This is a genomic window from Sphingomonas aliaeris, assembly GCF_016743815.1.
GTDB classification, from domain to species: domain Bacteria; phylum Pseudomonadota; class Alphaproteobacteria; order Sphingomonadales; family Sphingomonadaceae; genus Sphingomonas; species Sphingomonas aliaeris.
The window spans coordinates 3,628,769-3,685,879 of the sequence record NZ_CP061035.1 but is presented as its reverse complement, the minus strand read 5'-3'; the positions used below and the strand labels follow the sequence as shown (position 1 = coordinate 3,685,879).

Sequence of the window (57,111 nt, the reverse complement as noted above, 5' to 3'; positions counted from 1 at the left end):
GGCACGTTCAGCTCTTCGGCCAGCGGCTTGGCCTCGCCGCAATGATCGAAATGGCCGTGCGTCAGGATGATCTTCTCGATCGTTACCCCGTTCTGCGCCGCCGCTGCCTTCAGTTTCGGCAGGTCGCCGCCCGGATCGACGAACGCGCCGCGCATCGTCGCCGTACACCATAACAAGGTGCAATTCTGTTGCAGGGGGGTGACGGGTACGATTGCGGCGCGCAGCGGGGGAAGACTGGTCATGCCCGCAGCAGATAAGCGGCGCACGGGGCGGCGGCAACCTTGCCGCTTGCGATGCCACCGGGCGCGCGGCATGCCGGGCGGGGCATGATGGCGATCGACAGGACCCCGTTCGTATTGCTGGACGACGCACGGATCGGCGGCGCGCCCGCACGCCTGTATCGCGCGCCGGTTCGCATCGTCGAGGCGCGGGATGTGGCGGACGTCATGCCCGCACTGGCCGATGTCCGGGCGGCAAGCGCGGCCGGGCTGCATGCGGCGGGATTCGTCAGTTACGAAGCGGGTGCCGCGTTCGAACCCATTCTGGGCAGCCCTGCGATATCCCGCACGCCTTTGGTCTGGTTCGGCCTGTTCGACGGGTTCGAGGAAATTGCGCCCGACGCTGTTCCGACGCTGCTGCCGGACCCCGCTGGCGGCTGGATGGGTGCGCCCCGGCCCGAAATGCACGTCGACACGTACCGTAGCCACTTCGCGCGCGTGCAGGAGCTGATCGCCGCCGGGGACCTGTATCAAGCCAACCTCACCTACCGCGCGACGTGCCGCGTCGCGGGCGATCCTCTTGCATTGTATGCAGGGCTGCGGTCGCGGTCGCGGGCCGGGTACGGCGCAGTGGTATCGACGGGCACGGACGTGATGCTGTCGCTGTCGCCCGAATTATTCGTCGCGATCGACGGTACGAGCCTGACCTGTCGCCCGATGAAGGGCACGATGCGGCGTGGGGAGACTCCGGCCGACGATGCGCGACGTGCCGAGCGTCTGCGCCGCGACGAAAAACAACGCGCCGAAAACCTGATGATCGTCGATCTGATGCGCAACGACCTGTCGCGTGTCGCCCGGCCCGGCAGCGTCGCGGTGCCGCATCTCTTCGCGATCGAGAACTATCCGACGGTTCACCAGATGGTGTCGACGATCACCGCGGAGCTTTTGCCGGGCAAGGACGCGATCGACGTGCTCGCCGCGCTCTTCCCGTGCGGATCGATCACCGGCGCACCCAAGATTCGCGCGATGCAGGCGATCGGCGGGATCGAGACGACGCCGCGCGGGCTGTATACGGGGACGATCGGTCGGATCGATGCGGGCATGACCGCCGATGCCGAATGTTCGGGCGCGATGTTCAACGTCGCGATTCGAACGCTGTCGATCCATTCGGGCGCGGATTATGCCATATTCGGAACGGGGGGTGGTATCGTCGCGGATTCGCGCGTTGACGAGGAATGGGACGAGACATTGGCCAAGGGCGACTTTCTGACCGCCGGACAGCGCGGCTTCGACCTGATCGAGACGATGGCGTTCGACCCGCTGGCCGGGTTCGCATTGCTGGAAAGGCATCTCGCGCGAATGAAGGCGAGCGCCGAACTGTTCGGCTTCACGTTCGACCGGCACGCGGCACGCAACGAATTGCAAGCCGCCACCTTTCGCCTGCGCCATGCCAGTCGCGTGCGCCTGTTGCTCGCGCGCAGCGGCGCGATCTCGATCGAGGTATCGCCGCCGCCTGCGCCGTTCGCTCCCGACGTGCGGGTCGCAATCGTGCCGCTGCCGGTCGCATCGGCCGATTTCCGCCTCCGCCACAAGACGAGCGACCGGGCATTCTATGACGATGCGCGGCGATCCGCGGGAACCGACGAAATCGTGTTCGTCGACGACGAAGGGTTCCTAACCGAAGGCAGCTTCACCAGCGTGTTCGTGGAACGCGGCGGCGTGCTGATGACCCCGCCGGCGTCGCGCGGCCTTCTGCCCGGCATATTGCGTGCCGAGCTGATCGAAACCGGCCGTGCGATCGAAGCCGATCTGACGCCCGCCGATCTCCGGAACGGCTTTTTGATCGGAAATGCACTGCGCGGTCTTTCGCACGCGATTGTTGCGGTTGCGAACGGAACCTCCCGAACGCTATAGCGCCCGCGCTTCCCTAACGTCAGGAACCCGCATCATGCAGCCATCCGCCGCGCTGAACCGCATCAAGCCTTCGCCGACACTCGCGATCACCTCGCGCGTGCAGGAATTGAAGGCACAGGGCGTGGACGTGATCGGCCTGGGTGCGGGCGAACCCGATTTCGATACGCCCGACTTCATCAAGGAAGCCGGGATCAAGGCGATTCGCGATGGCCAGACGAAATACACCAATGTCGATGGTACGCCCCAGCTGAAGGACGCGGTCGTCGGCAAGTTCGCGCGCGACAACGGCCTGACGTACCGGCGCGACCAGATCACGATCAATGCGGGCGGCAAGCATACCCTGTTCAATGCGATGGTCGCGACGCTGGATGCCGGTGACGAGGTCGTCATTCCGGCACCCTATTGGGTCAGCTATCCCGACGTCGTGCTGTTCGCCGGTGGCACGCCGGTGTTCGTCGCGGCGGGCGCGGATCAGGGGTACAAGCTGCGCCCCGAACAGCTGGACGCCGCGATCACGCCGCGCACCAAGTGGGTGATCATCAATTCGCCGTCCAATCCGACCGGTGCCGCTTATTCGCGTGCAGAGTTGCAGGCGCTGGGCGAGGTGCTGGAACGGCATCCGCACGTCTGGATCTTCGCCGACGATATGTACGAACATATCGTGTTCGACGATTTCGAATTCACCACGATCGCACAGGTCTGTCCTTCGCTCTACGATCGCACGCTGACGGCGAACGGCTGTTCGAAAGCCTATGCGATGACGGGGTGGCGGATCGGATTTGCGGGCGGTGCGCCGTGGCTGATCAAGGCGATGTCGAAGCTCCAGTCGCAATCGACCAGCAATCCCTGCTCGATCGCGCAGGCCGCTTCGGTCGCGGCGCTGACCGGGGACCAGGGATTCCTGAAGGATTTCGCCGCGTTGTTCCAGTCGCGTCGCGATCTGGTCGTATCGATGCTCAATCAGGCGGACGGGATCGTCTGCCCGCGGCCCGAAGGCGCATTCTACGTCTATCCGGAATTCTCGGCCTTGATCGGCAAGACGACGCCATCGGGCAAGGTCATCGCGACGGACGAGGATTTCGTCGCCTATCTGCTGGACGATGCCAAGGTGGCGGCGGTGCAGGGTGCGGCATTCGGCCTGTCGCCGGCGATGCGCATCTCCTACGCAACGTCGGACGATCTGCTGCGTGAAGCGTGCACGCGCATCCAGACCGCCTGCGCCGACCTCAGGTAAGCGCCGCCCCCGGATCGCCTGGTACAAGCTTGGCGTCACATGAACGACGCTGCCAGCGCGAGTTAACATTGGGTTTCGTAAAACGGCATTGTGGGTGGCGGATCGAAGGACGATCTGCCGCCTGTACGAAGATCGAATTGACGGCCGGCGCGCAATCGCAGCGCGGCCGAAAGAGGTGAATATGCGCAGTGTCCTGAAATCCACGTTCCTGTGGCAGTTTGCCGGCGGTTTCCTGCTCGGCGCGATCGGAATGGTCACGTTGCAGCCGACGGGCGCGGTCGCCGATACGCTCGGCATCAGCGCGCAGGCCGATCGCTGACGCGCGTTTTGACATCGGCGCCCTCTTGCCCGCTCTTGGTATATTGGGCGGCCATAACCATTTGATCTCCTGCCGCTATGCCAGTGCGGCACGCAGGAGCCCGACATGCTGAAGTTCATCCTTCCAATCGCCGCCGCCGCCGGTCTGGGCGCGATCGCTTTGTCGTCGGGGGCTGCGAATGCGGAACGCGCCATTCCGATCCCCGCTGCCGCACAGGATGTCCCCAGGGCGACAGGCTTGCAGACCGCCGTCCTGGCCGGCGGGTGTTTCTGGGGCATGGAGGCGGTGTTCGAGCATGTGAAGGGCGTGAAGTCCGTCACGGCGGGCTATGCCGGCGGAACGCGCGACACGGCGAGCTACGATCAGGTCAGCACGGAACGCACCGGCCATGCCGAGGCGATCCGGATCGTCTTCGATCCGGCGCAGGTCAGCTACGGCACGTTGCTGCGCGTCTATTTCTCGATCGCGCACAACCCGACCGAACTGAACCGGCAAGGCCCGGACACCGGCCCCAGCTATCGCAGCGCGATCTTCCCGCAGACGCCTGCGCAAAAGGCAGTAGCGGCGTCCTATATCGCGCAACTGGGAAAAACCCGTGCGTTCGGTCGGCCGATCGTGACGAAGCTGGAGGCCGGACAATTCTTCCCGGCCGAGGCGTATCACCAGAACTTCTTCGATCGTAACCCGACGCATCCGTATATCGTAATGTGGGACAAGCCGAAGCTTGCGGCGTTCAAGGCAGGCTTTCCCACGCTGGCGAGGTAAAACCCGTATCGCCGGTTCAGGCGGCCAGCGGGAACCTCAGCAACCGATCCTCGACCGCGATCACGGCATGTGCGCTGCCGCCGACCGCTCGGACGATCTCCGGATGCGTGGCGTCCAGGCCACCGGTCAGCGATCCGAAGGCCGGCAGGATGATCTTCGACGGCGTGGTGACGAAGCAGCGCCGCGACACCAGTTTGCCGCGCACGCGCAGGCGCAGTTTCGGATGAAAATGTCCTGATAGTTCCGGCCGCGTCTCGGCCGGATCGGCCTCGTGCCGCAAGACCAGACCATCGACCTCGGCCTCGTCCACCACCTCGCCACCGCAGCGATCGATCCGGGGATCATGGTTGCCGGTGATCCACATCCAGCGATGCGCGCCGGTCAAGGCGCGCAGCAACGCCTGCGCCCGTTCGGGCAGCCGGTCGCATCCGGCGCTGTCGTGGAAGCTGTCGCCCAGGCACCAGATCTCGCGCGCACCCGTCGTGGCGACCAGATCGGTCAATTCGGTCAACGTCTGGATCGAGTCATAGGGCGGCAGCATCTGACCGCTCCGGGCGAACCAGCTCGCCTTTTCGAAGTGCAGGTCGGCGACCAGCAACGCCGCGCGCGCGGGCCAGAACAATGCGCCCTGGCGAAGTGCACGCAGATCGTGCCCGGCGAACGAAAAGGGAACCATGCCCGCGCTATGCCGCGAATGTCATAATGGATCAACGCTTTGAATTATATCGCTTGCGCTGCACTGCAACAGGCGTAGAGCGCGCCGTCCTTCATCAAAGGCCGACATCCAATGTCTTCTGCTTCTGAAACGCCAGGGCAGGCGCACTCCACGAATTCCGCCGCATCGCCGGCCACGCAGAACCATGTCCCCCCGGCACCTCGCCCCGCGCTGATCGCGCTGACGGTGGGCGCGATCGGCGTCGTGTTCGGCGATATCGGTACCAGCCCGCTGTACGCGTTTCGCGAGGCGCTGAAGCTGACAGCGGAGGGGGGGATCGACCCGAGCGAGATATTGGGCGTGCTCAGTCTGGCGTTATGGGCGCTGATCCTCGTGGTCACGGTGAAATACGTGCTGTTCCTGATGCGCGCCGACAATCAGGGTGAAGGCGGCGTGCTCGCGCTGACCGCGCTTGCACGGCGCGCGCTTGGCCGCCGCTCGCTGATCGCGATCGTTCTGGGGGCCAGCGGGGCGGCCCTGTTCTACGGCGACGCGATCATCACGCCCGCTTTGTCGGTGCTGTCGGCGGCCGAGGGTTTGCGCACGATTCCCGGTCTGGAAACCGCAATTACCGATAATACGATCCTCGTCCTGACGATCGGTATTTTGATCGGCCTGTTCATGATTCAGGCGCGCGGGACGGCGCGGGTGTCCGCCTTTTTCGGGCCGGTGTGCATCCTGTGGTTCCTGTCGATCGGTGCGCTGGGGCTGTGGCACATCGCCGACGAGCCTTCGATTCTGCGGGTCTTTTCACCGCTCTACGGGGTGATGTTCCTGGCCGACCACGGCGTCACCGGGCTGTTCGTGCTGGGCGCGGTGTTCCTGACGGTGACGGGCGCGGAGGCGCTCACCGCGGACATGGGGCACTTCGGACGCCTCCCGATCCGCATCGGCTGGTTCACCCTCATCTTCCCAACCTTGTGCATCAACTACCTAGGACAAGGAGCCTTCGCCCTCGCCGCGTTGGAACAGGCGCAGGCGGAAGGGAGGCCGTTCGTCAACCAGGACTGGTTTTTTGTGATGGCGCCGGACGGTTTGCGCCCCTGGCTGGTGGGGCTATCGCTACTCGCCACAATCATCGCCAGCCAAGCGGTGATAACCGGCGCCTATTCGCTGACGCAACAGGCGATCCAGCTCGGCCTGTTGCCAAGGCTGCGGATCCGCCAGACGTCGGCGCGGCATGCGGGACAGATCTATCTGCCGGCGATCAACTGGCTGTTGTTGACCGGGGTGCTGGTGCTGGTGGTGCAGTTCCGAACGTCGTCCGCGATGGCGGCGGCGTACGGGATCGCAGTGACGGGCACGATGGTGGTGACGACCTGTCTTGCCTACATCGTCGTGCGGCACCGCTGGAACTGGGGACGGCCGCTCTCGGCCGCGGTGATCCTGCCGTTTCTGGCGCTGGACTGCGTGTTCTTCGGGGCGAACATTCTTCGCGTGGTGGAAGGTGGATGGGTCCCGTTGGTCATCGCCGCGGCGATCGGATTGCTTGTCTATACGTGGGTGCGCGGTCGCGGGATCGTTCGCGCGTTCGAGGAAGGCCAGAGCATCCCGCTCGCCGATCTTGCCTCAGCACTCGCGCGCCGCCCGCCGGAACGCGTGGAAGGCGTGGCCGTGTTCCTGACCGCCAACCCGAATAACGCCCCGGGTGCGCTGCTGCACAATCTGAAGCACAACAAGGTACTGCACGAACGCAATCTGATCGTCAGCGTCCGCACCACGGACCGGCCGATCGCGGCGGACGAGGATCGCGTGAAGACGGAGAAGGTGGATGAGAACTTCGCCATCATCATCCTGACCTACGGCTTCATGGAAACCCCCTGATGTTCCAGCGGATCTAGGCTTTGGCGGGCCTGTGGTGAAGAACGCGCTCAATCCGGCCAAGACGAGCTACTTTATCGGCCGAAACACGCTGAAACCGGCCGCGAAGGAAGGAATGCCGCTGTGGCAGGACCACATCTTCATGTTCCTGCAACGCAATGCCAGCGACCCGACGGACTTCCTGCGCATCCCGCCGGGCAAGGTGCTGGAACTGGGCGAGCAGGTCGCCGTCTAGCGCCTATCCCGCATAGGCCTTGACGAGATCGAACAGATAGTCGCGGCCTTCGTAAAGCGATTTCACGCGGATGCGTTCATTGAGGCCGTGGATGCCGTTGAAATCGCTGTCGATGAAGATGCCGGGCACGCCGTAGACCGGGATCCCGATCGCCTGGAAGAAGATGCCGTCGGTCGCCCCCGTCGACATGAGCGGCACCAATGGCACGCCCGGAAAATGCTTCGCCGCGATCGCCTTTGCCGGGGCCATGATCTTGGGATCCAGCGGGGTTGGGATGGCGGTCGGGCGGATCGGCTGGTTGATCGTCAGCTTGACCTTGGGCCCGGCCAGCTCCTGCAACTTCGCCGCCGTCGCCTCGACCGTCTCGCCCGGGAAGATGCGGCAGTTGATGTTGGTGGTGGCGCGCTGCGGCAGCGCGTTTTCGGCATGGCCCGCATTCAGCAAGGTCGCGACGCAGGTGGTGCGCAGCGTCGAATGCATCGTCTTGTCGCTGCTGACGATCTTGTCCGCCGCGGCATCGGCCGGATTGGCCAGCAACGCCTTGATCGCCGCACTCATCGGCGCGGGCGTCGTCTGCGCAGTGGCGGTGAAGAACGCGCGCGTCGTATCGCTGAACTTGATCGGGAATTCATAGCCCCGGATCGCCTCGATCGCGTCCGCCAGTTCGTAGATCGCATTGTCCGGCACCGGTTGCGAACTGTGCCCGCCGGGATTGGTCGCGGCGAGCGTATAATTCTGCGCCGCCTTCTCGCCGACCTGCATGGCGAGCGCCTGATGCTTGCCGTCGTCGCTCAAGCGGCCGCCGCCACCTTCGTTCAGGACGAATTCGGCGGCGATCAGGTCTGGCCGCTCCTTCGCCAGATATTGTGCCCCGTTCCACGCGAAGGTGGTTTCCTCGCCACAGGTCAAAGCGAGCTTGATCGTGCGCTTCGGTTTGTAGCCGGATTGCTTGAAGCGGATCATGCTGTCGGCCCAGACCGCGGACATCGCCTTGTCGTCCACGGTGCCGCGCGCGTAATAATAGCCGCCTTCCTCGATCAGCTTGAACGGATCGCGGACCCAATCCTCGCGCTTCGCCTCGACCACGTCGAGATGGCCGAGCAGCAGCATCGGCTTGGCGTTCCGGTCGCTGCCCGCCAGCACGGCGACCAGACCGCCCTCCTTCGGATGATCGGGGACCGAGAATTGCGTGATGTCCTTGTCCGCGAAGCCCGCCGCCTTCAGGCGCGTGGCGATCTGCGCCGCGGCCTGCGTGCAACTGCCCGCCGACAGCGTCGTGTTGGTTTCGACCAGTTCCTTGTACAGGCCGAAAAAGGTCTGCTGATCCGGGGTGAGCGCGGTTTGTGCCGCGGCGGGTTGCAGCGCCACCGACGCCAGCAGCGCGCCCATCGTTGCCCGTGTGAAGTTCCGCATGTCCTGCCCCTTTTCGACCGATTTGGACGCAGCGTAGAGCAGCGCACGGTCAAAGCAACGGGTTAAGAACCGGTTAGAACCGGCGCGGCAGAGCGAGCCGCAATTCGCGGTTGGGGAAATCGATATCGACGCGGCGGAACAGGCGCAGCGCATCCATTCCGAGCAGCAGGGCCGGTTTGTCCGCCAGTCCGAATTGCGCGAACGGGGCGGCATCGGCAAAGGCGACGGGCAGATTGTCGAATCCGATGCTGCCGATCTTCACCGCGCCGATCTGCGTATAGTCGACCTGCATCGTCTCGCCCGTGACGCTCATCACCCCGATCGACTTCATCGCGCCGTGCTGCACGCGGCGTTTCAGCGCCATGTTGCCCATCGTGATCGGGGTGCCGGTATCCAGGATGACGCGCACGCGGATCGACCCGTAAAAGGCGTCGGTCACGACGAGTTGCCCGTACAGGCTCCTGGCGCGCACGACGATTTCGTCCGGGGCCGCGCGGCGCAGCGATTTGCGGCGCGTGGCGGGCGAGACGGTCATGCGTTGCTGGTCGAAATCGATCGATAGCGCGCGATCCTGCAACGTATCGATGCCGAGCAGTCCGGATGCGCCGAGATGCGCCTGTTCCAGCGCCGGCGCCTCGATCCGGCTGCCGCCGAACGCGCCGACCGTGATCACCGGGATGATGACGGTCGCGGTGCTGCCGGTGCCGGTCATCGTCGTCATCCGCACGGTCCGGCCGGGCTGGAGATTCAGCACACCGGCCAGTTCGCGGGAGATGACGGTGCGCTGCGCCCCGGTATCGACGACGAAGCGGTACGGCCCGGCGCCGGAGATGGTCACCGGCAGCGTCATCCGCTCATCGACCTCCGCAAAGGTCAGCACCGGCGGGGGCGGGGATGTCGTCGTGTCAATCGGTTCCTGCGCGACCGGTTCGGTGCCGCGGGCGACGTTCGACACGGTCAGCAGCAGGGCGGCCAGGGCAGGCGCGATCGTCATGACACGAGGGTGCGCCCGATCCGGACCCTTTGCAAGTGGTTGATCGGGGGTGGGATATGGGCGGACGGGGGCGCTGTTACCGGGCTATTGGAGGGTGCGGTTGGTATCATTCGCCGTCGTCATTCCCGCGCGGGCGGGAATGTGGATTCACGTTTGAAGTGCACCGTTTGAGAGAGCGATGAATGCCTCGGCGGGTGTCTGGAAGTCGAGGCATTTTCTGGGGGGTATTGTTGAGGCGTTCGGCATAGGCACAAAGTTGGCGGTGGGTGATCGTATTGAGATCGGTCTTGCGGGGCAGGACGCGGCGCAGCCGTCCGATGGTATTTTCGACCCCGCCTTTTTGCCAGGGGCTGCGGACATCGCAGAAGAAGGTGGCGACGCCGAGACGATCGCGCAGGCGATGATGCTCGGCGAATTCGGTGCCATTATCGAAGCTGATGGTGCGCCGCATGTCGCGGGGGATGGCGCCGAGCCGCGCTGCGATACGGCTGGCGGTCAAGGCGCCTTTGCGGTGCGGTGGCTTGTCGAGGATGGTGAAGCGGGTTGTCGTTCGTGCATGACGAGGATGTTGTGGCCGTATCGGGCGAACAGCATGTAGTCGGCCTCCCAGTGGCCCGGCTGGTCGCGCCGGTCGGCCTCTGCGGGCCGTTCGGACAGGGGTATACGGTGCTGGATGAAGCTGGCCGGACTGCCGCCGCGGCGTGCATATCGCCCGCGCCTGAACTTCGCGCGGGGCAGCAGGCGGTGCCAATGGTCTTTCTGCGCCGAGCGGTGATAGACGTAGCGATAGATTGACTCATGGCTGATCACGGTGCGACCAGCATCACGCGCCAGCCGGCCGGCGATCTGTTCGGGGGAATGTCCCATCGCAAGGCCTTTCCTCACGATCTCTCGCAGGTCCGGCTGGCGTACCAGCTTGAAGCGGCCGTCCCAGCGCCGCCGCCGTGCCGCCAGCGCATGCGCCCGCGCCGGGGCATAGCCCCCATCCCAGACCTTCGTCCGCTGGCTGTTGCGCCGCCGCTCGCGACCGATCGTCGTATGATCCCGGCCGATCGCCGCCGCTATCGCACGATCCGACAGCCCGGCGGCATGCAACCGCGCAATCTCGATCCGCTCGTCTAGGCTGAGCTGCCTGTATCTTCGCCCCATCGCACTACCACCCTAGCAGTGGTGCACTTCTTTCGTGAGTCCAGGGAATCCATAGTGGCTGGCGCTGGTGTGTCGGGTTCGTGTGTCATGATTATGGATTCCCGCCTGCGCGGGAATGACGGGTTTGGAGTTGTCCCGGCTCTCTCCAGCCGTTCGTGCCAAGCCTGTCGAAGCACCTGTCCGTGGCGCACGTCCTTCGAAAGGCTCAGGACGAACGGAGGAGTGTGTGTTTCCGCTCCCATTCATGGACTGGGTTCCTGCAGCCATCTCCGTTCGTTTCGAGCGCAGTCGAAAGACAGGCGACAGGACGAATGCCACGGTTTCTCGACTTCGCTCGAAACGAACGGAGAGTGGGGTATCGGGCGACTCACCCTAATCCAGCCGCATCGCTTCCTCGGCGAGTGCCTCCGCCTCGATCAGCAGGGCGTCGTCGGCGGTGCCGGTGGCGACCTTTTCGCGGCCGATCAGCGTCAGGACGGGAACGGCGAGGGGGGAGACGCGGGGGAGGTCGACGTGCAGCATCGTCTCGGCGGCGCGGTCGAGCAGGCTGGCGAGACGGCCGACATCGGTCATGCGAGCGCGCGCATCCGCCCAGGCGGCTTCCATCAGCAGATGGCCGGGTTCGTATTTGCGCAGCACGTCGTAGATCAGGTCGGTCGAGAAGGTGACCTGCTTGCCCGTCTTGCGCTTGCCCGGATGCTGCCGCTCGACCAGACCGCCGATCACGGCGACCTCGCGGAAGGCGCGTTTGAGCAGGTGGGATTGCTGCACCCAGTCGACGAATTCGTCCTCCAGGATATCGGACGAGAACAGGGCTGCCGGATCGGTGATCGGCGTGAGCCCGTAACAGGCCAGCGCATAGTCGTTCGACACGAAGCCGAGCGGCTTCAGACCCAGCGTCTCCATCCGCCGCGTGACGAGCATGCCGAGCGACTGGTGCGCGTTCCAGCCTTCGAAGCTGTAGGCGATCATGTAATGCCGGTTTTCGTGCGGGAACGTCTCGACCAGCAACTGGCCGGGTTTGGGCAGGGTCGAGCGTTTGGCCTGCACCTCCAGCCATTCGCGCACGTCGTCGGGGAAGCGGTGCCATTCGCCGGGTTCGGCGAGGAAACCGCGCACCCGGTCCGCCAGATTGGTCGATAGCGGCATACGCGCGCCGCCATAGGTCGGGATGCGCGCCGGGCGGGCGGTGGCGCGGACGAGCAGATCCTCCGTGCTGATACCGATCACTTCCAGGCTCATGCCGGCGAAGAAGAAGGTGTCGCCATTGGTCAGCGTCGCGGCGAACCCTTCCTCCACCTTGCCGAGGCTGCGGCCGTTCTTGAACCGCACCGTCAGCATCGTCGCCTCGACGATGATGCCCGCGTTGAGGCGGTGTTGCGCGATGAACTTGGGGTGGCTGACGCGCCATGTGCCGTCCGCATCCTGCGTCAGGCGGCGGAACTTGTCGTACGCCTTCAACGCATAGCCGCCGTCGCGGATGAAGCCGAGCACGCGGCTGAACGTCTCCTCCGTCAGCGCGGAATAGGGAAGCGCCGAGCGGATCTCGTCCAGCATCTCCGCCTCCCGGAACGGCGCGGCGCAGGCACAGGCCATGATATGCTGGGCCAGCACGTCCAGTCCGCCGGGGCGGAAGATGTCGGGATCCAGCTCGCCCGCCTCGACCGCGTCCAAAGCGGCGCGCGCCTCCAGATATTCGAAGCGGTTGCCGGGGACGAGCACCGCCTCGGACGGTTCGTCGAGCCGGTGATTGGACCGGCCGATGCGTTGCAGCAGACGCGACGACCCCTTCGGCGCGCCCATCTGGATGACCAGATCGACATCGCCCCAGTCGACGCCGAGATCGAGGCTGGCGGTGGCGACGAGGCCACGCAGCTTGCCCGCCGCCATCGCGCCCTCCACCTTGCGCCGCGCCTCCAGGCTGAGCGATCCGTGGTGGACGCCGATCGGCAGGCTCATCGCATTGACCTTCCACAGATCCTGAAAGATCAGTTCGGCGAGGCTGCGCGTGTTGCAGAAGACGATCGACGTCTTGTGCGTCTCGATCTCGGCCATGACCTGTTCGGCGGCATAGCGGCCCGAATGGCCGGACCACGGCACGCGGCCCTCGGGCAGCAGGATCGCGATATTGGGATCGGCGCCGTTCTCGCCCTTCACCAACATCACCTGATCGATGTCGCCATCGGGCGCGAGCCAGGCGCGATAGCCGTCCGTATCGTCGACCGTGGCGGACAGAGCGACGCGGCGCAGCGCGGGCGCGATATGCTGCAACCGCGCCATGCACAGGCTGAGCAGGTCGCCGCGCTTGCCGGTGGCGAAGGCGTGCACCTCGTCCACCACGATCGTCCGGAGCCCTTCGAACATCAGCATGCTGTCGGGGTAGCTGAGCAGCAGACTGAGCGATTCGGGGGTGGTCAGCAGGATCTGCGGCGGCTTGATCCGTTGCCGCGCCTTGCGGTCGCTGGGCGTGTCGCCGGTGCGCGTCTCGACCCGGATGTCGAGGCCCATCTCCTCGATCGGCGTGATCAGGTTGCGCTGCACGTCGACCGCCAGTGCTTTCAGGGGCGAGACGTACAATGTGTGCAGGCCGCTGCCGCCCTTCGGCGTCGGGCGTTCGATCAGTTCGGCGAGCGTGGGGAGGAAGCCGGCGAGCGTCTTGCCCGCGCCGGTCGTTGCGACGAGCAGGCCGTGACGCCCCGCGCGCGCGACGTCGAGCATCTCCAGCTGGTGGCGGCGCGGGGACCAGCCCTTGGCGGCGAACCAGTCGGTAATGGGGGCGGGCAGAATCATGTCCGGCCGATATAGGGTGGCCGGGAGCGGTTCGACAGGATGCTGTTCCGGGAGGACGGGGGCGAGAGCGGCCGCGGCGTCAGTTCGCGCCGTCACGCCGCCGGTCGTCGGCCTCCTGTTCGCGGCGGACGCGGGTCGCCGCTTCGTCCGATGCGGCCTTGTCGCGGCGCGACATACGGTTGTTCAGGATCGCCCATAACAGGACGCCACCCAGGATGATCGGTCCGCCGACGACCACCAATGCCCAAGGTATACTGGTATCCACCGCGTTGATTCCCTTGCTGAATTCTCCAGATACCGGGTCAACGCGGCCCTCGCCCGAACGATCCTTCGCAGGGGTTTCGACCGGGTGCGGGTGGAACTTCGCCGCCGGCCGATCATAGTGTCTGGATGGCAAAGCTCGGCGACTGGATCGAACCGCATCCGCACGGCATCTATGTGAAGCCCGCCGATATCTGGGTCGATCCCTCGCGCCCGAGCCCGCGCGCGCTGGTGACGCATGGCCATGCCGATCATGCGCGCGGCGGGAACGATGCGGTGTGGGCGACGCCTGAGACGCTGGCGATCATGCACACGCGCTACGGTCCGCAGGCGGGGCATCCGGTGGCCTATGGCGAGACGCTGTCGCTGCCGGGCGGGGTGGAGGCGACATTCGTGCCGGCCGGGCATGTGCTGGGATCGGCGCAGATCGTGCTGGATCATCGCGGCGAGCGGATCGTCGTGTCGGGCGATTACAAGCGGCGCGCCGACCCGACCTGCGCGCCGTTCGAGCCGGTCAAATGCGACGTGTTCATCACCGAGGCGACCTTTGGACTGCCCGTGTTCCGGCATCCCGAAACGGGCGACGAGATCGACAAGCTCATGGCGGCGCTGCGGGCGAACCCGACGCGCTGCGTGCTGGTCGGCGCCTATGCGCTGGGCAAGGCGCAACGCGTGATCCGCGAATTGCGCGACCGGGGGCATGACGATCCGATCTACCTGCACGGCGCGGTGCAGCGATTGTGCGACCTGTATGTCGAACTGGGCGTCGACCTGGGCGAGCTGCGGCCGGCGACCGATGCGCCCAAGGCGGACCTGATGGGCAAGGTGGTGGTCGCGCCGCCGGGGGCGCTGAACGACCGCTGGTCGCGGCGATTGCCCGATCCGATCACCGCGATGGCGAGCGGGTGGATGCGGGTCCGGCAGCGCGCGGTGCAGCGCAACGTCGAACTGCCGCTGATCCTCAGCGATCATGCCGACTGGGAGGAATTGACCGAGACGCTGATCGAGATCGCACCGAAGGAAGTGTGGGTGACGCACGGGCGGGAAGATGCGCTGGTCCACTGGTGCATGACGCGCCAGATCAAGGCGCGGGCGCTGGCGCTGGTGGGGTATGAGGACGAGGACGACTGAGCGTTCACTCCGGCGCCGGTTCGTCCTTCGTCCTCATCGTGGCAAGCACGGCGGGGGCGGGGCTGCCGGCATCGATCATCGCCACCATCTTCGCGGCCATATTGTCGCGCGGGGCGTGCGGATCGAAGGCGAGCGGGATCAGCATGTAGCGCGCCTCCTTCACATCGCCGCCGGTCAGCGTCTGGCGGATCGCCATCAAGCGCAGGCCGGCATCGTGCGGCGAGAGTTCGAAGGCGCGCATCAGCCCCGCGACCGCGCTGTCGGACGGCTTCTGGTCCGCGACCAGGAAGCTTTCGTAGAACATCATCAACGGCTCGGCGTCGTCCGTATCGATCCGGTTGGCCTTGATCAGCCAGCTTCGCGCTTCCTTCCAGACGGCCGGATCCTTCGACCTGGCATCGACCGCGCGGCGAATGCGGGCGCGGCCCTTGTAGAGCAGGGCCTGGACGTATTTCGGGTCCGCCGCCAGCGCACGATCGGCGGCGGCTTCGCACTCGGGGACGTTGCCCGCGTCATATTCGGCCTCCGCCAGCACGCCCTGCGCGGCGGGATCGTTCGGGAAGTCGCGCGCGCGGCGGCGGGCTTCGGGCAGCAGCGCCAGCGCGGCGGGACGGCTAACGCCGCGTTTCGACCGCATGCGGACCGCCATTGTCTCGGCCTCGCCCGGGGACAGCGTGCGCAGGTCGATGCGGCCGATCTTCAGCCGGTCGGGCGGCACCAGCAGCCCGGAAAGCGTGCGGCTATTGAGGTATTTCTCCATGTCGCGCGCCAGGGTCTTGAGGTCGCCGAACGCGGTCTGCGCCGCCTCCAGGCTGGGTTTCCCCTGGTTGATCAGCTGCAGATAGGTGGACAATTGCCCGCTACGCGCGGCGTCGAACGTCAGCATGTGCGCCAGCAGCCACGCCCGGCCGTAGAACACGTCCTGCTGCGCCGCGGACAGTTTTGCCTTGCTGTCTTCCAGCAATGTCGCGATCGGCAGCGGCTGGGCCAGGACGAGACCGTAAGCACGGTGGTTCGCGGCACCGCCCAGCTGCACTGCGCCGTTCCGCTCGACCTTTGCGGTCGAATTGAATTCGGCGAACCCCTCGACGAACCAGCGCGGATAGGCGGCAGCGAAATTCTCCAGCATGATGTGATGTGCATATTCGTGGAACAGCACGGTGTTTGCGTTCAGGTCGTAGGGATCGGACGGATTGCTGCCCTGTCGCGGCGTGAAGGCGATCGAACCCCCGGCGCGGGGCACATAAAAGCCGGCAACGTTTTTACAGTTTTTCCCGCACATCTGCTGGACGGCAGTGACGTTCGGCAGGACGTAGATCGTCAGCCGGTTCGATCGCCGGCCGGCTACGTTTTCCACCGCTCGCGTCAACCGCATCGCGCCATCGACCCGCTCCAGCCGGTCGGCAAAGTCGCGCAGCCAGCGCTCGTCGCTGTTCGCATAGATCAGGAAATGGTCGCTGCTCGCCTCACGCCAGTCGGCAAGGGCTGGCGCCGCGCAGAACGTCGCGCAGAACAGGGCGATCCCGGCGATAGCCCGATGGAAGACGCGCATCAGCGCGTCGGCTGCGTGACGATACCCGCGGTAACGTTGACCATGACCCAAACCCCCGATCGGTTATCAGCATCCGAATAGAGCCGGATTGCGGGTCAGTGGCAAGCGATCAGCCCGCCCCCTCCAGCGCGCGGGCGCGGCGGCGCTGGACGGACGATCCGATCCCCAGCGCCTCGCGATACTTCGCCACGGTGCGGCGCGCGATATCGAACCCCTTGGAATTCAACTGTTCGACGAGCGTATCGTCGGACAGGATCGTATTGCCTTCGCCCGCGATCAGGGAGCGGATCGCAGCCTTGACGGCCTGCGCCGACACCGCTTCCCCGCCTTCGGACGACTGGATCGCGCTGGTGAAGAAGTATTTCAGCTCGAACAGGCCACGCGCGCAGGACAGATATTTGTTGCTCGTCACACGGCTGACGGTCGATTCGTGCATCTCGATCGCCTCCGCCACCTGTCGCAACGTCAGCGGCTTAAGATGGGCGACGCCGTGCAGGAAGAACGCCTCCTGTTGCTTGACGATTTCGGTGGCGACCTTGACGATCGTCCGCTGGCGCTGGTCCAGCGCCTTGACCAGCCAGTTCGCGCTGGCGAGCATATCGCCCAGCCAGGCCTTGGACGCCTTGTCCTGCTGACCGCCCGACAATTCGACGTAATAGCCGCGATTGACCAGCAAGCGGGGCAGGGTGGCGGCATTGATCTCGATCGCCCAGCCATCCTCGCCCCCGATCTTGCGGCGGGCGATGAACACGTCGGGCGTCACGGCCTGCGCCGGTTCCCCGCCGAACCGGCAGCCAGGCTTGGGATCGAAACTGCGGATTTCGCGGATCATATCCCCCAAATCCTCGTCATCGACTTCGCAGATCCGCTTCAGCCGACCGAGTTCGCCCCGCGCGAGCAGTTCCAGGTGATCGATCAGCCGCGCCATGCACGGATCGTATCGGTTCGCCTCGATCGCCTGCAATTTCAGGCATTCGGAAAGATCGCGCGCGCCGACCCCGGTCGGCTCGAACGTTTGGATGATCGACAGGACATGTTCGACCCGCGCCAGCGGCACGCCGAGCCGGTTGGCGATTTCCAGCAACGGCACGGTCAGATATCCGCACTCGTCGATCTGGTCGATCAGATGCGCGGCGATGAAGGCGTCCGCACCGTCCACCACCGGTCCCGCCTGCGCGAGCAGATGATCGGCCAGGCTGAGATCCCCGGCCGCGAACGAATCGAAATCGGGGCCATCCTCCCCCCATTCCGCCGCCACCGGCGCCGCTCATCCCGAGCGATCCGTCCATTCCGGCGCCGCCCACATCGGCGGGACTGTCGTGATGGAAGCTTTCCGCGGTGAAATCCACGTCGAGCGAAGCCTCGCCGGTCGAATCGCCGCCCATCACCAGTTCGTCGGCAGTGGCGGGTTCGCTGCGCGGTTCGGCGGGCGCCTCGCGTTCCAGCGTCGGGCCGTCATCGTCCGATCCGCTCGCCTCGAGCAGCGGATTGCGCTCGATCTCCTCGGCGATGAAGCCTTCCACTTCGAGATTGCTCAGCGCGAGCAGGCGGATCGCCTGCTGCAACTGCGGCGTCATCACCAGGGATTGCGATTGACGCAGATCCAGGCGCGGCGCGAGACTCATCCGAAAAGGACCGGTCGAGAAAGGCGTGCGCACGCGTTCATAGGCTAGAGCGAGAAGCCCTCGCCCAGATACAGCCGCCGCACGTTGGCATCGGCGACCAGTTCCGCAGGCGAACCGGTGAACAACACGCGGCCATCGTAAATGATATAGGCGCGATCGACAATATCGAGCGTTTCCCGGACGTTATGATCGGTGATCAGCACACCGATGCCGCGATCCTTCAACTGGCAGACCAGGTCGCGAATATCCGAGATCGAGATCGGATCGATGCCGGCAAACGGTTCGTCGAGCAGCATGATCGACGGTTCGGCCGCGAGCGCGCGGGCGATTTCGGCACGGCGGCGTTCGCCACCGGACAGCGCCATTGCCGGCGCGTCGCGCAATCGGGTCAGCCCGAATTCGCCGAGCAGCTTTTCAAGCTTCGCGGCGCGTGCATCCTTGTCCGGTTCGGCCAGTTCCAGCACGGTCAGGATGTTCTTTTCGACCGACAGCCCGCGGAAGATGCTGGTTTCCTGCGGCAGATAGCCGAGCCCCAGGATCGCCCGGCGATACATGGGCAGCCCGGTGATGTCGTCGCCGTCCAGCATGATGCGGCCGGAATCCGGCTTCACCAATCCCATGACGGAATAGAAGCAGGTGGTCTTGCCCGCGCCGTTCGGACCCAGCAGCCCGATCACCTCGCCACGCCCGACGCTGACCGAAACGTCCGTCAGCACGACCCGCTTGTCGTAGGATTTGGCGATCGACACGACCGCCAGCCCCTGGCCGGTGGGCTTTTCGTGGATCGGCGGCATCTGTTCGAGGATCGCTGTGTCGGTCATCTGCTCGACTGCTCGCATCTTGAGGTTAGCATAAGCTTACCAGGATCAATTTGGCAGGCTTCGTGCATGGCTCATGCCGCAGACTGAGGCCGGTTGGAAGGGTGTAGCGGCAAAACGACCTGTTTCCCGCGCCCTCCGGTGGGGTTCGGCGTGGGAGTTGCTACGGCCCGCGCGTACCGCGTAGGGCGGATCGACATTCATCCCCACCCCTCCGGCGAAGGCCGGAGCCCAGTCGCGGGAAGGTCCTTAACGAAACGCAGCCTCCGGTATGGCAGCTTTCCCAACTGGACCCCGGCCTCCGCCGGGGTGGTTTGGGTGCGCACATACCTTCGCGGCTGGACGTCGATCGGGCCTAGTTCGTCGAGGGCTGATCCCGCTTGGGGACGGAGAAGCGCCCGGTGACCCGGCCGCCCGGCGCGGTCGTCGTCGTGCCGTCGCCATTCTTGCGCGTACCCGCAACCGACGACCCGTCGATCACCGCGCGGCCGCTGTCGAGGTTGATCGTCAGCCGCCCGCCATTCACGGTATTGCCGCCCTGCGTCAGCGTGACCGCGCCCAGCATTGTCACAACGCGCCGGTTGAGATCGTAGACCGCGAAATTGCCGCGCGCCGTCTGGTCGGGGCGCGTCACGACGACGCCGCCGGCCGCATCCAGCCGCGAAACCTGCGGGCTGCCGTCGATCACCTGCCCCGTATAGGACACCGTCATGCGCGCGGACCGCAGCGTCATTTCCGCCTGCTTGACCGATACGTTGCCGGACAGGACGGCGCGGTTGGCCTTGTCCTGCAATTCGATATGATCCGCGCCGAAATCGATCGGCGCATTCGAATTGTGCCGCGTCTGCGCCGATACGGCAACGGCGGCACCGATCGTGATGGCCAGTGGTAGCACGCCGTTCAGGGCAAGGCGGAAAAGGTTCGACATGCCGGCTATTTCGTCTTTCCGGGCACGATCCGCAAGCGGGCGTTGCCGTCCAGCGTAACGACATGCGTTTCGAGGTCGGCCTTCATCGCATTCGCGCTAAAATTGCCCTGCGGCACGGTGCCGGTGACCGCGCCGCCGCTGCGCAGCTTGCGCGTCTTCAGGTCGACGATCGAATCGTGTGTGTCGAGCCGGTATCCTCCGGCCGCCTTGAACAGGATCTTGCCGTCCATCATGATCTGTTCGGTGGTCATGTTGTACCGCCCGTTGTTCGCGACGATGCTGGCCGGGCCGTCGGGCAATTGCATCGCGGCGGACAATGTCTTCAGCCGGACGACGGGTTCGGACGAACTCTTCTGCACCGCATTCTCGGCGGTCAGCGCGAACGGGCGACCCTTGCCGTCTTCGCCGCGATAGCGCGCCTGCTGGAGCAGCAGGCGCTCGCGAGCGACCTCGACCTTGTTCTTGTCGAGCAGGAAGGAGACGTCGCCGCGCATCGTCAGCGGCGCCATGACGAGGAATGCGGCGAGGATGCCGATCGCCACGGGCAGGCCGAACCGCGACAGCGCGACGAGCCGGTCGTGCCGACTGCCCGGCGCGGCCCAGATCTGCCGCTCGGACCGGACCTGGGCGGCGGTATCAGACATGTGCGAAGATGTCGGCCTCGGCCCAGCCGGCGATGTCGAGATCGGCGCGGTGCGGCAGGAAGTCGAAACAGGCCTGCGCCAGTTCGGTGCGGCCCTCGCGCGCCAGCCGGCGATCCAGTTCGTCGCGCAACCGGTGGAGGTAGCGCACGTCTGACGCGGCATAATCCCTCTGCGCGTCGGAGAGGACCGGCCCGCCCCAGTCGGACGATTGCTGCGCCTTGGAGATATCGGTCTGCAGCAACTCGCGGACGAGTTCCTTCAGGCCGTGCCGATCAGTGTAGGTGCGCACCAGCCGCGACGCGATCTTGGTGCAATAGACCGGCGTGGCGTCCGTCTTCAGGTAATATTTGATCGCCGCCAGGTCGAAGCGGCCGAAGTGATACAGCTTCACCCGGGTCTTGTCGGCAAGCAGCGCGCGCAGGTTGGGCGCTGCGTAATCGCTGCCGGGCGAGAAGCGGACGAGATGCTCGTCCGGGCCGCCGTCCGACAATTGCACGACGCACAGCCGGTCGCGCGGGGTCAGCAGGCCCATCGTCTCGGTGTCGACGGCGATATCGGCGCCATCGGCGAACAGGCCGGCGGGCAGGTCTTCTTCATGCAGATAAACGGTCATCCGATTCGCCTAGCGGCGAACGGATGAATGCTCAATGGCGAGTCGCCTTCGCCGCGGCCTTTCGCTCGCGGGCGCGGCGCGACCAGATGTTCAATCCCTCGACACCGCCGGAAAAGGCCATCGCGGCATAGATATAGCCCTTGGGCACATGCGCGCCGAACCCCTCGGCGATCAGCACCATGCCGATCATCAGCAGGAACCCCAGCGCGAGCATCACCACCGACGGGTTGCGATTGATGAAATTGCCCAGCGGATCGGCGGCGAGCAGCATGACGAGCACGGCGACGATCACCGCGACGTACATCACCTGCACATGCTCGGTCATGCCGACCGCGGTCAGAATCGAATCGATCGAGAAGACGATGTCGAGCAACAGGATCTGGACGATCGCGGCGGTGAAGCTGAGTTCGACCGTCTTCTTGCCCTTGTCGAGCAGGTCGTCCGAATCGTCCTCGTCCACGCTGTGATGGATTTCCTTCGTCGCCTTCCACATCAGGAACAGCCCGCCGGCGATCAGGATCAGGTCGCGCCAGGAAAACGCCGTTTCGAAGCTCGGCTCGCCGTGGCTGCCGGTCGGGCCGACGATGCCGAGGTCGAACACCGGCGCGGTCAGCGCGACGATCCAGGCGATCGCGGTGAGCAGCGCCAGTCGCATGACGAGCGCGAGCCCGATTCCGACCTTGCGCGCCTTGCCGCGCTGCGCCTCGGGCAGCTTGTTCGACAGGATCGAGATGAAGATGAGGTTGTCGATGCCGAGCACCACCTCCATCACGATCAAAGTGGCCAAGGCCGCCCAGGCGGCCGGATCGGACAGGAGTTCGGCGGTAGACATGCGGCAGGCTGTGCCGATCATGCCACCCTGCTGCAAGCTTTGATGCGAACTGTGCCCCATTTTGGACGAATTCGTTCGCAGCATTGGTGTTTTTAGGGTAGACCGACTCGGTGGCACGATTGGTTTGGTGTCCGGAAACCTGCGCTATTCGCTCGGCGTCCAGGTTTCATAGGCAAGTTGGGCGGACCGGGAAGACGAACAGGGCATGAGTTTCGATAAAGGACGCCGCGGGGATCGCGGTGGGCGTGGCCGCGACAAGCGCGACGGTTTCGGCGGCGATGATTTCGGCGGCGGCAGCAGCTTCGGCGGCGGTGATCGTTTCGGCGGTGGCGGCGAGCGGTTCGGCGGTGGTGGCGATCGCTTCGGCGGTGGTGGCGGCGGCGGCGGTGATCGCTTCGGCGGCGGCGGCGGCGGCGGCGGTGGCTTCCGCAGCAGCGGCGGTGGTGGCGGCGGCGGCTTTGGCGGCCCGGGCGGCGGCGCAGGTCGCGGCATGCCCCCGCAGGTCGTCGGCGAAGGCACTGGCGTGGTCAAGTTTTTCAACGGCCAGAAAGGCTTCGGCTTCGTCGTTCGCGACGATGGCGGCGAGGACGTGTTCGTGCACATCAGCGCAGTCGAGCAGGCTGGCCTGACCGGTCTGGCCGAGGGTCAACCGCTCGGCTTCACCCTGGTCGATCGCGGTGGCCGCATCTCGGCGACGGACCTGAAGATCGAGGGCGAGCCGATGGCCGTCACCGATCGCGGTCCTCCGCGTGAACGCGATGCAGCCCCCGGCGGTGCTCCGCGCGGCGGCGCAGGCGGCGGCTTTGGTGCCGCCCCGCAGCGTCAGCTGACGGGTGAGAAGGCGACCGGCACGGTCAAGTTCTTCAACGCGATGAAGGGGTTCGGCTTCATCCAGCGCGACGACGGGCAGCCCGATGCATTCGTGCACATCTCGGCCGTAGAACGTGGCGGCATGACCAGCCTGAACGAAGGCGACCGGCTCGAATTCGAACTGGAAGTCGATCGTCGCGGCAAGCATGCAGCGGTGAACCTGACCTCGATCGCATAAGCGCTTCGATTTCAGTCGAACGGAATAGACCCGGCGGGCCCAGTGCCCGCCGGGTTTTTCTTTGGGTGGCGGGGCCGGTCTCACGCTGGGTGGTTCGACAGGAGTTTCATCGTGCTGCTGCTTATTCTCCCGCGCGCCTCGATGACATGCCATGCAGATAGCCGGACCCGCCGCCGGGCAGCCCCAGACAGGCCGTTTCCGGAAACCGTAGTCCGCATCGTTACGGGGCGGGGTGTTGGAATGGCTTGGCGATTGATTGCGCTTCAGATCGGCCAGTCGGCTACGGGCGGCGGGACGTTCGATCTGGTGGAGTCCGCCGCGTGAACGGCGACGCGTGTCGCTACCGAACACTTCGGTGCCGGCCTGACGACCGACAGTTTCGACGGGATTCCGGCATGCTGCTGTTTACCTTTTCGCCTGTTCCGATGTCATGCCAGACGGCGGAGCCCTGCAGCCCCAACCAAGCCGTTTCCGGAGAGTCCTGATCCGCATCGTTGACGGGGCGGGATGACCGGAATGGCTCGGCGGTTGATCGCGCTTCAGATCGCCAGGCAGGTTTGGGCGGCGAATCGTTCGGTCGGGCGGAAACCAGCACGGGAGAGCCGACGCGCGTCGTAATTCCACAATTTTGGAGACAGTTTGACGCCGGACGGCTTCTGCAGGGATGTCAGCGTGATACCGCTCACCTTTCCGGCGTTCGTGATTCTGATATCGGGCAGGCACTCGATCGTTACCGCCGACCGGCCCCAGAAATGCCGTTTTCGGGGGCCATAGTCCGCATCGCTAACGGGGCGGGGTGACGGAAATGGCATGGTGGTTGATCGCGTTGCAGACCGCCCAGCCGGCCACGAACCGCGAACCGTTCGATCTGGCGGACACTGCCCGACGACGGACGACACGCATTACGCCTTCCCGCTGCGACGATGCCGCGCCGACGGATGAGATCGTGGTGTGCGGGAAAAGGGCGGACCGGTATCGACTTCCCCTGCTGCTGGAGCGGGCGGCATCGGAACGCGGGAAAGGCGAGGCACGCAGCGGGACCGTCGCAATGACCCCCTATGGCAGGTGCGGTATGTTTGCCGGCGAGCGGCAGTGCGGCAAGCGCGAGGCAGCCGATTATGGCTATGGCAATGGTCGCGATCCCGTGACGATCATCACGCGACTGGCAAAAAAGGCGATCGACCCGGACGCGGACTGAACGCGTCGGCCTACGGCATTTTTCTTTACACCACCCTCCGCAATTCTGCGCGGAGCCCCCGCCGCCAGACTGGTACGCCAGTCGCTCAACCCCGGAGTTTTTCATGCGCTACCATTCCACCCAGATCGCCGCCCCGGCCCTTGGTATCGTCGCCGCGCTCGCTCTGGCCCTGCCGTCGATCGCCGCGACCCCGCCGCGCATGCCGATCGCCAGTTTCGAGCAGCTCGCGAAGCCGCTGCCGCTCCCCTATAGCGAGACGGCGAACGCCAATGCGCAGGTCGCCGCGGCAAAGGCGCGGGCGAAGGCGCAGGGCAAGTTGCTGCTGATCGATCTGGGCGGGAACTGGTGCCTCGACTGCCGCCTGCTCGCGGGGACGATGGACACCGCCGCGCTCAAGGGCTTTCTCGACCGGCATTACGTGATCGTCACGGTCGATATCGGCCGGTTCGACAAGAACCTGCAGATTCCGGCGCATTACGGCATCACCAAGCGGCTGGAGGGCGTGCCCAACCTGCTGATCGTCAACCCGCGCACCGACACGCTGATCAACGCCGGCCGCACCGCCGCACTCGCCGACGCGCGCAGCATGAGCCCGCAGGGGCTCGCCGACTGGCTGGCGCAATGGGTGAAATGACATCCGGGGGACGCCGGCGCGTGTCCCCCGGACGCTTTACTTCATGGCTGGTTTCGGTTTCGCGCCGGTCATGAAATAGCCGCCGCATCGGCGTTCCGCGAACAGGGTCGATCCGGTGCCGAACTTCGCCGGCGAATAGGTCGCGGCGACCAGTGGCGCGGCCACGGCCGGCGCGGTTCGGGTCAGCATCGCGCGCACCGCGTCTAGTTGCTGTTGGTCGATCGGCTTGAACGCGGGGCCCTCCGCCAGATCGAAGAAATCGGCGAAGCCGTATCCGCTGATCGACGACTTGCCCGAGCGGATTGCCGTTATCGTCAGTTGCTGGCGATGACGCAGCGCATCGAATTCGCCGAGATAGACGATCTGTCCCGGCTTCACATCGAACTGCGACGATGCGGCGTTGAAGCACAACGCCCATTTGTCCTGCTGCGAATAGCTCTGGAACACCCAGCGCCCCGGCTTGACGCGAACGACCAGATAGCCGTCGATGAACTTCTTGTCCTGCGCCGCGAATTCAGCGCTGCCCCCGAACGGCTTGCCCAACAGCTTTTCGTTGGCAGGGTCGTAGATCGACAAGGTCAGCCGGTAGGCCGATTTCATCGAGGGCGCGGGCTGCCACGTCTCGCTCTTCATAATGACGAGCGCGGTGTCCGGGGTGAGCGCCAGGATATCGTCGGCGGGCCCCTTGGCTGTGGCCGTGACTGCCATCGACGCGGCGCCGATCGCGCCCAAGACCATCAACCCCCAGCCCATGCCAACCCCTCGTCTCTCTATTCCCGGACGGCGAAGACATGCCACGCTATCGGTTGAAACTCCAAGGCGGATCAGACGATCAGGCGGCGCAATCCTGCGACCGTGTCGGCCTCCGCCGCGGGCTTGTCCGTCCTGATCCGCGCGATGCGGGGGAAGCGCATCGCCACGCCGGACTTGTGGCGTTTGGAGTCGTGGATGGAGTCGAAGGCGATTTCCAGCACCAGCGTCTTTTCGACCTCGCGCACCGGGCCGAACCGGGCGAGCGTGTGGCCGCGGACGAACTTGTCGAGCATCTTCAGCTCTTCGTCGGTGATGCCGGAATAGGCCTTGCCGACCGGCAGCAGTTCGCCTTCGTCGGTCCAGCAGCCGAAGGTGTAATCGCTGTAGAAGGACGATCGCCGTCCCGACCCGCGCTGCGCGTACATCATGACGCAATCGGCGGTCAGCGGATCGCGTTTCCATTTGTACCACAGGCCGACGCGCCGCCCGGTGACGTACGGACTGTCGCGCCGCTTGAGCATCACGCCCTCGATCGCGGCATCGCGCGCGCCGGCGCGGATCCCCTCCAGCGCGGTGAAATCCTCCGCCTCGATCACTTGGCTGAGGTCGAACCGGTCGGGATCGAGCCGCGCGACGAACGTCTCCAGCCGCTGCCGCCGCTCGGTCCACGGTAGTTCGCGCAAATCCTCTTCGCCGTCGAACAGGATGTCGTAGACGCGGACGAAGGCGGGATAGTCGCCCAGCATCTTCGCCGAGACGACCTTGCGGCCGAGACGTTGTTGCAAGGCGTTGAAGCTCGCCGCGCCGCCGCCGCCGAAATCGGCATTGCCCAGCGTGCCGCCCTGATGCTCGCCCTTCACCAGCAATTCGCCGTCGATCACGCCGGGGGTGGAAAAGGCGCGTGCGACGTCGGGGAAGCTGCCGGTCACATCGTCGCCGGTGCGGCTGAACAGGCGCGTTTCGCCCGCGACGTGGACGATCTGGACGCGGATGCCGTCCCATTTCCATTCGGCGGCATAGTCGGCGAGATCGACGCGGAGATCCTCCAGCGGGTGCGCGAGCATGAACGGGCGGAAGACGGGGACGTTGACGGATGTGGGCTGCTCGCCCGTTCCCTCGGCCCAGGCGAACAGGCTGGCATAGGGTGGCGCGATGCCGTGCCACACTTCCTCGACCGCCTCGACGTCGAGGCCGAAGGCGTTGGCGAGCGCCGTCTTCGCCAGGCGCGCGCTGATCCCGATGCGCAGCGCGCCGGTCGCCATCTTGAGCAAGGCGAATCGTTCCTCCGCATCTAGCCGGTCGAGCATGTCGGCGAGCGCTGCGGGGGCGTCCGAGCGGGAGAGGGCGTTGAGCGTCTCGACCGCCTGCGTGATCGTGAGCGGTGCGGCCTCGGCCGGGGGCACGACCGGGTTGGGCCATAGGAGCGCGATCGTCTCCGCGCTGTCGCCGACATATTCGCGGCTCATCCGGTACAAGACGGGATCGACGCGCGCCTCGATCAGCCCGCGGATGACCGCCGGCTTGACCGATGGCAGGTCGATATCGCCGGTCAGCGCGGCTATCGCCCAGCCACGGTCCGGATCAGGCGTGACGCGGAGATAATCGCCGATCAGCTTCAGCTTCGCATTACGCGACCGGGTGTAGATCAGGGAATCGAGCAGGTCAGCAAAGGCGCGCATCAGGGCGTAACGCGTGGCGCTGGCGACATGCTCCCGGTAAGGAGGCGGCCGTGCGCACCGTGGCGAAGATATTGGCGAGGTTCGCCGCAATCGGGGTGTTCGTCGCCGTGTACGGCGTGCTCGAAGCGCGGCGCGATCCGATCGTGCGACGGATCGCCCTGCCGCTGGCCGACTTGCCGGCCGGCGCCCGACCGGTCCGCGCGGTGCTGATCAGCGACGTGCATCTCGGCAATATCGCGATGGGGCCGCGCCGGCTGGCGAGGATCGTGGACCAGATCAACGCCGTTCGCCCGGATATCGTGTTGATCGCGGGCGACTTCATCGCCGGGCACGAACCGTCGGACGCGACGCGGTCCGTGGCCGATCTTGCCGCCGGCCTCGTCCGGCTGCGTGCGCCGCTGGGGATGGTCGCGGTGCTGGGCAATCACGATTACGGGACCGATATGCATGCGGTTCGGAAGGCGTTGCGCAGGGCGGACGTCACCGTGTTGATGAACGATGCCGTCAGTCGCGGTCCGCTGTCTATCGGCGGGATCGACGATTCGATTCACGGCCATCAGGATGTCGGCGCGACGATTCGGGCGATGACGCGATTGCGGGGAGCGCGCGTCATGATGGCACACGATCCGGAAATTGCGGGCGTGATGCGGCGCCCCTTCCTTGCGAGGATGCTGCCGGACGACGCCCCGCGCGTGATCTTGTCCGGGCATACGCATTGCGGGCAGGTCGCTATCCCCGGTCTTGGTCCAGTACTGAGCTTGATCGGGCCGCGAACGCCGTTCTTGTGCGGTGCGTCGCGCGAAAGTCCCGACCGCGTCGTCGTCACGGCCGGGCTTGGCGCGAGCATCCTGCCGGTACGCGTCGCGAAGCCGCCGGACCTGTGGGTGATCACCTTCGGTCCGGCGGGCATGCGCGGCGCAATGCAATAGGGCCCGGCCGATAGGATCAGGCGCCCCGGCTGGCTTCGAACAGGAACCAGGCGCGTTCCTCGGCCTGGTCGGTCCAGTCGTCCAGGATGCCGCTGGTGGCATTGTCCTTCGCTTCGTCGACGATGTCCTTCGCCTCGCGCAGCGCCTCGACCAGCTTCAGATTGTCGTCGCGCAGGATGTTGAGCATGTCGGCGGCGGCGACGAACGGCTCGTCATTGTCGGCGATCGTCTGGTGGCGGGCGATATCGCCGATCGAACGGAGCGTGGTGTTGCCGGTCTTGCGGACGCGCTCGGCGATCGCATCGGTCGTGCCGAGGATCTGCGTCGCCTGATCGTCCAGCATAAGGTGATAATCGCGGAAGTGCGGGCCGGAGACATGCCAGTGGAAGTTCTTCGTCTTCAGATACAGCGCGAAGCTGTCCGCGAGGATTCCGTTCAGTGCCTCGGCGACGGATTTGGCGGCGTTGCTCTTGATATCGGTTGGGGTCTTCAGCGGTGCGACGGGATCGGCCATGATCATTTTCCTGTGCGATAAAGCGGGTTCGTTGCGAGAACGATCCGATACCGGAATCGCTCCCTGGCGCGTCGGAAAATGGCCGATGACACTGATCTATCGGCTAGATCAGTCGGATTGCGCCCAGGGCGAAGATGCACCCTGCGATCAGGAACAGGGCGGCGACCGCGTATCGTGCGGCGGTGAGGGGGAGATGGCGGCGGGCGTCTTCACCCGCCAGGATCGCGGGGATGTTGACCGCCAGCGAACCGATCGTCGCGCCGACCGCCGCGAGCACGGGGGAGGGGCTGCGCGCAGTGATCGCCATCGTGATGAACTGGCTGCGATCGCCCAGCGCGAGGATGCCGATTCCGAACAGGCTGGTGGCGAACGCGCCGATCCGCCAGCCGTCCAGCCGTTCGGGTCGCTTGACGGGCACGAGGCAGGCGGCACCTGCGAAGATGAGGGCGACGGCGAGGAACAGGTCGCGGGCATTTGGCGACATGTGCGGCGCGATCAGCATGCCGCACGCCGCGGCGACCGCGTTGCCGATCGCCAGCGCGAGGGCGGTGCCGATGATGACCGCGCCGGGCCGGGCGAAGCGGGTCGCGAGGATCGCGGCCAGCCAGGGCGTACGGTCGGTCGCCTGCGCCAACAGCGCCGCGACGAGCGCGGCCATCAACGCATCCACGATCCTATCCGAACAGCCGCACGGAACAGGCGGCGCGATATGTGTCGCAGGCGGCGTCGTCGTGGCGATCGCTGGTAACGGCATCGCGCAGGATCGCGACCCAGCCGTAGATCAGCGGGCCGCGCTCGCCGCGTGCCAGGGCCATTTCGAGCGCCTGGGCCACCGCGACGGCGGGGCGCATGCCGTTCAGATGGGCGATGGTCCGGATCGCATCGATCTCGCGTGCGAGGTCGTTCGCGGTATCGCGGCGGGGTTTGGAGCGTATGACGGCGTCCAGCTTGCCGATTCGCACCGTCAGTTGCTCGCGCACCGTTTCCGGCTGTGCCTGTCCCATCTTCCCGCCCGCCCCGTCATATCCGCCAAGGCCGCGAGCGTGCACCGGACATAGTGAACAGCCGGTAAACGGCGTGGCAGATGCAAAGCCGGACTTGACTTGCCCGACCCTTTGCCCCAACGGACGCGGCTTGTGAGCGGCAGGCATGTCTGCCGCTTTTGCTTTTTTACAGATTCAGGAATTCGGGTCATGGCAAAGCCGACCACCGTCAAGATCAAGCTGCTGAGCACGGCAGATACGGGCTTCTTCTACGTCACGAAGAAGAGATCCGCGTACGAAGACCGAGAAGCTCAGCTTCTCGAAGTACGATCCCGTCGTGCGCAAGCATGTCGAGTTCAAGGAAACCAAGATCAAGTAATCGGCCGGCGGCATTCCTGTCGCCTGGCGTTTACGGATCGGACCAGAGCCGCGGGCGCAAGCCTTGCGGCTTTTGTCGTTTACTCAAAGCCCGACCGGCAGGTTCAGGGCAGCAACCCGCTGACCTCGTTGACGAAGCGCGCGAGCGAGATCGGCTTCGACACATACGAATCGGCCCCGGCGGCGCGAATCCGGTCCTCGTCGTCGCGTCCGGCATAGGCGGTGACCGCCATGATCGGAATGGTGCGCAATGCGGCATCCGCCTTCAGTTGCAGGATCAGCTCATATCCGCTGACATGCGGCAGCTGAATGTCCATGATGACGAGATCGGGCGAGAACTCGCGTGCGCGATCCACCGCTTCCCGGCCGTCACGAACCCCCTCGGGCAGATATTCGTGCGCCCGCAAGAGATCGCAGAACAGCTTCAAGTTGAGTTCATTGTCCTCGACAACGAGCACCCTTTTGCCACGTCCGCACGATCCTTTCAGCCGATAATGCAAGAGTGTAGGCAATGCGCGCGTCCGAGACAAATGAAGACGCCGCGGCATTGGCATTGCGTGCGCTGGTCTGGACGCTGGCGGAGCCGGAACGCGCGACCCGGCTGCTCGACGTGACCGGCCTGACCCCGTCGGACCTGCGCACGCGCGCGGCCGATCCTGCAGTGCTTTCGGCCACGCTGGGGTTTCTGGAGAATTACGAACCCGATCTGCTCGCCTGTGCGGACGGACTGGACATCGCGCCCGCCGCCCTGGTCGCCGCGCGCAGGGAGTTGGACGCATGAAGCCGTTGTTGATCACCGATTGCGACGAGGTGCTGTTGCACATGGTGCGCCATTTCGGCGTCTGGCTGGGCGAGACGCACGATATCGATTTCGTCCCCAATGGTGGCGATTTCGCGAGCAGCATGACGCGCCGGAACGACGGCCCGGCGCTGACCCGCGAGGATATGTGGGGCATGATCGAGGGATTCTTCCCGGGCGAGATGGATCGTCAGACGCTGGTGCCCCATGCGCGGGAAGCGCTGGCGTCGCTGTCGCAGGTGGCGGACATCGTCGTCCTGACCAATTTGCAGGACGTGTGCCGCCAGCCGCGGATCGAACAGCTCGCCAAGTTCGGCATCGATCACCGCGTCGAATGCAATCAGGGCGGCAAGGGCTCGCCGGTCGCGAAGCTGATCGAGGAATATAATCCGAGCGTCACGGTGTTCGTCGACGATCTGGCGGTGCATCACGATTCGGTCGCGCGTCATGCGCCGCAGGTCCACCGCCTGCACATGATCTCCGAACCGGCGCTCGCGCCGCACGTGCCGAAGGCGCCGGCGGCGCATGCGCGGATCGACGACTGGAACGATGCCGAGGTGTGGATCGGCGAGCGCTTCGCGGAGGGCCGTCCCGCACTGGACATCGCGGCGTGAGGGAGGGGTTCGCCTTTTCGACGCGGTTCAAGGTCCGCTATGCCGAGATCGACGGGCAGAAGATCGTCTTCAATTCGCGCTATCTCGAATATGTCGATGTCGTCGTTACCGAATTCTGGCCCTGGACCGGGATCGAGGCGCTGCCGGAATGGCAGCGTACCGAATATAACGTTCGCCATACCGAGATCGATTATCTGAAGCCTTTCCGCCTCGGCGACGAGATCGAGGGTTTCATGCGCATCGACCGGATCGGCGGATCGAGCCTGACGCAGCGTTTCGAACTGTGCCACGCCGTCACGGGCGAACTACACTGCGTGGTGCAGATGGTGATCGTGAACGTCGACCTGTCCACCGGACGTCCCTTGCCGCACGATCCCGTGGTTCGCGCGTACCTGGAAAAGCTCGCTGAACGCTAGGGCGACAAGCCGCTGAGCGGATCACCGCTCAACTGCTTCGTCACCCCGGACTAGTTCCGGGGTCCACCGTGCAGCATGCGGGCCGGCAAGAGGCTCGAAGGACTGTATTTGCTGTACCGTGGACCCCGGAACTAGTCCGGGTGACGCAGTCTATTAGGGATTCGTAGTCCGACCCAAGCGCCGAGGCCCAGCCTATTCCGCCGCCTCGGCCTGCTCGTCGTCCGTCACGACGTCCTCGGGCAGCGCCCAGAGCAGTTGCGACTTGGTCAGCGTGCGGCCGTCCCAGGCGCGCACCTCGATCGGGGCGATCGGGCGCATGTCTCGCTTGTCGACCAGTACCGGCGAGGCCTTGTGCCCGGTTTCCCAGCGCTCGCCCCACTGCCTGAGCGCGAGCATCGTCGGCAGCAGCGCCTCGCCCTTGTCGGTCAGGCGATATTCGATCTTGCGCCGGTCCTCCGGCATCGCATCGCGCTTCAGGATGCCGTGTTCGACCAGCCGCGACAGGCGATTGGCGAGGATGTTGCGGGCGATGCCGAGTTCGGACTGGAATTCCTCGAAATGATGCAGGCCGTTGAACGACCCGCGCAGGATCAGGAACGACCAGCGTTCGCCCATCGCCTCCAGCGCGGCGGGCAGGCTGCATTCGGCCAGATCGCGCAGCGGTTCGCGTAACGTTTTGCCAGTCATTGAGGTAACCTATCGCATTTACGAAAAGCGTCGCAACGAATTCTCTGATTCCAGTTGCATCACACAACCTATCGGGATAGGTGGCGTTTAGCAACCTATTGTGCTGCGCAATATAACTGGAGATTGAACGTGATCCGATTCGCCTCGTATGCCGCCACGCTGGCCGCCTCCGCCCTGTTCGTCGCTTCTGCTGCAAGTGCTGGCTTTTACGATGCGAAGCCGGTTTCGGCACCGGCCAAGGCGAGCGCGATCACCGGTGGCGTGATGTGGAAGTGCACCGACGGCCTGTGCACCGCGCCCGCGTCCACCACGCGCGCGCCGATCGTGTGCGAGCTGGTCGTGAAGCGCTTCGGCGCGCTGACCAGCTTCGCCGCGGACGGCAAGGCGTTCGACGAGGCGGCACTGGCAAAGTGCAACGCCCGCGCAAAGTAATCGCAAACTTATGTTGCAAAGCGGCAGCACGCGGCCACATTGTGATCGCGTGCTGCGGCAATACGAACTTGTCGATCGGGTTTTAAGCTACGATCCCAATGCCGATGAGGCGTTGCTCAACCGCGCGTACGTCTTTTCGGTGAACGCGCACGGCACCCAGAAGCGGGCCAGCGGCGACCCGTATTTCAGCCATCCGATCCAAGTCGCCGGCATCCTGACCGAGCTGCATCTGGACGATCAGACGATCGCCACCGCGATCCTGCACGACACGGTCGAGGATACGGTTGCGACCATTGAACAGATCACGCAATTGTTCGGCCCCGACGTCGCGCGGCTGGTGGACGGCGTGACCAAGCTGTCGAAGATCGAGGCGCAGACCGAAAACGAGCGTGCCGCCGAGAATCTGCGCAAGTTCCTGCTCGCCATGTCCGGCGACATCCGCGTGCTGCTGGTGAAGCTGGCCGACCGGCTGCACAACATGCGCACGCTGCATCACATCGCCAAGCCCGAGAAGCGCCGCCGGATCGCGCGCGAGACGATGGATATCTATGCGCCGCTCGCCGAGCGGATCGGCATGTACGAGTTCATGAAGGAGATGCAGACGCTCGCCTTCGCGCAACTGGAACCCGAGGCGTATGAATCGATCACGCGGCGGCTGGATTCGCTGAAGACCGATGGCGGCGGGGACCGGATCGCGAAGATCGGGTCGGGGCTGAAGCTGTTGCTTGGCCGGCACGGGATCGATGCGGATATTTCGGGCCGCGAGAAGCATCCCTACAGCATCTGGCGCAAGATGCAGGAGCGGCACATCAGCTTCGAGCAGCTGTCCGACATCATGGCGTTTCGCGCGATCGTTCCGACCGAGCAGGATTGCTATGCCGCTTTGGGCCAGATCCATCGCCGCTGGCCGATGGTGCCGGGGCGGTTCAAGGATTACATCTCCACTCCCAAGCGCAACGGATACCGATCGCTCCACACCAGCGTGATCCATGCCGACAATACCCGCGTCGAAATTCAGATCCGCACCGAGGAGATGCACGAGGAGGCCGAACTGGGCCTCGCCGCGCACTGGGCGTACAAACAGGACCACAGACAGATTCGGGTGAAGCCCGAGACGCAGGTCAGCTGGATCCGCGATCTGGTCGAAATTCTCGATACGACGGAAAGCCCCGAGGAGCTGCTCGAACATACCAAGATGGCGATGTATCAGGATCGCATCTTCGCGTTCACGCCGAAGGGCGAGCTGATCCAGTTGCCCAAGGGCGCGACGCCGGTCGATTTCGCCTATGCCGTCCATACCGATCTCGGCGATCAGGCGGTCGGCGCAAAGGTCAACGGGCGCGTCGTGCAGTTGCGGACGCCGATCGAGAATGGCGATCAGGTCCAAATCCTGCGATCCAAGGCGCAGGAGCCGCAGCCCGCCTGGCTGAACTTCGCGATTACCGGAAAGGCGCTGGCGGGTATCCGCCGCCATCTGCGCATGAAGGAGCGGGTCGAGACGCAGGCGCTGGGCCGCAAGATCTACGACGAACTGGTCGGCCGGTTGCCGGCGACGATGGCGGCGGATGCGCAGAAGGCCGCGCTGACCCGTCTGAAGATCGCCGACGAGGTCGCGTTGATGGAGGCGATCGCGCGCCGCCGCGTCACCGATGCTCAGGTGATGGAAGCGCTGATGCCGGGATCGGCGGGCGCGGATGCATTGCGTGAACTACCCCCGCAATCCAGCGCCATCTCGATTCGCGGTCTGACGCCGGGCGTGGCATTCGATCTGGCGGAATGCTGCCATCCCGTGCCCGGCGACCGAATCGTCGGCCTGCGCCGCCCGGATGCGGGGATCGAGGTGCATACGATCGACTGCCCGGTGCTGGCGGCGGCGGACGATGCCGATTGGGTCGATCTCGCGTGGGGCGACAAGACCGAGGGTGCCACGGGCCGCATCCTGGTCGAGGTGAAGAACGAACCCGGGGCGCTCGGCACGATCGCGACGATCATCGGCGCGCAGATGGCCAACATCGTCAATTTGCGGCTCGACAATCGCGATACCGGATTCCACACCAACACGATCGATGTGGAGGTGCATGACGTGCAGCATCTGATGCGCGTGATCGCCGCGTTGCGCGCCGCCGATGCGGTGAATGCGGTGGAGCGGGTCTAGCCCGGGGGCTGGTTTGTAACGAACGGGGAGTGGGGCGTAAGATCCGGGCGATCGGATCCACCCCAACCGTTCGTGCTGAGCCTGTCGAAGCACCTGTCCTGCGCTACCCGCCCTTCGACAAGCTTGTCTGTCTGGAATGGTGTAATCGGCAAGGTGCCTGAGCCGGGTGGCCACCCGGCTCAGGCGGCGGATGTGAGGCCGTTCGACAAGCCGGTCGACAAAGACCGTTCCTGAGCAGGGCCACATCCGTCTTCCCAAACCCCGGACAGTTGCCTGGGGCCGTGCTTACGGACCCCGCATGACAAGCTTGGGAGACCGGATCATGTCACACTCCGACCTCTTTGTCGGCATCGATGTTGCCAAGGACGAACTCGTTATCCACGCTCATCCGGCAGGAATGCTCTGGCGGGTACCCAATACCAAGACCGGCATTGCCGCACTCGGCCGCAAGCTTGTCCGGCTTGCCGGTACGGCGTGCCTGCGGATCGGCTTCGAGGCATCGGGCGGTTACGAGCGCAAGCTCGCCATCCTGCTCGATCGGATGGACGTTACAGCCTATCTCCTCGATCCGGCACGCGTGCGCAGTTTCGCCCGTGCCGAGCGACAACTCGCGAAAACCGACCCACTCGATGCGGCCGTCATCGCGCGGTGTCTGGCAGCACTGCATCCCGAACTGACGCCCTATGTCCATGATCCCGAGGCCGTGAGGCTGGCCGAGCATGTCCGCATGCGCGATCTTGCCGTCGCCCAGGCGGTCCAGTTCGGCAATCAGTTGGAGAGCATCGCCGATCCCGCCATGCGCCGCCTCGTCGTCGCGCAGGTCGCACGGCTCAAGGCCCTGGTTCTGCGCATCGAAAAAGCCATTGCCAGCGTCATCGCCGCCTCGCCCGATCTGGCCGCTCGCGAAGCCCTGCTCCGCACAGCACCCGGCGTCGGGCCGGTCGTTGCCGCATGCCTGCTGGCACGCATGCCAGAACTCGGACGCCTCTCCAGTCGACAGGTCGCAGCGCTTGCTGGCCTCGCCCCCTTCGATCGCCAAAGCGGCAAGACCAGCCGGCCGGGGCGATGCTCGGGCGGCAGGCCCAGCATCAGGCGTTGTCTCTATCTGGCCGCGCTCAGCATCGCGCGCTCGGGCAAGGGGCAACTCGCCGCTACCACCAACCGCCTGCGAGAGGCCGGCAAACCCTTCAAGCTTGCCATCGTCGCCACAATGCGAAAACTGCTCGTAACCCTCAACGCGATGGTCAAAAACAATACCGAATATCGCACCGCGTGAACACAGTTGCTCAGGACGAACGGAGGTTGGTGGACGCCGGAGTGCGGGTGCCATGAAGCGAGGTAACGCCCCGGAGACACGCGGGGACCCGCGTCTTGGCGGGGGGCGCCCGCAGATCGACGGGCCGCGGAGTGAATCACCACCCCGCGGCCAACGCCTTACTTGACCCCGTGCATCCACTTCTTGAGCGGCCAGGACAGCAGCAACAGCAGCAGGCCCAGGCCGATCGCCCATTCGGAGATCAGCGTGAAGACGCCGCTATAAGTGTCAAGGCTGACCTTCAAATTGGTCACCTGTCCACCGACCGTCTCGACGCTGGCGACCTGCGCGATCATGCCGGCGAAATATTGCGCGACCGAGATCGACAGGAACCACACGCCCATCATCAGCCCGACGACGCGCGCGATCGACAGCTTGGTGATCATGCTGAGCCCGACCGGGGAGATGCAGAGTTCGGCGACCGAGTGGATCAGGTACAGGCCGGCGAGCCACCAGATCCCGACCTTGAAGTCCGGTCCGACGAACTGCGTGCCCCAGACGAGGAACAGGAAGCCGGCGCCCACGCCCATCAGCGCGAGGCCGAACTTGACCGGGATCGACGGTTCGATGTTGCGCTTGGCAAGACCGCTCCACAGGATGCTCATCACCGGCGCCAGCGCGACGATGAAGAAGGCGTTGAAGAACTGCGTCTGCCCGGCGGAGATCGGGATGCCGAACAGGTGCAGATCGGTGTTGCGATCGGCGAACAGCGTCAGGCTGGACCCGGCCTGTTCGAACAACGTCCAGAAGACGACGTTGAAGACGATCAGCACCATCGCCGCCAGCATCATCTGGAATTCCTGTCGCGAGCCTTTCAGGAACGACCAGATCAGGATGCCGGGCACCGCGATCGTGAAGGTGCCGAACAGCAATTTGCCCATCAGCGACAGCGAGGCAACATAGCCGACGATGCCCGAGCCGGGTTCCGGCGGTGCCATGTTCATCAGGTTGACGAAGAGCAAGTAGAAGATCGGCACGCCCAATGTCGCGGCGGTGAAGATGCCGAGGGCGCGGTCCTTCTGGCCGGCGCGCACCGGGGGCTCGCCATAGCCGTTCAGCTTGCCCCCATCGAACTGGATCAGCGCATAGGAGAACAGCATGCCGAACGCGGCCAGGCCGAAGCCGGCCCACCAGCCGACGGCATCGGCGAGGAACGGGCAAAGGATCTGCGACCCGAGCGAGCCGAGGTTGATGCCCATGTAGAAGATCGTGAAGCCGGAATCGCGTCGCCGGTCGCCCTGCGCATACAATTCGCCGACCATCGTCGAGATATTGGGTTTGAAGAAGCCGTTGCCGACCGAGATCATCGACAGCGCGATCAGCATGATCGCGACGAACAGCGGGCTGCGATCCGCGTCGGACTGGAACCCGTCGGGCGCGATGTGGCGCGTGACGGTGCCGTCCGCGGCGAGCAGGTCGACGCTCTTGTCGTCGTTGCCCTTGATCTTCAGCCGCGTCGCGCCGTCGACGACGTAGCGCGTCTCGACGCCCGCGACCTGTTCGACCTGGATCGTGGTGCGTTGTCCGTCGATCGTCGCATAGGGCGTCGCGGTCTGTCCGCCGAAGCACAGGACGAAATAGCCGAGCGACATCATGATCGCGCCGAACTTCACCGCGCGCTTGGACCCCAGATACTGATCCGCCAGATATCCGCCGATCAGCGGCGTCAGATAGACCAAAGCGGTGAACCCGCCATACAGGCCGGTCGCCTGGCGATCGCCGAACACGAAATGCTTGGTGAGATACAGCGTGAGCAATGCGCGCATGCCGTAATAGCCGAACCGCTCCCACATTTCGGTAGTGAACAGGCGGGCGAGCTGCGGCGGATGGCCGAACCAGGTCTTCTGTTCTGCCGGATTTACGTGGCTGATATCCGGCTCGCCGCGGGAATCCGCGGTGGGGGTGTCGACCATTTTTACAAAGCTCCCTGAAACGCTTGAGCGATTATACGTGCGGCCGTCTGATGCGGCGTGTCGGATGGGAGCGGAGACTAGCGGCAATCGCCCGGGTGTAAATACGCGAGCGTCGTGACTAGATGACGGGGATGTTCAACGACACCACCACCCTGCTCTCGCTGCTCGCCACCCGCCGTTCCGGCAAGCCGCGCGATCTGGTCGCGCCCGGCCCCGACGCGACGCAGCTGGCCGAAATCCTCCAGATCGCCGCGCGGACGCCCGATCACGGCAAACTCGCGCCGTGGCGTTTCGTGATCGTGCCCGAAGAGAAGCGCGACCTGCTCGCCGAAGTGATCGTCAAGGCGTACCGCGAGGAACGCCCGCAGGCGGCGCGACTGGAGATCGAATCGCTCGAACAGTTCGCGCATCAGGCGCCGACCTTGGTCGTCGTGCTGTTCTCGCCCAAGACGCAGAGCCATATCCCGTTGTGGGAGCAGGAATTGTCCGCCGGGGCAGTGTGCATGAACCTGCTCCACGCGGTGCATGCCAGCGGGTTTGCCGGCGGCTGGCTGACCGGTTGGCCCAGCTTCAGCGACGCGGTGCGCGATGCGTTCGGCGCCGCACCCGAGCGGATTGCCGGATTCATGTTCATCGGCACGCCGTCGCGTCCGCTCGACGAACGCCCGCGTCCCGAAATGGGCACGATTGTATCCGCTTGGTCATAATTGATGCTGGACGTCCCGGCCCTTTGGTGTATTAAGTCAGCATGACAGCGCTCAACAGCGAAGACAGCCCGGTTTACCTGAAGCTGCGTGCGACGATCTCGGCCGCGATACTGCGCGGCGACTTCCGCGCCGGGGATCAACTCCCGTCCGTCCGCGCGCTTGCCGCGGAACATGGTGCCAATCCGCTAACCGTCGCCAAGGCGTATCAGAGCTTCCAGGACGACGGCTATGTCGAGGTCCGGCGCGGGGTGGGCATGTTCGTGCTACCCGGGGCCGCGGAAAAGCTGAAGATCGCCGAACGCGAGCTGTTCCTGAAGACCAGCTGGCCGCGCATCCGCAGCCATATCGACCTGCTCGGGCTCGACGCCGCCGACCTGCTGGAACGCGAGCGGGCCTAGACCGGACGAGTACGGGCCGCTGCCCGTCGCTCCAAAACCTGGTCGGTTGGGCAGAACTGCCCTTTGAGCGAGATGACATTAGCGCCGGTCCACACCGACCGTTCGTCCGGAGCTTGTCGAATTGCGTGCACCACGGACAGGGTGCTTCGACAGGCTCAGCACGAACGGGTGGTGGTGAATTTCCTGCGCTCTAACTCGCCGGAAAAAGTCCCAGCGCGTCCACGTCCTCGGGTGTCAGGTCGATCCCGAACAACATGTTCAACCGCAATCGGTAGACGCGGCGGTCGGTGATTTCCGCGACAGTCTCCTCACCACCGCTGCGACGGCGATAGGACACGCCGTTCAGTCCGGCGAATCCCTTGGGCAGCACCACGCTGACGATCGGTGCCTGGGTGAAGCGGCTCGCGGGTGCGGTCGAGCACCAGTGATTGCCCATCAGTAGGTCCGATTCCCACACCGGGTCCAGCGTGAAGCTGAATTGCGGCCGCGGGTCGCCACCCGCATCGCGTGACAGCATCCAGCCGAACGTCTCGTCGCGCTGCAATCGGGAGGTCGTCCCGTCCGGGCCGGTCGCGGTGGCGCCATCGACGAGCGGCATAGGTGGCGAATAGCTGCCGCCGAAGCCGCAATCGGCGATCCAGTCCTGCCCGTCGATCCGCACGAGGCTAAGCGTATGCGTTTTTCCCGGTACCCCGTCGGCCGTCGCGGGCGGCGCCAGCCAGACGCGCGCCAGCAACGGTCGCGCCTCGAACCCGAGGGCCGCGAGCGCATCGCCGCACAACCGGTTATGTTCGAAACAATATCCGCCACGCCGCGCCGTCACCAGCTTGGCGGAGACGGAGTCGCTGTCGATCCGGATCCCGCGACCAAGGACGACGTCGAGATTCTCGAACGGGATCGTCATGCGGTGCGCGTGTTGCAAACGCTCCAGCCCCGCCGCATCGGGCGACGGCCGCGCACCCAGCGCGATACGCGCCAGATAGGCGTCGAGATCGAAGCTCATGCCGCGAACAGTTCCGCCGCGACCGAGTAGAGGACGTCCGCCTTCGCCGTCGCCGCGGCCTTCAGCCCCAGCGCTTCCGGAACGATCTGGTCGATATAGAATTTCGCCGCAGCCGCCTTCATCGCCAGGAAGTCCGACGCCTCGCCGCTGTCCGCCACGATGCGGCCCTGCCGTTCCATCAGCCAGCCGCACACCGCGACCGACAGCATCGTCAGGAACGGATAGGATCCGGCCAGCTTGTCGTCCGCGTCCAGCGCCATCATCGCGCGGCCGATCTCGTCGCACGTCTCGATCAGCATGATCAGCGTGGCATCCTTTGCCTCCGCCTTCATGTCGGCGATCAGCGCGTTGAACGCGCCGCCATTGTCGAGCCCCAGCTTGCGGCCGACCAGATCCGCCGCCTGTATGCCGTTCGTGCCCTCGTAGATCGGGGTGATGCGCGCATCGCGGAAGAACTGCGCCGCGCCCGTCTCCTCGATATAGCCCATCCCGCCGAACACCTGGATGCCGATCGAGGAGACTTCGCAGCCGATATCGGTGCCGTGCGCCTTGGCCAGCGGGGTGAGGATTTCCAGCCGGTTCTGTGCGCCCGCTTCGCCAAGCGTCGCACGATCGACCTGCGCTGCGGCGAGGTAGACCAAGGCGCGCGCGGCCTGCGTCTGCGCCTTCATCCGCATTAACATGCGGCGGACGTCGGGATGCTCGACGATGCGCACCGAATCGCGGCTGGTGGAGCCGGCGCGAGCGGATTGCACGCGCTCCAGCGCATAGGCGACCGCCGCCTGCGTCGCACCCTCGGCCACCTGGACGCCCTGCAGGCCGACGTTGAGGCGCGCATTGTTCATCATCGTGAACATCGCGCGGATGCCGCCATATTCCGGGCCGATCAGCTCGCCGATGCAATCGTCATGATCGCCGAAGCTCAACACGCAGGTGGGGGAGGCGTGCAGCCCCATCTTGTGTTCGATCGACACGACGCGGACGTCGTTCGGCTCGGCCGGATTGCCGTCCGCATCCAGCCGGAACTTGGGCACGAGAAACAGCGAGATGCCCTTGGTCCCCGCCGGTGCACCCGGCGTCCGCGCGAGGACAAGGTGGACGATGTTCGGCGCCATGTCGTGATCGCCAAACGAGATATAGATCTTGGTGCCCTTGATCGACCACTTCCCGTCGCCGAGCGGCCTGGCCTGCGTGCGCAATGCGCCGACGTCGGAACCGGCCTGCGGCTCGGTCAGGTTCATCGTCCCGGTCCATTCGCCGGTCGCCAGATGCGGCAGGTACAAAGCCTGCTGTTCCGGCGATCCGTGATGCGCCAGCGCCTCGATCGCGCCGACCGTCAGCGTGGGGGCGAGCGCGAAGCCCATGTTCGCGCTGCCCAATGTATCCAGCACCGCGGTCTGGATCGCGAAGGGCAGGCCCTGTCCGCCGAATTCCTCCGGCACGCCGATCATGCCCCAGCCACCCTCGACATAATCGTGATAGGCCTGGACGAAGCCGTCCGGCATCACCACGCCGTCGGGCGTCCATTTCGCGCCGACCGTATCCCCGGCGCGGGCGAGCGGTGCCCATTCGCCCTCCGCCAACTGCCCGACGCCTTCCAGCACGGCATCGACCACGTCGTCGCTCGCGGCGGCGAAGCGTTCGCTCGCGGCGAGATCCGCGATGCGGGTGACGTGGGTCAGCACGAAGCGCTGGTCGGCGGTGGCGGGGGTGAAGGGCATCGCTCTTATCCTCTTGGCTTTCGCGGGCTATAGCGCCGGGCGATGGCCGATCCAAATCCGCATATCCCGACGATCGTCTTACCCTACGGCGAGGCTGCGATTGCGGCTGCGGCGAAGGTCGTCGCGGCGGGGGGATGCGTCGCCATACCCACGGAAACGGTCTACGGCCTCGCCGCCGACGCGTGCGATTTCGCGCGCGGTCGCGGGCATTTACGCGGCCAAGGGACGGCCGAGCTTCAACCCGCTGATCGTTCATGTGCTCGACCGGGCGGCGGCGGAACGGCTGGCGCTGTTCGACGCCGATGCGATGAGGCTGGCGGCGGCATTCTGGCCGGGACCGTTGACCTTGGTGCTGCCGGTGCGGGCGGATTCGGGGCTGGCGTCGCTCGTCACGGCGGGGCTGGACACGGTCGCGATCCGCGTGCCCGCGCACCGCGCGATGCGGGTGCTGCTGGAAGCGACGGGAACGCCGCTGGCCGCGCCCTCCGCCAATGCCAGCAATGCGATCAGCCCGACGCGAGCGGCGCATGTCGTCGCGACGCTAGATGGACGCATCCCGCTGGTGATCGACGATGGGGCGACCGAGGCGGGGCTGGAATCGACGATCGTCGCGACGGGCGGCGGCGCGCGCATCCTGCGCGAGGGGCCGATCACGGCGGAGGCGCTGTCGAAGGTTCTTTCGCGAGCGGTCGAGGCGCGGGCGGCTACGGGCGCGATCACCGCGCCGGGGCAACTCGCGAGCCATTATGCCCCGAAAAAGCCGTTGCGCCTGAACGCGACCGACCGGCGTGCGGGCGAGTGGCTGATCGGTTTCGGTGGGATTAAGGGGGACGACACTTTGTCGGAGGCCGGCGACCTGACCGAAGCCGCTGCGTCTTTGTTCGATGCGCTCCACCGGGCGGATGCGAGCGACCGGCGGACGATCGCGATCGTGCCGATCCCTTCGGTCGGCATCGGCGCGGCGATCAACGACCGGATCGCCCGCGCGGCGCATCGCTAGAAGGCTGGTTCGCGCAGAGGCACAGAGAACGCCGAGAGAGAGAGAGAGAGAGAGAGAGAGAGAGGGAGTGCTCGTCTTGCTTCTTTCTCCGCGTCTCCGCGTCTCCGCGTGAACCTCTATCCAATCTTATCGTGTCGGACCGAGATTTTGTTCACGCGGAGACGCGGAGAAGATGAGGGGAAAGCTGACGCTTTCGTTTCTTGTTCTTCTCTGCGTCCTCTGCGCCTCTGCGCGAACAGAACCTTTATCAGGCGGTGACCGCGGCTTTCGAGCGTGCTGCGAAGCTCTTGCGGAGTTTCTGGAGCTTGGGCGGGATGACGGCCATGCAATAGGGGTTGCTGCGGCCCGACGTTTCCCAATATTCCTGATGATAATCCTCCGCCGGATACCATTGCGACAGCGGCTCGATCGTCGTGACGATCGGACCTGACGACGTCGCGCCGGTGCGGGCCATTGCTGCGCGGGCTTCGGTTTCCTGCTCCTCGGAATGCGGAAAGATTGCGGAGCGGTATTGCGTGCCGACATCGTTGCCCTGGCGGTTCAACTGCGTCGGATCGTGCGTCGCGAAGAAGATGTCGAGCAGGTCGCCATAATGAAGCTGTTCTGGATCGAACGTGATGCGGATCGCCTCGGCATGGCCGGTATCGCCGCCGCAGACCTGCTTGTACGTCGGGTTTGGCACGTCGCCGCCGATATAGCCGCTTTCGACCTTGGTCACGCCGATCACGTCGTTGAACACCGCTTCGGTGCACCAGAAACATCCGCCCGCAAGGGTCGCGACTTCGCTTTCCATCATCAAAACTCCTGAATGTTACACAGAAGATAGGATGCCGGTGGCGCGAAGCAATCGGCGCTGATAGTCGGACGAGGACGAGGCGGTGTTCAGGAGCGACCGAGATGGCCGACAAGCGCGACATGACGGTGATGGTGACGGGTGGTGCGGGTTACATCGGCAGCCACGCGGTGCTGGCGTTGCTGGATGCGGGCTATGACGTCGTCGTGGTCGACAATCTCGTCACGGGCTTTTCCTGGGCGGTGGACGAGCGCGCGACGCTGATCGAATGCGCGATAGAAGATGAGGGTCGAGTCCGCGCCGCGATCCGGGGCCATCACGTCCAGGCGATCATGCATTTCGCCGGATCGGTCGTGGTGCCGGAGTCGGTCACCGACCCGCTCAAATATTACCGCAACAACACCGCCGCCAGCCGATCGCTGATCGAAAGCGCCGTGACGGAGGGCGTGCCGCATTTCATCTTCTCCTCGACGGCCGCGACCTACGGTACGCCCGATACGGAGACGGTTTCGGAGACGAGCCCGACCGTGCCGATCAACCCGTACGGCATGTCGAAGCTGATGACCGAAGCGATGCTGCGCGACGTCGCAGCGGCGCATCCGATGAACTATGCCGCATTGCGCTACTTCAACGTCGCGGGCGCCGATCCGCAGGGGCGCAGCGGGCAATCGACCGCGGGTGCGACGCATCTGATCAAGGTCGCGGTCGAGGCGGCAACGGGCAAGCGGGACAGCGTGGCGATCTTCGGCACCGATTTCGACACGCCCGATGGTACGGGGGTGCGCGATTACATCCATGTCAGCGATCTAGCGGCGGCGCATGTCGCCGCGCTCGCCCTGCTGATCGCCGAGCCGGGCCGCAGCCATACGCTGAACGCGGGCTACGGACGCGGTTTCTCGGTCAACGAGGTGCTGGATGCGGTCGATCGGGTGACCAACGTACAGGTCGTGCGCAATCCGCAAGGGCGCCGTGCGGGCGATCCGGCGGCGTTGATCTCCGACAACAGCGCCATCCTGAAGACGCTCGACTGGACGCCAGCGCGCGACGATCTCGATCTGATCGTCGCGGACGCGCTTGCTTGGGAAAGAAAGCTTTCCGAACGCGCATGAACCAAGCCGCCCCGCAATCCACGCGCGCGGCGGTGCTGATCCCGTTCGCCATAGTCACGTTGATCTGGGGATCAACGTGGCTGGTGATCAAGGATCAGCTGGGGATCGTCCCTGCCAGCTGGTCGGTCACGTACCGCTTCCTCGTCGCGGGGCTGACGATGCTTGCCTTTGCCGCATACAGGCGTGAGCGGCTGACGCTCGACGCGCGTGGCTGGGGCTTTGCGGCGGCACTGGCCGCGTTCCAGTTCTGCCTCAATTTCAACTTCGTCTACCGCGCCGAAGGGTATGTCACATCGGGGCTGGTCGCGGTGATCTTCGCGCTGATGATCGTGCCCAACGCGCTGCTCGGGCGGCTCTTCCTGGGCCAGCGTCTTGGCCGGCAACTGATCGTGGGATCGCTGGTCGCGATTGCCGGTGTCGGCCTGCTGTTCCTGCACGAGGCGCGGGCGGATGCGGGCGCGGTGCGGACGACGCTGATCGGGATAGGCTTCACGCTCGCCGCGATCATGTCGGCCTCCAGCGCGAACATCATGCAGGGCACGCAGGCGGCCAAACGCTATCCGATGGCGACGATGCTCGGCATGTCGATGCTGATCGGCGCGGCCTTCGATGCGGTGATCGCCTGGACGCTGACCGGGCCGCCGGTGATCGAGATGCGGCTGGGGTATCTGGCGGGCGTGCTGTATCTGGGCGTCTTCGCATCGGCGATCGCGTTTACGTTGTATTTTGGGGTGATCCGCGTGATCGGCCCGGCGAAGGCGGCCTATTCCGGCGTGCTGACGCCAGTGATCGCGATGCTGCTGTCGACGATCTTCGAAGGCTATCGCTGGTCGCTGCTCGCCGCATCGGGCGCCGTGCTGGCGGGGATCGGGCTGGTCATTGCACTCAGGGCACGCAGGCCGAACCGATAGTCGGGATAAAGCGGGCGCCAGCCGAGTACCCGCTTCGCCTTGCCGTTCGCGACGCGGCGGTTCTCGGCATAGAAGGCGCGCGCGGGTGGCGAGAGGCTTTCCAGCGCGACGAACGGCGGCGGGTCTACCCCGAGCAGATGCGCCGCGAACGCCATCACGTCGTTTTGCGCACAGGGCATATCGTCGGCGAGATTATATGCCCCCGCAGGAGCGTCGAACGCGGCGATCACCCCGGCGACGATATCGTCGACATGCACGCGGCTGAACACCTGATCGGGCAGGTCGACGCGGTGCCCACGTCGCTCGGCCACCCGGTCCAGCGCCGATCGGCCGGGACCGTAGATGCCCGGCAGGCGAAACACCCGCGCGCCGAGCGCCAGCCACGCCGCATCCGCCATCGCACGCGCGCCGCGCCGCCCGCGGATCGGCGCTTTTTCGTCGACCCACGCGCCGCCTGCATCGCCGTACACGCCGGTCGAGGACAGATATCCGGTCCAGGCGCGCGACGTGCCGATCATCCCGCCATAGCCGGCCAGCACCGGGTCCATATCCTCGGCCGGCGGGACGGAAGAGAAGATGTGCGTCGCAGCCGCCAGTTCGCGTTCGACCGCCTCGCGATCCTCGAACCGGATCGTCCCGTCGCGCCCGTCGCGGCTCGTGCCGACGACCTGCCAGCCCCCGCGCGCGCAAGGCATCGGCGATATGCGTGGCGGTATAGCCCAGCCCGAAGATCAGCATGCGCGACATTGCGGCTATTTCCCGTCGATCGGCCCGGGAATCACGATCGTCGCGCCGGGCACGTGATCCTTCTTCCATTGCATCGACCGGCGCACGCGGTTCTCGCCCGAGGGATGATCGAAGAACAGGATCTCCTCCACCGGCCCCGGCGATATCTTGCGATATTCCGACAGGCGCATCGCCGTCTTGGCGAAGCCGTCCGGCTCGCGCGCGGCATCCAGGCCGAAGATATCCGCCTCCGTCTCGTTATGCCGGATGATCGAGTTCTGCACCGGGGTCAGGATCAACCCGCAGATCGAGGCCAGCAACAGCAGCACGGGCGCCGCCGCCGGATCGGCCACGCCGCGCACCCGCCAGCGCGGATGACGCGCGATCAGCGACGGGGCGGCGCGCGAGACGACGAAGAACAACAATAGGAAGATGATCGTGAAGGCGCCGATCAGTTTCCACACGTGATTCAAGACGTAATGGCCCATTTCGTGGCCCATCACCGCGACGACTTCCTCGGGCGCGGTGCGCTTCAACAAATTGTCGTTGAGCGTGATGCGGATCGTCGGGCCGACGCCCGACACGTTGGCGGAGATGCGCTTGGTCTGCCGCGATGCATCCGAAACGTAGATATGTTCGGACGGGATGTGGTTCGCCGCCGCGACCGCGACGATGCGATCACGCAAGGGGCTGGCGGGCAGTTCGGTATAGGTGTTGAACAGCGGCGCGATGAACACCGGGGCGACCAGCGCACCGATCGCGACGAACAGCGACATCACCGCGCTGCCGATCAGCCACCACGTCCGGCGGAAGCGGCGGATCACGGCGAACAGGACGATGAACAACAGCGCGTTCAGGATCAGACCGATGCCGAAGCTCTTCACCGCATCCAGCGCCCATGCGGCGAAGGTCTGGTTCATCAGCCCGTACTGCTTTTCGCGCACGAAATCGGTGTAGATCGACCAGGGCAAAGTGGCGATCGTCGTCACGACGGTGAAGGGCAGCGCGTACAGGCCGGGCACGAGCCAGCGGCGGCGCATCGTCCGCTCGGCCCAGTCGCGCATCCGCGCCGACAGCCCGCTCGCGAGCAGCGCGACGAACACGACCGCGCCGATCAGCGTGGACCATAAGGGCAGCCAATATCCGCCCTCGAAATAGGCATCCGACTTGGCGCGCGCGGGCCCCTGCAACAGGTTCAGATAGGCGCGCGTCGCAGCGTCCACGTCGAACCCCGGATTGACCGCCGCATGCGCCGCCAGCGGACATGCCGCCAAACCGATACATGCCAAAATCGCCGCTTTGCGCATTCGCCTGTCCCCCCTGTATCCGTTCAGCGACCCGAACCGGTCACCGCGCGCCATAGCCCTTGTACAACAGCCCGAAGAAATCACCCTTGTTCCAGCGCGGTCGCTCGTCGCCGTCGGCGATCTCGCGCGCGATGGCGTAGTTCACGCCGACGAACCGGACGCCCTGCGCCCAGTCTAGCGGCTGCCATGCCTCGTCGGACGGACGGTGATAATGTTTGGCGAAGAAATCGGCATAGGCCGCCTTTCCGGGGCCGGCCTGTCCCGGCCACAGGAAGACCGAGGGCACGCCCTGCTGGACGAAGCGATAATGGTCCGATCGCACGAAGAAGCCCTGGCTCGGATCCGGGTCGGGACCCATATGAACGCCCAGCGCCTCGACCGCCTTCGATACGATCGGGCCCAACGTCGAGCGATCCGCGCCGTACACCGTCATATCCTCGAACGCGAAGGTCAGGATCGGCATGTCGAGATTGACGTCGGCGACGATCGTCGAGATCGGCACGGTCGGGTGGTTGGCAAAATAGTCCGCGCCGACCAACCCCTTTTCCTCCGCCGTCACCGCGAGGAACATGACGGTCCTGCGCGGCGGTTTTCCGCTGGTCTTGAAGCGCTTGGCCTCCTCGATCAGGCTGGCGATGCCGACCGCATTGTCCTCCGCCCCGTTATAGATCGTGTCGCCGCTCTCGTCCGCGCGGCCTACGCCGATATGATCGAGATGCGCGGACAGGACGACGACTTCCTTGCCCAGCTTCGGATCGCTCCCCGGGATCACGCCGACGATATTGCTGCTCAGGCCTGCTTCGAAACTGGTCTTGATCGATACCGCCAACGTGCCGGGCAGCGGTTCGGCGGTGAAGCTCGCCTCGCTGTCGGCGGCGCGTTTCAGCACATCGGCCCAGGGCGTCTTCGCGCCGACGAATAGTTTCGCAGCGCCCGCCGGGCTGAGCGTCCCGAGCATGGGGACGCCCATCCGCTTGCCGGTGCCGTCCGGTCTGGCCCAGGTCGTCCGCGCGCTGTCCCAGCGCTGCGACAGGCGCTGGAACGCCGCGCCGCCCTCACGCGTGATCAGGATCGCGCCCACCGCGCCCTGCGCCTCGGCGATCGCCGCCTTGGTCGCGGGGGAGGAGAAATGCGCGCGTTCCTCACTTTGCAGGCTGGCCGGTGCGCCGCCGAAATAGGCGACGATCTTGCCCTTCACGTCGACGCCGGCATAATCGTCGCGCTTGCTGTCGGGCGCGATCAGTCCGTAGCCGACGAACACGACCGGCGCGTCGATCACGGTCGCGCGCGCGCCCGGATTGACGCCGGGCACATAATCTTCCCCGAACGCCAGCTTTTGCGGCGCCGACCCCTTGCGCGTCAGGATCAGGTCGCCGCGATCCGTCGCGCGGAACGTCGTCAGGGGCACTTTCTGCAGATAGCCGCCATCGTCTCCGGCCGGACGCAACCCCGCCGCGTAGAATTGCGACGCGACGTACTGCGCGGCGATGTCATATTCCGGGCTGCCCGCCTCGCGCCCGCGCATCGCGTCGGACGCGAGGAACACGACATGCGCCTTCATCGCCAACTGGTCGTCGGGCAACGGCTTGGTCAATTCCGCGTTGATCGCCTTTAGATCGCGGGGTTTCGGGGCCGGGGTGGCGGCGGGCGCGGGGGGCAGGTGCGACCGGCACAGGGCGCTTCTTTTGCTCGGCGGCGGCATCGACCCCGGCGACACTTACCAGTGCGACAAGGAAACCCGCGCCAATCTTCGATACCATGATATGACCTTGCATTTCACTGTGTGTCAGCGGGGTAGCACGCGGGCGGGCGTGCGCAAGCCTTGCGATTTAGATGGCATCGTACGCCGTGCGACCTTACCTCTGCACCATGCTCGACATACAGACCGCCACCGCCATTCCCCATGTCACCCGCCGCGAGGATTACACCCCGCCCGATTGGCAAGTACCGGAAATCGCACTCGATTTCTCGCTGGATGCTGCCGCGACGCTGGTGCGCGCGACGCTTCACGTGGTCCGCGACAGTGCGCATGACCGGCCTTTGGTGCTGGACGGCGGCGGGCAGACGCCGCTGTCGGTCAAGGTCGACGGCGTCGCGGTGAACGACTGGCGGATCGAGAACGATGCGCTCGTCGTGCCGCTGTCCGGTACCGATCACGTGGTCGAGACCGAGGTCGAGATCGCGCCGGATCGCAACACGCAGTTGATGGGCCTGTATGCGTCGGGCGGCAATCTGTGCACGCAGTGCGAGGCGGAGGGGTTTCGCCGGATCACCTTCTTCCCGGACCGGCCGGACGTGCTCAGCATCTACAAGGTGCGGATGACGGCGGACAAGAAGCGTTATCCCGTGCTGCTGGCGAATGGCGATCCGGTCGCGCAGGGCGATGCCCCGGACGGGCGGCACTGGGCGGAATGGCACGATCCCTATCCCAAGCCCTGCTATCTGTTCGCGCTCGTCGCGGGCGATCTGGTCGCCAACACGACGACCTTCACGACGCGTTCGGGGCGCGAGGTTTCGCTCGGCATCTGGGTCCGCGCCGCCGACCTGCCCAAGACCGCGCATGCGCTCGCCGCGTTGCAGACGTCGATGACGTGGGACGAGCAGGTCTATGGCCGCGAATACGATCTGGACGTGTTCAACATCGTCGCGGTGGACGATTTCAACTTCGGCGCGATGGAGAATAAGGGGCTGAACATCTTCAACAGCCGCTACATCCTGGCCGATGCCGACACCGCGACGGATTACGATTTCGATGCGATCGCCGCGGTCGTGGCGCACGAATATTTCCACAACTGGTCGGGCAACCGCGTCACGTGCCGCGACTGGTTCCAGCTGAGCCTGAAGGAAGGCTTCACCGTGTTCCGCGATCAGGGCTTTTCCGCCGATCAGGGCAGCGCCGCGGTGAAGCGGATCGAGGATGTGCGCGGCTTGCGCGCGGCACAATTCCCGGAAGATGCGGGGCCGCTCGCGCACCCGATCCGTCCCGACGAATATCAGGAGATATCGAACTTCTACACCGCGACGATCTACAACAAGGGGGCCGAGGTGATCCGCATGATCGCCACGATCCTTGGGCCCGAACGGTTCCGCGCGGGGTCCGACCTGTATTTCGATCGCTTCGACGGCACGGCGGCGACGTGCGAGGATTTCGTCGCGTCGATGGAGGAAGCGAGCGGCGAGGACCTGTCGCAATTCCGCCTGTGGTATTCGCAGGCCGGCACGCCGCGCCTGACCGCCACGCTGCGTCAAGATGCCGGTGGCAGCCGCGCGACGCTGACCCTGTCGCAGCGCGTGCCCGTCACGCCCGGACAGCCGGTCAAGCAGCCGATGGTCCTGCCGATCAAGCTGAAGCTGTTTGGCGCCGACACCGCGACGACGCTGGCGCCCGAACGGCTCGTCCTGCTCGACGGACCTTCGGAGCAACTGGTGTTCGACGGCGTCACCGAACGCCCGATATTGTCGATCAACCGCGGTTTCTCCGCGCCCGTGGTGGTGGAAACGGACCGCAGCGCCGACGATCTCGCATTCCTCAGTGCGCATGACGACGATCCCTTCGCCCGGTACGAGGCAATGCAGCAATTGATGCTGGATACTTTGGTACAGGCCGCGGCGACCGGGCAGGCGGACCATAAGGCGGTGATCGCCGCGGTCGCGCATACGCTGGATGATGCCGCGCTCGACCCCGCTTTCGTCGCGGAGGCGGTGTTGCTGCCGTCCGACAATTTCATCGGTGACCAGATGGCTTTAGTGGATCCCGAAGCGATCTTCCGCGCGCGGGAGGCGCTGCGGCGCGATCTCGGCAAGGCGCTGGATGTGCGCTGGCGTGCCGCTTATGCCTCGACCCAGGCGGACGCGTTCGTCTATTCGCCTGCCGCCAAGGGCCTGCGCCGTCTGAAGACGGTCGCGCTCGGCTATATCGCGGCGAGCGGCGCCTGCGATGCGGCGGCACTTGCGTTCAAGCAGTTCGAGGCGGCGGACAACATGACCGATCGGCAGGGGGCACTCGGCGTGCTGGTCGCCGGGGATTCAGCCGAACGCGTCGCGGCGCTCGACATCTTCTACAATCGCTATTCGGACAATGCGCTGGTGCTGGACAAATGGTTCCAGACGCAGGCGCTGTCGCCGCGTGACGACACGCTGGAACAGGTGCAGACGCTGTCCCGCCACCGCGACTTCACGCTCGCCAATCCGAACCGCGCGCGGGCGCTGATAAGCGCATTCGCGGTCAACCAGCGCGCGTTCAACGCGGCAAGCGGGGAGGGATATCGCTTCGTCGCGGACCAGTTGATCGCCCTCGACAAGCTCAACCCGCAGACGGCCGCGAAGCTGCTGCCGCCGCTCGGTCGCTGGCGCCGTTTCGCCGAGGAGCGCGCGACGCGAATGCGCGCCGAACTGGAACGCATCGTCGCGACGCCGGGCCTGTCGAAGGACATGTTCGAACAGGCGTCGAAAAGCTTGGGTTAAGCCCTAGCGAACGGTGAACATCACCTGATCGACGACGCGCCCGGCGACGTCGGTCAGCCGCAACAGGTGGCGGCCGGGCGCGGCGAGGACCAGCGGCTTGCCGTCCGCCGCCCCCAGATCGCGGCGGTCCAGCATCAGCCGGTGCGCGGTCACCTCGCCCGAGACGCCGATCGCCAGCCTCTGCCGGTCGATCGGGATATCGGGATCGATCGCATAGACGCTGCCCGAAACGGGATTCACGATCCGCGGACGGCGCGACCGGGGCGGTGCGGCGGCGATCTGCGCCTGTCCCGTCCCGGCCAGGAAATATTCGGTGCGGGGGCGCTCGAGGCCGGATCCGAACGCGATCCGGCGCTGCTCGATACCGTTCGGACGGGCCGGCGCGCGGCCCGGCCGGTCGGCGTGCAGCGCCATCATCAGGTCGCGCCATACCGGTGCCGCGCCGCTCGTGCCCGACACCGCGCGCATCGGATCGCCTTCCAGATTCCCGACCCATACCGCGACGGTGAAGCGATCGGAGAAGCCGATACACCAATTGTCGCGCATCGCCTTGGACGTGCCGGTCTTCACCGCCGCCCAGAATGGCAGCCGCAACGCGCTGTCGGGCCCGAACGTCTGGGTGCGCGCATCGGGATCGGCGATCATGTCGGATACCAGCCATGCCGCCTGCGCGCTGGTGATGCGGCGCGGGGCCGGCCGGGGATCGTCCTTCGTCAGCCTGAGCGGGGTCCAGAGGCCATGATTTGCCAGCGCGCGATAGGCATCCGCCTGCTCCAGCAGCGTCACCTCGGCGGAGCCGAGCGCGAGGCTGAACCCGTAATATTGCCCGTCCTCGACCAGACCGCGATAGCCGATATCCCACAGCCGGTCGCGGAACGGCTCGACCCCGACCAGCAGCAAGGTGCGGACGGCGGGGACGTTGAGCGACCCGGCCAGCGCATTGCGGGCGGACACCGGCCCCTTGAAGGCGTGGTCGTAATTCTGCGGCACGTACAGGCCGGACGCGGTGTCCAGCTGGACGGGTGAATCGTCGAGGATCGAGGCGGGGGTCAGATAGCCCTTCTCGATCGCCTGTGCGTAGAGGAACGGCTTCAGCGTCGATCCCGCCTGACGATAGCTGTTCGCGCCATCGACCGAGGCGGCGGTGGACGCGCCGCCGATCCCGCCGACATAGGCGAGCACGTCGCCGCTCGCATTGTCGACCACCACCACCGCGCCGTCGCGGGCGCGGGCGCCGCCCAGGCCCTGCAACTGACGCCTGAGCGCGACGATCGCCGCGCGTTGGACGCCGGCATCCAGCGTCGTGGTGATGCGGTCGCCAGCCTTGGTCAGCAGGCGTTGACCCAGATGCGGTGCGAGCCCGGGATCGAGCGCGAGGCTGCGCGCCGGGCCGAGCATCGACGCCGCCTGTCCGGCGAAGCGCGTGCAGTCCGTGTCGTGCGACAGGGCGCAGGCGCGGCGCGCGACGATCCCGGATGCCGCCTGCGGTTCGGGCAACAAAGCCGCAAGCAGGATGGCATCGTCGCGCGACAGGGCGTCCGGCGTCTTGCCGAACAGCCCCAGCGCCGCCGCGCCGATCCCCTGCGCCTCACCGCGAAACCCGGCGAGGTTCAGATATGCCTCGAGGATCTGGTCCTTGCTCCAGGTGCGCTCGATCGCCCAGCCGGCGCGCATCTGGCGCAATTTGTCGCGCAGGCCGCGTGCGCCGGGCGCGGCGAGATCGGGCGCGAGGAAGCCCGCGACCTGCATCGACACGGTGCTGGCGCCGCGATGGCGCCGGCCCATGATCCGGTCGCGCAGCGCGCCGATCATCGCGAGCGTATCGACGCCGCCGTGATCGAAGAAGCGCCGGTCCTCCGCCGCGACGATCGTCTCGCGTGCGACCGGCGATACCGTGTCGAGCGGTGTCCAGCCAAGCCGGCGCGCGGCGAAATCGACACGCGCGGAATCGATCAGCCGGCCGTGGCGGTCGTACAGCCACGCTTCGGAGGGATGCCACGCCGCGCGGGTGCGGGCGTAATCGGGCAGCGGCGGGGGCAGGGTGGCATAGTCGATCGCGGCGAACGCGAGGACGAACAGGAACAGTCCGAGGAGCGTCATCCCCTTTTTGGTGAGCGCCCTCTCCCACACCGGTTCGTGCCGGGCCTGTCGAAGCACCTGCCCGAGGCGACTCGCTCGTGACACGCCGTTCGACAGGCTCAGGGCGAACGGGGGTTTGGGTTCGTTGCCCGGCACGTCTTCACCGCTGCGCCACGGTCACCGAGGCATTCGGCACCGCCGCGCGGATCGCGGGCGAGTACATCGCCTCGACCCGGCTCGGCGGGAGCGAGAAGCGACCCGCGCCGTTCAACCGCATGACGTAGACGATCGTGAAGCGGCCGCGCGGCACCCAGCTGAAATAGCCGCGCCACGCATCGTTCCGCCGCTCGATATAGGCCGGCTGCACCCCGACCTGTACGTCCCACGCCTTGCCGTCGCCATCGATCGCACCGAACGACGTGCCGTCGCCCGCCTTGGCATCGGCGTTGAGCAGCTTCGACTGACCGCCCAGATCGCCGACGATCGTCGCACCCGCCGGGATCGGATCGTTGACGACGACCCAGTTGCGCTCGGCCGATGCCTCGACGCTGATCGTCACCTTGACCACGTCGCCGCGCGTCAGCACGCCCTTGGTCCGCGCCTGCATGACCTCGGTCTTCTTCTCCATCCGGTATCCGGCGAACAGCGGCTGCTTCAGCGGAACGGCGGCGGAAACGGAGACGTTCGCCCACGGCCCGGCACCGCTCGCCTGCGACAGCCGCAACGGCGCGGGGGCGGCGGGCAGCGGGAAACCGACCTGTCGCAGGTCGACCGACAGCGGCCATGTCCGGCTGATCGTCGTACTGCCCAGCGACATCGTCGTCGGACCGGTGATCGCGCTGGCGGGGTAGATCGCCGCGAACTTCTTCGCCGCGATCGTGCCCCAGGCATTGGCCGTCGTCGTATCCCAATGCCCGCGCGACTGGCGCAGGCTGACGCCGACCATCATCTTCGGCGCATCGTCCTGCCAGCCGGGCCGGCCGAGCGTCGCGATCACCGCCTTGATCGCGCCTTCGTCACCCGACGACATCAGCCACCACGGTGCATTATTCTGGTCCGACAGGTCCAGCCGCGTACCTTCGTACACGAGCCGGGTGCGCAACACCGCCTCGGCACTGGTCCGCAGCGCCTGTGCATTGGCAAGGCCCTGTACCCGGTCGAGCGCGACCAGATAGTCGGACAGGATCGACGTCGGCATGTCCTGCGGCGTGATGCCGAGCTGCCCGAGCATGGCCGGCGTCGCCGCACCCTGCCGCGCGAGCGCCGCGAAGGCCGCCACGCGTTGCAGGCGAACGTCGCCATAATCCTCATGCCGCAGCCGTCCGTCGAGCACCGCCTTCATCGCCTCGATCATGCGGGTGCGCGGGCCTTCGGGGATCGGCAAACCGGCATCCGCGGCCAACGACAGGACATAGGCGGTCAGCGATTCCGATCCGGTCAGGCTTTGCGACGGCCAATAGCGCAGCAGACCGTCGGGTGCCTGATAGGTCGGGATATCGCCCGCCAGCCGGTTCCACGCCGCCGCATCGCCCAGCGCCACCGCGCGCGACAATTGCTGTTCGAAACAGGTGTAGGGATAGGCGGCCATGAACAGCCGCACCCCGGCTAGCGGCGGTGCGAGCGTATCGCTCAACCGGATATCGACCGTGCCGCGGCGGGGCAGCGCGCCTGCCGGGGGTGCGATCGGAATCGTCGTGTTCGCGCCGACCTGCGCCAGCGTGCCCGCCCAGACCTCGACCGGGATCGCCGGGATCACCTCCTGCGATACCGTCAGCTGGTCGGACGCTTTGCCGCCCTCGGCCACCGCCTTCACCTGCCAGCGCAAACCGGCGACGTTTTCGGGCGCGGTCAGGTTCCAGGCGACCGGCGCGGCACCGCCCGCCGGAATCGTCACGGTCAACGGCTTGCCCTGTGCCACGCGCGGGAAGACGTCGACCGTCGCGGTCACCTTCATCGGCTTGGTCGATCCGTTGCGCAGCGTGAAGCCGGCGGCGTAGAAATCGCCCGACCGGACGAGTTGCGGCATGCCCGCAAAGATCGACAGGTCCTGCGCGGTGCGAACATCGGCGCGGCCGGTGCCGAACAGTTGCGCACCGTCCGTCGCGATCGCCACCAGCCTGAACGACGACAGCGCGTCGGACAGCGGCACTGCGATCTGCGCGCGACCCTGGTCGTCCAGCGCGACGCGGCCCTTCCACAGCACGACCGGCTGGAAATTCTCGCGGTTCAGCGCGGAGGAATCGCCGCCACCGCCGCCGCCCGCCTCGACCGCCTTGCGACCGATGCGGCGCTTGCCGACGACCTGCGACTGCGCGGTCGATGTCAGTACCGACAGCGACCGTTCGCCCATCATCGCGGTCAGCACGTCCCAGGATTCGTTGGGCGCGAGTTGCAGCAACGCCTCGTCCACGGCCGCAAAGGCGATTTCCGCGCTGGCGGCCGGCTTGCCGTCGGGCGTCTTCACCTGAACATCGA

48 protein-coding genes and 6 pseudogenes (2 of these 54 only partly in view) are annotated in these 57,111 nt (G+C 65.7%); 23 read left to right on the top strand and 31 right to left on the bottom strand.

What is annotated here, in order from left to right; translation table 11 throughout:
- Positions 1-242, bottom strand: the 5' portion of a protein-coding gene (locus H5J25_RS17445) for an MBL fold metallo-hydrolase (protein WP_202093247.1). It extends 421 nt beyond the left edge of the window; only the first 242 of its 663 coding nucleotides appear in the window; its start codon is at positions 240-242; the stop codon falls past the left edge of the window.
- Positions 243-326: 84 nt separating this feature from the next.
- Here H5J25_RS17445 and pabB point away from each other — a divergent pair, with 84 nt between their 5' ends.
- The 4 genes from pabB to msrA (H5J25_RS17425) all read left to right on the top strand — a co-directional run bounded on the left by pabB (position 327) and on the right by msrA (H5J25_RS17425) (position 4,450).
- Positions 327-2,132 carry an aminodeoxychorismate synthase component I gene (gene pabB / locus H5J25_RS17440; protein WP_202093245.1) on the top strand — a complete coding sequence of 602 codons (1,806 nt, stop codon included), beginning with the start codon at positions 327-329 and terminating at the stop codon, positions 2,130-2,132.
- Between the two features lie 34 nt (positions 2,133-2,166).
- A complete protein-coding gene (locus H5J25_RS17435; protein WP_202093242.1) occupies positions 2,167-3,366 on the top strand; it encodes a pyridoxal phosphate-dependent aminotransferase in 1,200 nt (399 codons plus the stop codon).
- Positions 3,367-3,547: 181 nt separating this feature from the next.
- Positions 3,548-3,685 (top strand): hypothetical protein, encoded by a 138-nt coding sequence (locus H5J25_RS17430; RefSeq protein WP_202093240.1) that lies wholly within the window; start codon positions 3,548-3,550, stop codon positions 3,683-3,685.
- Between the two features lie 105 nt (positions 3,686-3,790).
- Positions 3,791-4,450, top strand: coding sequence for a peptide-methionine (S)-S-oxide reductase MsrA (gene msrA / locus H5J25_RS17425; protein ID WP_202093236.1), 660 nt, complete (start codon positions 3,791-3,793; stop codon positions 4,448-4,450).
- Between the two features lie 16 nt (positions 4,451-4,466).
- On the opposite strand, the gene pdeM is transcribed toward msrA (H5J25_RS17425), so the two are convergent.
- Positions 4,467-5,126: a ligase-associated DNA damage response endonuclease PdeM gene (pdeM, locus tag H5J25_RS17420; protein ID WP_202093233.1), complete on the bottom strand. Its 660-nt coding sequence runs from the start codon at positions 5,124-5,126 to the stop codon at positions 4,467-4,469.
- Positions 5,127-5,237: 111 nt separating this feature from the next.
- On the opposite strand from pdeM, the pseudogene H5J25_RS17415 reads away from it, so the two are divergent.
- A pseudogene (locus tag H5J25_RS17415) lies at positions 5,238-7,221 on the top strand (potassium transporter Kup).
- 3 nt (positions 7,222-7,224) lie between these two features.
- On the opposite strand, the gene H5J25_RS17410 reads toward H5J25_RS17415, so the two are convergent.
- The 5 genes and pseudogenes from H5J25_RS17410 to H5J25_RS17385 all read right to left on the bottom strand — a co-directional run bounded on the left by H5J25_RS17410 (position 7,225) and on the right by H5J25_RS17385 (position 13,964).
- Positions 7,225-8,634 carry a M20/M25/M40 family metallo-hydrolase gene (locus tag H5J25_RS17410; RefSeq protein ID WP_225883212.1) on the bottom strand — a complete coding sequence of 470 codons (1,410 nt, stop codon included), beginning with the start codon at positions 8,632-8,634 and terminating at the stop codon, positions 7,225-7,227.
- 73 nt (positions 8,635-8,707) lie between these two features.
- The gene (locus H5J25_RS17405) at positions 8,708-9,628 is read right to left on the bottom strand and encodes a retroviral-like aspartic protease family protein (protein ID WP_225883211.1); all 921 of its coding nucleotides are present in this window, start codon (positions 9,626-9,628) and stop codon (positions 8,708-8,710) included.
- A 147-nt stretch (positions 9,629-9,775) separates the two neighbouring features.
- Positions 9,776-10,777: pseudogene (locus tag H5J25_RS20940) on the bottom strand (IS30 family transposase).
- 372 nt (positions 10,778-11,149) lie between these two features.
- Complete coding sequence (locus tag H5J25_RS17390; RefSeq protein WP_202093229.1) at positions 11,150-13,567, bottom strand: ligase-associated DNA damage response DEXH box helicase; 2,418 nt, start codon at positions 13,565-13,567, stop codon at positions 11,150-11,152.
- Between the two features lie 79 nt (positions 13,568-13,646).
- Positions 13,647-13,964 (bottom strand): hypothetical protein, encoded by a 318-nt coding sequence (locus H5J25_RS17385; protein WP_202093226.1) that lies wholly within the window; start codon positions 13,962-13,964, stop codon positions 13,647-13,649.
- Here H5J25_RS17385 and H5J25_RS17380 point away from each other — a divergent pair.
- Positions 13,958-14,959: a ligase-associated DNA damage response exonuclease gene (locus H5J25_RS17380; RefSeq protein ID WP_202093224.1), complete on the top strand. Its 1,002-nt coding sequence runs from the start codon at positions 13,958-13,960 to the stop codon at positions 14,957-14,959. The genes H5J25_RS17385 and H5J25_RS17380 overlap by 7 nt on opposite strands.
- A gap of 4 nt (positions 14,960-14,963) precedes the next feature.
- Here the strand turns inward: H5J25_RS17380 and H5J25_RS17375 are convergent, their stop codons facing one another.
- The 7 genes and pseudogenes from H5J25_RS17375 to H5J25_RS17345 all read right to left on the bottom strand — a co-directional run bounded on the left by H5J25_RS17375 (position 14,964) and on the right by H5J25_RS17345 (position 21,971).
- Complete coding sequence (locus tag H5J25_RS17375; protein WP_202093222.1) at positions 14,964-16,511, bottom strand: hypothetical protein; 1,548 nt, start codon at positions 16,509-16,511, stop codon at positions 14,964-14,966.
- 109 nt (positions 16,512-16,620) lie between these two features.
- Positions 16,621-18,136: pseudogene (gene rpoN, locus H5J25_RS17370) on the bottom strand (RNA polymerase factor sigma-54).
- 44 nt (positions 18,137-18,180) lie between these two features.
- Positions 18,181-18,957 carry an LPS export ABC transporter ATP-binding protein gene (lptB, locus tag H5J25_RS17365; protein WP_202093219.1) on the bottom strand — a complete coding sequence of 259 codons (777 nt, stop codon included), beginning with the start codon at positions 18,955-18,957 and terminating at the stop codon, positions 18,181-18,183.
- A gap of 352 nt (positions 18,958-19,309) precedes the next feature.
- Positions 19,310-19,882, bottom strand: coding sequence for an LptA/OstA family protein (locus tag H5J25_RS17360; RefSeq protein ID WP_202093217.1), 573 nt, complete (start codon positions 19,880-19,882; stop codon positions 19,310-19,312).
- A gap of 5 nt (positions 19,883-19,887) precedes the next feature.
- A complete protein-coding gene (gene lptC, locus H5J25_RS17355; protein WP_202093214.1) occupies positions 19,888-20,526 on the bottom strand; it encodes an LPS export ABC transporter periplasmic protein LptC in 639 nt (212 codons plus the stop codon).
- On the bottom strand, positions 20,519-21,139 hold the full coding sequence (locus H5J25_RS17350; RefSeq protein ID WP_202093213.1) for a ribonuclease D: 621 nt from the start codon (positions 21,137-21,139) through the stop codon (positions 20,519-20,521). The genes lptC and H5J25_RS17350 overlap by 8 nt, the downstream gene beginning before the upstream one ends.
- A gap of 31 nt (positions 21,140-21,170) precedes the next feature.
- Positions 21,171-21,971, bottom strand: a complete 801-nt coding sequence (locus H5J25_RS17345) for a TerC family protein (RefSeq protein ID WP_202093212.1) — start codon at positions 21,969-21,971, stop codon at positions 21,171-21,173.
- Positions 21,972-22,176: 205 nt separating this feature from the next.
- On the opposite strand from H5J25_RS17345, the gene H5J25_RS21465 reads away from it, so the two are divergent.
- On the top strand, positions 22,177-23,019 hold the full coding sequence (locus tag H5J25_RS21465; protein WP_202093211.1) for a cold-shock protein: 843 nt from the start codon (positions 22,177-22,179) through the stop codon (positions 23,017-23,019).
- A 539-nt stretch (positions 23,020-23,558) separates the two neighbouring features.
- Here H5J25_RS21465 and H5J25_RS20920 read toward each other — a convergent pair.
- Entirely contained in the window at positions 23,559-23,705 is a 147-nt protein-coding gene (locus H5J25_RS20920) for a hypothetical protein (protein ID WP_225883210.1), read from the bottom strand.
- Between the two features lie 119 nt (positions 23,706-23,824).
- On the opposite strand from H5J25_RS20920, the gene H5J25_RS17335 reads away from it, so the two are divergent.
- Together H5J25_RS17335 and H5J25_RS17330 are read left to right on the top strand one after the other, a co-directional pair.
- A complete protein-coding gene (locus tag H5J25_RS17335) occupies positions 23,825-24,217 on the top strand; it encodes a hypothetical protein (protein WP_202093210.1) in 393 nt (130 codons plus the stop codon).
- Between the two features lie 103 nt (positions 24,218-24,320).
- Positions 24,321-24,851 (top strand): thioredoxin family protein, encoded by a 531-nt coding sequence (locus H5J25_RS17330; RefSeq protein WP_202093209.1) that lies wholly within the window; start codon positions 24,321-24,323, stop codon positions 24,849-24,851.
- 36 nt (positions 24,852-24,887) lie between these two features.
- Here the strand turns inward: H5J25_RS17330 and H5J25_RS17325 are convergent, their stop codons facing one another.
- The gene (locus tag H5J25_RS17325; protein ID WP_202093208.1) at positions 24,888-25,604 is read right to left on the bottom strand and encodes a hypothetical protein; all 717 of its coding nucleotides are present in this window, start codon (positions 25,602-25,604) and stop codon (positions 24,888-24,890) included.
- Between the two features lie 71 nt (positions 25,605-25,675).
- Positions 25,676-27,283, bottom strand: coding sequence for a cisplatin damage response ATP-dependent DNA ligase (locus H5J25_RS17320; RefSeq protein WP_202093207.1), 1,608 nt, complete (start codon positions 27,281-27,283; stop codon positions 25,676-25,678).
- Between the two features lie 50 nt (positions 27,284-27,333).
- Here H5J25_RS17320 and H5J25_RS17315 point away from each other — a divergent pair, with 50 nt between their 5' ends.
- Positions 27,334-28,212, top strand: a complete 879-nt coding sequence (locus H5J25_RS17315) for a metallophosphoesterase (RefSeq protein ID WP_202093205.1) — start codon at positions 27,334-27,336, stop codon at positions 28,210-28,212.
- 16 nt (positions 28,213-28,228) lie between these two features.
- Here H5J25_RS17315 and H5J25_RS17310 read toward each other — a convergent pair whose 3' ends face one another.
- The 3 genes from H5J25_RS17310 to H5J25_RS17300 all read right to left on the bottom strand — a co-directional run bounded on the left by H5J25_RS17310 (position 28,229) and on the right by H5J25_RS17300 (position 29,775).
- A complete protein-coding gene (locus H5J25_RS17310; RefSeq protein WP_202093203.1) occupies positions 28,229-28,726 on the bottom strand; it encodes a Dps family protein in 498 nt (165 codons plus the stop codon).
- A gap of 103 nt (positions 28,727-28,829) precedes the next feature.
- Positions 28,830-29,396 carry a TMEM165/GDT1 family protein gene (locus H5J25_RS17305; RefSeq protein ID WP_202093202.1) on the bottom strand — a complete coding sequence of 189 codons (567 nt, stop codon included), beginning with the start codon at positions 29,394-29,396 and terminating at the stop codon, positions 28,830-28,832.
- 4 nt (positions 29,397-29,400) lie between these two features.
- Positions 29,401-29,775 carry a hypothetical protein gene (locus H5J25_RS17300; RefSeq protein ID WP_202093201.1) on the bottom strand — a complete coding sequence of 125 codons (375 nt, stop codon included), beginning with the start codon at positions 29,773-29,775 and terminating at the stop codon, positions 29,401-29,403.
- Between the two features lie 144 nt (positions 29,776-29,919).
- Here H5J25_RS17300 and rpmG point away from each other — a divergent pair.
- Positions 29,920-30,088: pseudogene (gene rpmG / locus H5J25_RS17295) on the top strand (50S ribosomal protein L33).
- Between the two features lie 103 nt (positions 30,089-30,191).
- On the opposite strand, the gene H5J25_RS17290 reads toward rpmG, so the two are convergent.
- Positions 30,192-30,545, bottom strand: coding sequence for a response regulator (locus tag H5J25_RS17290; protein WP_318781374.1), 354 nt, complete (start codon positions 30,543-30,545; stop codon positions 30,192-30,194).
- Positions 30,546-30,598: 53 nt separating this feature from the next.
- Here H5J25_RS17290 and H5J25_RS17285 point away from each other — a divergent pair, with 53 nt between their 5' ends.
- Genes H5J25_RS17285 through H5J25_RS17275 form a run of 3 tightly spaced genes read left to right on the top strand, consistent with a single transcriptional unit; the run spans position 30,599 to position 31,916 of the window.
- A complete protein-coding gene (locus H5J25_RS17285; RefSeq protein ID WP_202093199.1) occupies positions 30,599-30,868 on the top strand; it encodes a DUF3572 family protein in 270 nt (89 codons plus the stop codon).
- On the top strand, positions 30,865-31,500 hold the full coding sequence (locus H5J25_RS17280) for an HAD family hydrolase (protein ID WP_202093198.1): 636 nt from the start codon (positions 30,865-30,867) through the stop codon (positions 31,498-31,500). The genes H5J25_RS17285 and H5J25_RS17280 overlap by 4 nt, the downstream gene beginning before the upstream one ends.
- Complete coding sequence (locus H5J25_RS17275) at positions 31,497-31,916, top strand: acyl-CoA thioesterase (RefSeq protein ID WP_202093197.1); 420 nt, start codon at positions 31,497-31,499, stop codon at positions 31,914-31,916. The genes H5J25_RS17280 and H5J25_RS17275 overlap by 4 nt, the downstream gene beginning before the upstream one ends.
- Positions 31,917-32,108: 192 nt before the next feature.
- Here H5J25_RS17275 and H5J25_RS17270 read toward each other — a convergent pair whose 3' ends face one another.
- On the bottom strand, positions 32,109-32,603 hold the full coding sequence (locus H5J25_RS17270; RefSeq protein ID WP_202093196.1) for a winged helix-turn-helix transcriptional regulator: 495 nt from the start codon (positions 32,601-32,603) through the stop codon (positions 32,109-32,111).
- A 129-nt stretch (positions 32,604-32,732) separates the two neighbouring features.
- Here H5J25_RS17270 and H5J25_RS17265 point away from each other — a divergent pair, with 129 nt between their 5' ends.
- The 3 genes from H5J25_RS17265 to H5J25_RS17255 all read left to right on the top strand — a co-directional run bounded on the left by H5J25_RS17265 (position 32,733) and on the right by H5J25_RS17255 (position 36,466).
- The gene (locus tag H5J25_RS17265) at positions 32,733-33,035 is read left to right on the top strand and encodes a CC_3452 family protein (protein ID WP_202093194.1); all 303 of its coding nucleotides are present in this window, start codon (positions 32,733-32,735) and stop codon (positions 33,033-33,035) included.
- Positions 33,036-33,084: 49 nt separating this feature from the next.
- Positions 33,085-35,190, top strand: a complete 2,106-nt coding sequence (locus H5J25_RS17260) for a RelA/SpoT family protein (RefSeq protein ID WP_202093193.1) — start codon at positions 33,085-33,087, stop codon at positions 35,188-35,190.
- A 322-nt stretch (positions 35,191-35,512) separates the two neighbouring features.
- On the top strand, positions 35,513-36,466 hold the full coding sequence (locus H5J25_RS17255; protein ID WP_202090443.1) for an IS110 family RNA-guided transposase: 954 nt from the start codon (positions 35,513-35,515) through the stop codon (positions 36,464-36,466).
- A 158-nt stretch (positions 36,467-36,624) separates the two neighbouring features.
- Here H5J25_RS17255 and H5J25_RS17250 read toward each other — a convergent pair whose 3' ends face one another.
- Entirely contained in the window at positions 36,625-38,418 is a 1,794-nt protein-coding gene (locus H5J25_RS17250) for a peptide MFS transporter (protein ID WP_202093191.1), read from the bottom strand.
- Positions 38,419-38,549: 131 nt separating this feature from the next.
- Between H5J25_RS17250 and H5J25_RS17245 the strand changes: the two genes are divergently transcribed.
- Both H5J25_RS17245 and H5J25_RS17240 read left to right on the top strand, forming a co-directional pair.
- On the top strand, positions 38,550-39,125 hold the full coding sequence (locus H5J25_RS17245) for a nitroreductase family protein (RefSeq protein WP_202096464.1): 576 nt from the start codon (positions 38,550-38,552) through the stop codon (positions 39,123-39,125).
- 41 nt (positions 39,126-39,166) lie between these two features.
- Positions 39,167-39,523, top strand: coding sequence for a GntR family transcriptional regulator (locus tag H5J25_RS17240; RefSeq protein WP_202093189.1), 357 nt, complete (start codon positions 39,167-39,169; stop codon positions 39,521-39,523).
- A 190-nt stretch (positions 39,524-39,713) separates the two neighbouring features.
- On the opposite strand, the gene H5J25_RS17235 is transcribed toward H5J25_RS17240, so the two are convergent.
- Together H5J25_RS17235 and H5J25_RS17230 are read right to left on the bottom strand one after the other, a co-directional pair.
- Positions 39,714-40,526 carry an arylamine N-acetyltransferase family protein gene (locus H5J25_RS17235; protein WP_202093187.1) on the bottom strand — a complete coding sequence of 271 codons (813 nt, stop codon included), beginning with the start codon at positions 40,524-40,526 and terminating at the stop codon, positions 39,714-39,716.
- On the bottom strand, positions 40,523-42,247 hold the full coding sequence (locus H5J25_RS17230; protein WP_202093185.1) for an acyl-CoA dehydrogenase: 1,725 nt from the start codon (positions 42,245-42,247) through the stop codon (positions 40,523-40,525). Before H5J25_RS17230 ends, H5J25_RS17235 begins: the two co-directional genes overlap by 4 nt.
- 42 nt (positions 42,248-42,289) lie before the next feature.
- On the opposite strand from H5J25_RS17230, the pseudogene H5J25_RS17225 reads away from it, so the two are divergent.
- Positions 42,290-43,247 (top strand): annotated as a pseudogene (locus H5J25_RS17225) (L-threonylcarbamoyladenylate synthase).
- Positions 43,248-43,494: 247 nt separating this feature from the next.
- On the opposite strand, the gene msrA (H5J25_RS17220) reads toward H5J25_RS17225, so the two are convergent.
- Positions 43,495-44,040 (bottom strand): peptide-methionine (S)-S-oxide reductase MsrA, encoded by a 546-nt coding sequence (gene msrA / locus H5J25_RS17220; protein ID WP_202096463.1) that lies wholly within the window; start codon positions 44,038-44,040, stop codon positions 43,495-43,497.
- A gap of 104 nt (positions 44,041-44,144) precedes the next feature.
- Between msrA (H5J25_RS17220) and galE the strand changes: the two genes are divergently transcribed.
- Both galE and H5J25_RS17210 read left to right on the top strand, forming a co-directional pair.
- Positions 44,145-45,149, top strand: coding sequence for a UDP-glucose 4-epimerase GalE (gene galE, locus H5J25_RS17215; RefSeq protein ID WP_202093183.1), 1,005 nt, complete (start codon positions 44,145-44,147; stop codon positions 45,147-45,149).
- The gene (locus H5J25_RS17210) at positions 45,146-46,060 is read left to right on the top strand and encodes a DMT family transporter (protein ID WP_202093182.1); all 915 of its coding nucleotides are present in this window, start codon (positions 45,146-45,148) and stop codon (positions 46,058-46,060) included. Before galE ends, H5J25_RS17210 begins: the two co-directional genes overlap by 4 nt.
- Here H5J25_RS17210 and H5J25_RS17205 read toward each other — a convergent pair.
- The 3 genes and pseudogenes from H5J25_RS17205 to H5J25_RS17195 form a co-directional block, all read right to left on the bottom strand.
- Positions 45,970-46,807 (bottom strand): annotated as a pseudogene (locus tag H5J25_RS17205) (NAD(P)-dependent oxidoreductase). The gene H5J25_RS17210 and the pseudogene H5J25_RS17205 overlap by 91 nt on opposite strands.
- 5 nt (positions 46,808-46,812) lie before the next feature.
- Positions 46,813-48,093 (bottom strand): M48 family metallopeptidase, encoded by a 1,281-nt coding sequence (locus tag H5J25_RS17200; RefSeq protein ID WP_202093181.1) that lies wholly within the window; start codon positions 48,091-48,093, stop codon positions 46,813-46,815.
- A 40-nt stretch (positions 48,094-48,133) separates the two neighbouring features.
- Positions 48,134-49,795, bottom strand: coding sequence for a M28 family metallopeptidase (locus H5J25_RS17195; RefSeq protein ID WP_202093180.1), 1,662 nt, complete (start codon positions 49,793-49,795; stop codon positions 48,134-48,136).
- Positions 49,796-49,962: 167 nt separating this feature from the next.
- Between H5J25_RS17195 and pepN the strand changes: the two genes are divergently transcribed.
- Complete coding sequence (pepN, locus tag H5J25_RS17190) at positions 49,963-52,557, top strand: aminopeptidase N (protein ID WP_202093178.1); 2,595 nt, start codon at positions 49,963-49,965, stop codon at positions 52,555-52,557.
- A 3-nt stretch (positions 52,558-52,560) separates the two neighbouring features.
- Here the strand turns inward: pepN and pbpC are convergent, their stop codons facing one another.
- Both pbpC and H5J25_RS17180 read right to left on the bottom strand, forming a co-directional pair.
- Positions 52,561-54,657: a penicillin-binding protein 1C gene (pbpC, locus tag H5J25_RS17185; RefSeq protein ID WP_202093176.1), complete on the bottom strand. Its 2,097-nt coding sequence runs from the start codon at positions 54,655-54,657 to the stop codon at positions 52,561-52,563.
- A 139-nt stretch (positions 54,658-54,796) separates the two neighbouring features.
- A protein-coding gene (locus H5J25_RS17180) for an alpha-2-macroglobulin family protein (RefSeq protein WP_202093174.1) crosses the window boundary here: on the bottom strand, positions 54,797-57,111 show its 3' portion. 3,487 nt of this gene lie beyond the right edge of the window; 2,315 of the gene's 5,802 nt are visible here — the last part of the coding sequence; its start codon lies beyond the right edge, outside the window; the stop codon is at positions 54,797-54,799.

Bases quoted from the DNA above. Each gene is read 5' to 3' on its own strand.
- H5J25_RS17410 (WP_225883212.1), bottom strand. From the start codon at position 8,634: ATGCGGAACTTCACACGGGCAACGATGGGCGCGCTGCTGGCGTCGGTG.
- H5J25_RS17405 (WP_225883211.1), bottom strand. From the start codon at position 9,628: ATGACGATCGCGCCTGCCCTGGCCGCCCTGCTGCTGACCGTGTCGAAC.
- H5J25_RS17210 (WP_202093182.1), top strand. From the start codon at position 45,146: ATGAACCAAGCCGCCCCGCAATCCACGCGCGCGGCGGTGCTGATCCCG.
- msrA (WP_202093236.1), top strand. From the start codon at position 3,791: ATGCTGAAGTTCATCCTTCCAATCGCCGCCGCCGCCGGTCTGGGCGCG.
- H5J25_RS17380 (WP_202093224.1), top strand. From the start codon at position 13,958: ATGGCAAAGCTCGGCGACTGGATCGAACCGCATCCGCACGGCATCTAT.
- H5J25_RS17330 (WP_202093209.1), top strand. From the start codon at position 24,321: ATGCGCTACCATTCCACCCAGATCGCCGCCCCGGCCCTTGGTATCGTC.
- H5J25_RS17230 (WP_202093185.1), bottom strand. From the start codon at position 42,247: ATGCCCTTCACCCCCGCCACCGCCGACCAGCGCTTCGTGCTGACCCAC.
- H5J25_RS17235 (WP_202093187.1), bottom strand. From the start codon at position 40,526: ATGAGCTTCGATCTCGACGCCTATCTGGCGCGTATCGCGCTGGGTGCG.
- lptB (WP_202093219.1), bottom strand. From the start codon at position 18,957: ATGACCGACACAGCGATCCTCGAACAGATGCCGCCGATCCACGAAAAG.
- H5J25_RS17360 (WP_202093217.1), bottom strand. From the start codon at position 19,882: ATGTCGAACCTTTTCCGCCTTGCCCTGAACGGCGTGCTACCACTGGCC.
- H5J25_RS17350 (WP_202093213.1), bottom strand. From the start codon at position 21,139: ATGACCGTTTATCTGCATGAAGAAGACCTGCCCGCCGGCCTGTTCGCC.
- H5J25_RS17375 (WP_202093222.1), bottom strand. From the start codon at position 16,511: ATGCGCGTCTTCCATCGGGCTATCGCCGGGATCGCCCTGTTCTGCGCG.
- H5J25_RS17285 (WP_202093199.1), top strand. From the start codon at position 30,599: ATGCGCGCGTCCGAGACAAATGAAGACGCCGCGGCATTGGCATTGCGT.
- H5J25_RS17310 (WP_202093203.1), bottom strand. From the start codon at position 28,726: ATGGCCGATCCCGTCGCACCGCTGAAGACCCCAACCGATATCAAGAGC.
- pbpC (WP_202093176.1), bottom strand. From the start codon at position 54,657: ATGACGCTCCTCGGACTGTTCCTGTTCGTCCTCGCGTTCGCCGCGATC.
- pabB (WP_202093245.1), top strand. From the start codon at position 327: ATGATGGCGATCGACAGGACCCCGTTCGTATTGCTGGACGACGCACGG.
- pepN (WP_202093178.1), top strand. From the start codon at position 49,963: ATGCTCGACATACAGACCGCCACCGCCATTCCCCATGTCACCCGCCGC.
- pdeM (WP_202093233.1), bottom strand. From the start codon at position 5,126: ATGGTTCCCTTTTCGTTCGCCGGGCACGATCTGCGTGCACTTCGCCAG.
- H5J25_RS17435 (WP_202093242.1), top strand. From the start codon at position 2,167: ATGCAGCCATCCGCCGCGCTGAACCGCATCAAGCCTTCGCCGACACTC.
- H5J25_RS17195 (WP_202093180.1), bottom strand. From the start codon at position 49,795: ATGCCGCCGCCGAGCAAAAGAAGCGCCCTGTGCCGGTCGCACCTGCCC.
- H5J25_RS17240 (WP_202093189.1), top strand. From the start codon at position 39,167: ATGACAGCGCTCAACAGCGAAGACAGCCCGGTTTACCTGAAGCTGCGT.
- H5J25_RS17245 (WP_202096464.1), top strand. From the start codon at position 38,550: ATGTTCAACGACACCACCACCCTGCTCTCGCTGCTCGCCACCCGCCGT.
- H5J25_RS17255 (WP_202090443.1), top strand. From the start codon at position 35,513: ATGTCACACTCCGACCTCTTTGTCGGCATCGATGTTGCCAAGGACGAA.
- H5J25_RS17345 (WP_202093212.1), bottom strand. From the start codon at position 21,971: ATGTCTACCGCCGAACTCCTGTCCGATCCGGCCGCCTGGGCGGCCTTG.
- galE (WP_202093183.1), top strand. From the start codon at position 44,145: ATGGCCGACAAGCGCGACATGACGGTGATGGTGACGGGTGGTGCGGGT.
- lptC (WP_202093214.1), bottom strand. From the start codon at position 20,526: ATGTCTGATACCGCCGCCCAGGTCCGGTCCGAGCGGCAGATCTGGGCC.
- H5J25_RS17430 (WP_202093240.1), top strand. From the start codon at position 3,548: ATGCGCAGTGTCCTGAAATCCACGTTCCTGTGGCAGTTTGCCGGCGGT.
- H5J25_RS17270 (WP_202093196.1), bottom strand. From the start codon at position 32,603: ATGACTGGCAAAACGTTACGCGAACCGCTGCGCGATCTGGCCGAATGC.
- H5J25_RS17200 (WP_202093181.1), bottom strand. From the start codon at position 48,093: ATGCGCAAAGCGGCGATTTTGGCATGTATCGGTTTGGCGGCATGTCCG.
- H5J25_RS17390 (WP_202093229.1), bottom strand. From the start codon at position 13,567: ATGATTCTGCCCGCCCCCATTACCGACTGGTTCGCCGCCAAGGGCTGG.
- H5J25_RS17280 (WP_202093198.1), top strand. From the start codon at position 30,865: ATGAAGCCGTTGTTGATCACCGATTGCGACGAGGTGCTGTTGCACATG.
- H5J25_RS17335 (WP_202093210.1), top strand. From the start codon at position 23,825: ATGGCATGGTGGTTGATCGCGTTGCAGACCGCCCAGCCGGCCACGAAC.
- H5J25_RS17325 (WP_202093208.1), bottom strand. From the start codon at position 25,604: ATGGGCTGGGGGTTGATGGTCTTGGGCGCGATCGGCGCCGCGTCGATG.
- H5J25_RS21465 (WP_202093211.1), top strand. From the start codon at position 22,177: ATGAGTTTCGATAAAGGACGCCGCGGGGATCGCGGTGGGCGTGGCCGC.
- msrA (WP_202096463.1), bottom strand. From the start codon at position 44,040: ATGGAAAGCGAAGTCGCGACCCTTGCGGGCGGATGTTTCTGGTGCACC.
- H5J25_RS17250 (WP_202093191.1), bottom strand. From the start codon at position 38,418: ATGGTCGACACCCCCACCGCGGATTCCCGCGGCGAGCCGGATATCAGC.
- H5J25_RS17320 (WP_202093207.1), bottom strand. From the start codon at position 27,283: ATGCGCGCCTTTGCTGACCTGCTCGATTCCCTGATCTACACCCGGTCG.